50 protein-coding genes and 1 tRNA gene (1 of these 51 running past the window's edge) are annotated in these 57,671 nt (G+C 32.5%); 31 read left to right on the forward strand and 20 right to left on the reverse strand.

What is annotated here, in order from left to right:
• From gldE to mutY, 3 genes are all read right to left on the reverse strand, one after another.
• Window positions 1-1,175 (reverse strand): gliding motility-associated protein GldE (gene gldE / locus ACQY6M_RS10525; protein ID WP_428744954.1); only part of this gene is annotated, 1,175 nt, incomplete at its 3' end.
• Between the two features lie 14 nt (window positions 1,176-1,189).
• Complete coding sequence (locus tag ACQY6M_RS10530; protein ID WP_428743560.1) at window positions 1,190-1,621, reverse strand: single-stranded DNA-binding protein; 432 nt, start codon at window positions 1,619-1,621, stop codon at window positions 1,190-1,192.
• Window positions 1,622-1,658: 37 nt separating this feature from the next.
• Window positions 1,659-2,705: an A/G-specific adenine glycosylase gene (gene mutY / locus ACQY6M_RS10535; RefSeq protein WP_428743559.1), complete on the reverse strand. Its 1,047-nt coding sequence runs from the start codon at window positions 2,703-2,705 to the stop codon at window positions 1,659-1,661.
• Between the two features lie 132 nt (window positions 2,706-2,837).
• Between mutY and ACQY6M_RS10540 the strand changes: the two genes are divergently transcribed.
• Both ACQY6M_RS10540 and ACQY6M_RS10545 read left to right on the forward strand, forming a co-directional pair.
• On the forward strand, window positions 2,838-3,128 hold the full coding sequence (locus ACQY6M_RS10540) for an HU family DNA-binding protein (RefSeq protein ID WP_028891679.1): 291 nt from the start codon (window positions 2,838-2,840) through the stop codon (window positions 3,126-3,128).
• Between the two features lie 294 nt (window positions 3,129-3,422).
• On the forward strand, window positions 3,423-4,967 hold the full coding sequence (locus tag ACQY6M_RS10545; RefSeq protein ID WP_428743558.1) for an Rne/Rng family ribonuclease: 1,545 nt from the start codon (window positions 3,423-3,425) through the stop codon (window positions 4,965-4,967).
• A 58-nt stretch (window positions 4,968-5,025) separates the two neighbouring features.
• Here ACQY6M_RS10545 and ACQY6M_RS10550 read toward each other — a convergent pair whose 3' ends face one another.
• On the reverse strand, window positions 5,026-7,215 hold the full coding sequence (locus tag ACQY6M_RS10550) for a patatin-like phospholipase family protein (RefSeq protein ID WP_428743557.1): 2,190 nt from the start codon (window positions 7,213-7,215) through the stop codon (window positions 5,026-5,028).
• The gene (gene uvrC, locus ACQY6M_RS10555; protein WP_428743556.1) at window positions 7,212-9,008 is read right to left on the reverse strand and encodes an excinuclease ABC subunit UvrC; all 1,797 of its coding nucleotides are present in this window, start codon (window positions 9,006-9,008) and stop codon (window positions 7,212-7,214) included. Before uvrC ends, ACQY6M_RS10550 begins: the two co-directional genes overlap by 4 nt.
• Before the next feature lie 70 nt (window positions 9,009-9,078).
• Here uvrC and ACQY6M_RS10560 point away from each other — a divergent pair, with 70 nt between their 5' ends.
• From ACQY6M_RS10560 to ACQY6M_RS10590, 7 genes are all read left to right on the forward strand, one after another.
• Window positions 9,079-10,851, forward strand: a complete 1,773-nt coding sequence (locus ACQY6M_RS10560; protein ID WP_428743555.1) for a MutS-related protein — start codon at window positions 9,079-9,081, stop codon at window positions 10,849-10,851.
• A 90-nt stretch (window positions 10,852-10,941) separates the two neighbouring features.
• Entirely contained in the window at window positions 10,942-11,934 is a 993-nt protein-coding gene (moaA, locus tag ACQY6M_RS10565; RefSeq protein WP_428743554.1) for a GTP 3',8-cyclase MoaA, read from the forward strand.
• 43 nt (window positions 11,935-11,977) lie between these two features.
• On the forward strand, window positions 11,978-13,174 hold the full coding sequence (locus ACQY6M_RS10570; protein WP_428743553.1) for a molybdopterin molybdotransferase MoeA: 1,197 nt from the start codon (window positions 11,978-11,980) through the stop codon (window positions 13,172-13,174).
• A 23-nt stretch (window positions 13,175-13,197) separates the two neighbouring features.
• The gene (locus ACQY6M_RS10575; protein WP_428743552.1) at window positions 13,198-13,554 is read left to right on the forward strand and encodes a four helix bundle protein; all 357 of its coding nucleotides are present in this window, start codon (window positions 13,198-13,200) and stop codon (window positions 13,552-13,554) included.
• A 27-nt stretch (window positions 13,555-13,581) separates the two neighbouring features.
• Window positions 13,582-14,058, forward strand: coding sequence for a cyclic pyranopterin monophosphate synthase MoaC (moaC, locus tag ACQY6M_RS10580; protein ID WP_428743551.1), 477 nt, complete (start codon window positions 13,582-13,584; stop codon window positions 14,056-14,058).
• On the forward strand, window positions 14,051-15,169 hold the full coding sequence (locus ACQY6M_RS10585) for an NTP transferase domain-containing protein (protein ID WP_428743550.1): 1,119 nt from the start codon (window positions 14,051-14,053) through the stop codon (window positions 15,167-15,169). The genes moaC and ACQY6M_RS10585 overlap by 8 nt, the downstream gene beginning before the upstream one ends.
• 45 nt (window positions 15,170-15,214) lie before the next feature.
• Window positions 15,215-16,054 carry an alpha/beta hydrolase gene (locus ACQY6M_RS10590; protein ID WP_428743549.1) on the forward strand — a complete coding sequence of 280 codons (840 nt, stop codon included), beginning with the start codon at window positions 15,215-15,217 and terminating at the stop codon, window positions 16,052-16,054.
• Here the strand turns inward: ACQY6M_RS10590 and ACQY6M_RS10595 are convergent.
• The gene (locus tag ACQY6M_RS10595) at window positions 16,051-17,037 is read right to left on the reverse strand and encodes a GlxA family transcriptional regulator (RefSeq protein WP_428743548.1); all 987 of its coding nucleotides are present in this window, start codon (window positions 17,035-17,037) and stop codon (window positions 16,051-16,053) included. The two genes, ACQY6M_RS10590 and ACQY6M_RS10595, sit on opposite strands and share 4 nt — an antisense overlap.
• A 139-nt stretch (window positions 17,038-17,176) precedes the next feature.
• On the opposite strand from ACQY6M_RS10595, the gene ACQY6M_RS10600 reads away from it, so the two are divergent.
• Together ACQY6M_RS10600 and ACQY6M_RS10605 are read left to right on the forward strand one after the other, a co-directional pair.
• Window positions 17,177-17,602, forward strand: coding sequence for an SRPBCC family protein (locus ACQY6M_RS10600; RefSeq protein WP_428743547.1), 426 nt, complete (start codon window positions 17,177-17,179; stop codon window positions 17,600-17,602).
• On the forward strand, window positions 17,595-18,023 hold the full coding sequence (locus ACQY6M_RS10605) for a VOC family protein (protein ID WP_428743546.1): 429 nt from the start codon (window positions 17,595-17,597) through the stop codon (window positions 18,021-18,023). Before ACQY6M_RS10600 ends, ACQY6M_RS10605 begins: the two co-directional genes overlap by 8 nt.
• 24 nt (window positions 18,024-18,047) lie before the next feature.
• Here the strand turns inward: ACQY6M_RS10605 and ACQY6M_RS10610 are convergent.
• Window positions 18,048-18,131, reverse strand: a tRNA-Leu gene (locus ACQY6M_RS10610).
• A gap of 111 nt (window positions 18,132-18,242) precedes the next feature.
• On the opposite strand from ACQY6M_RS10610, the gene ACQY6M_RS10615 reads away from it, so the two are divergent.
• The 3 genes from ACQY6M_RS10615 to pth all read left to right on the forward strand — a co-directional run bounded on the left by ACQY6M_RS10615 (window position 18,243) and on the right by pth (window position 20,491).
• Window positions 18,243-19,184 (forward strand): ribose-phosphate pyrophosphokinase, encoded by a 942-nt coding sequence (locus ACQY6M_RS10615; RefSeq protein WP_428743545.1) that lies wholly within the window; start codon window positions 18,243-18,245, stop codon window positions 19,182-19,184.
• Window positions 19,185-19,205: 21 nt separating this feature from the next.
• A complete protein-coding gene (locus ACQY6M_RS10620) occupies window positions 19,206-19,784 on the forward strand; it encodes a 50S ribosomal protein L25/general stress protein Ctc (protein ID WP_428743544.1) in 579 nt (192 codons plus the stop codon).
• Window positions 19,785-19,924: 140 nt separating this feature from the next.
• Window positions 19,925-20,491: an aminoacyl-tRNA hydrolase gene (pth, locus tag ACQY6M_RS10625; RefSeq protein WP_428743543.1), complete on the forward strand. Its 567-nt coding sequence runs from the start codon at window positions 19,925-19,927 to the stop codon at window positions 20,489-20,491.
• A gap of 33 nt (window positions 20,492-20,524) precedes the next feature.
• Here the strand turns inward: pth and ACQY6M_RS10630 are convergent, their stop codons facing one another.
• From ACQY6M_RS10630 to ACQY6M_RS10640, 3 genes are all read right to left on the reverse strand, one after another.
• Window positions 20,525-20,977 (reverse strand): 6-pyruvoyl trahydropterin synthase family protein, encoded by a 453-nt coding sequence (locus tag ACQY6M_RS10630; protein WP_428743542.1) that lies wholly within the window; start codon window positions 20,975-20,977, stop codon window positions 20,525-20,527.
• Between the two features lie 259 nt (window positions 20,978-21,236).
• Window positions 21,237-21,785, reverse strand: coding sequence for a hypothetical protein (locus ACQY6M_RS10635; RefSeq protein ID WP_428743541.1), 549 nt, complete (start codon window positions 21,783-21,785; stop codon window positions 21,237-21,239).
• Window positions 21,786-21,788: 3 nt separating this feature from the next.
• Complete coding sequence (locus tag ACQY6M_RS10640) at window positions 21,789-22,163, reverse strand: lipocalin family protein (RefSeq protein ID WP_428743540.1); 375 nt, start codon at window positions 22,161-22,163, stop codon at window positions 21,789-21,791.
• A 154-nt stretch (window positions 22,164-22,317) separates the two neighbouring features.
• Between ACQY6M_RS10640 and ACQY6M_RS10645 the strand changes: the two genes are divergently transcribed.
• The 3 genes from ACQY6M_RS10645 to ACQY6M_RS10655 all read left to right on the forward strand — a co-directional run bounded on the left by ACQY6M_RS10645 (window position 22,318) and on the right by ACQY6M_RS10655 (window position 24,384).
• Window positions 22,318-23,187, forward strand: coding sequence for an AraC family transcriptional regulator (locus ACQY6M_RS10645; RefSeq protein WP_428743539.1), 870 nt, complete (start codon window positions 22,318-22,320; stop codon window positions 23,185-23,187).
• Window positions 23,188-23,319: 132 nt separating this feature from the next.
• Window positions 23,320-23,505 (forward strand): hypothetical protein, encoded by a 186-nt coding sequence (locus ACQY6M_RS10650; protein ID WP_428743538.1) that lies wholly within the window; start codon window positions 23,320-23,322, stop codon window positions 23,503-23,505.
• A gap of 3 nt (window positions 23,506-23,508) precedes the next feature.
• On the forward strand, window positions 23,509-24,384 hold the full coding sequence (locus tag ACQY6M_RS10655; RefSeq protein WP_428743537.1) for a sterol desaturase family protein: 876 nt from the start codon (window positions 23,509-23,511) through the stop codon (window positions 24,382-24,384).
• A gap of 4 nt (window positions 24,385-24,388) precedes the next feature.
• Here the strand turns inward: ACQY6M_RS10655 and ACQY6M_RS10660 are convergent, their stop codons facing one another.
• The 3 genes from ACQY6M_RS10660 to mutS are packed head-to-tail and all read right to left on the reverse strand — an operon-like array spanning window position 24,389 to window position 29,128.
• Window positions 24,389-25,156 carry an enoyl-CoA hydratase/isomerase family protein gene (locus ACQY6M_RS10660; RefSeq protein ID WP_428743536.1) on the reverse strand — a complete coding sequence of 256 codons (768 nt, stop codon included), beginning with the start codon at window positions 25,154-25,156 and terminating at the stop codon, window positions 24,389-24,391.
• A 22-nt stretch (window positions 25,157-25,178) separates the two neighbouring features.
• Window positions 25,179-26,513 (reverse strand): MATE family efflux transporter, encoded by a 1,335-nt coding sequence (locus ACQY6M_RS10665; RefSeq protein WP_428743535.1) that lies wholly within the window; start codon window positions 26,511-26,513, stop codon window positions 25,179-25,181.
• A 5-nt stretch (window positions 26,514-26,518) separates the two neighbouring features.
• Window positions 26,519-29,128 (reverse strand): DNA mismatch repair protein MutS, encoded by a 2,610-nt coding sequence (gene mutS / locus ACQY6M_RS10670; protein ID WP_428743534.1) that lies wholly within the window; start codon window positions 29,126-29,128, stop codon window positions 26,519-26,521.
• A gap of 104 nt (window positions 29,129-29,232) precedes the next feature.
• Here mutS and ACQY6M_RS10675 point away from each other — a divergent pair, with 104 nt between their 5' ends.
• The 7 genes from ACQY6M_RS10675 to ACQY6M_RS10705 all read left to right on the forward strand — a co-directional run bounded on the left by ACQY6M_RS10675 (window position 29,233) and on the right by ACQY6M_RS10705 (window position 35,756).
• A complete protein-coding gene (locus ACQY6M_RS10675; protein WP_428743533.1) occupies window positions 29,233-29,763 on the forward strand; it encodes an RNA methyltransferase in 531 nt (176 codons plus the stop codon).
• Window positions 29,764-30,082: 319 nt separating this feature from the next.
• Complete coding sequence (locus ACQY6M_RS10680; protein ID WP_428743532.1) at window positions 30,083-30,211, forward strand: hypothetical protein; 129 nt, start codon at window positions 30,083-30,085, stop codon at window positions 30,209-30,211.
• Between the two features lie 91 nt (window positions 30,212-30,302).
• Window positions 30,303-32,174, forward strand: a complete 1,872-nt coding sequence (locus ACQY6M_RS10685) for a tetratricopeptide repeat-containing sensor histidine kinase (RefSeq protein WP_428743531.1) — start codon at window positions 30,303-30,305, stop codon at window positions 32,172-32,174.
• Window positions 32,143-32,820, forward strand: coding sequence for a response regulator transcription factor (locus ACQY6M_RS10690; RefSeq protein WP_428743530.1), 678 nt, complete (start codon window positions 32,143-32,145; stop codon window positions 32,818-32,820). The genes ACQY6M_RS10685 and ACQY6M_RS10690 overlap by 32 nt, the downstream gene beginning before the upstream one ends.
• A gap of 667 nt (window positions 32,821-33,487) precedes the next feature.
• Window positions 33,488-34,972: a glycerol kinase GlpK gene (gene glpK / locus ACQY6M_RS10695; protein WP_428743529.1), complete on the forward strand. Its 1,485-nt coding sequence runs from the start codon at window positions 33,488-33,490 to the stop codon at window positions 34,970-34,972.
• Window positions 34,973-34,984: 12 nt separating this feature from the next.
• On the forward strand, window positions 34,985-35,527 hold the full coding sequence (locus tag ACQY6M_RS10700) for a pyridoxamine 5'-phosphate oxidase family protein (protein WP_428743528.1): 543 nt from the start codon (window positions 34,985-34,987) through the stop codon (window positions 35,525-35,527).
• Window positions 35,528-35,621: 94 nt separating this feature from the next.
• Window positions 35,622-35,756 (forward strand): hypothetical protein, encoded by a 135-nt coding sequence (locus ACQY6M_RS10705; RefSeq protein ID WP_428743527.1) that lies wholly within the window; start codon window positions 35,622-35,624, stop codon window positions 35,754-35,756.
• Between the two features lie 181 nt (window positions 35,757-35,937).
• Here the strand turns inward: ACQY6M_RS10705 and ACQY6M_RS10710 are convergent, their stop codons facing one another.
• Window positions 35,938-37,110 (reverse strand): acyl-CoA dehydrogenase family protein, encoded by a 1,173-nt coding sequence (locus tag ACQY6M_RS10710; protein ID WP_428743526.1) that lies wholly within the window; start codon window positions 37,108-37,110, stop codon window positions 35,938-35,940.
• Between the two features lie 79 nt (window positions 37,111-37,189).
• Here ACQY6M_RS10710 and rnpA point away from each other — a divergent pair, with 79 nt between their 5' ends.
• The 4 genes from rnpA (at window position 37,190) to purD (ending at window position 42,334) form a co-directional block, all read left to right on the forward strand.
• The gene (gene rnpA, locus ACQY6M_RS10715; RefSeq protein WP_133535244.1) at window positions 37,190-37,573 is read left to right on the forward strand and encodes a ribonuclease P protein component; all 384 of its coding nucleotides are present in this window, start codon (window positions 37,190-37,192) and stop codon (window positions 37,571-37,573) included.
• Window positions 37,563-39,191, forward strand: a complete 1,629-nt coding sequence (locus ACQY6M_RS10720; RefSeq protein ID WP_428743525.1) for a S41 family peptidase — start codon at window positions 37,563-37,565, stop codon at window positions 39,189-39,191. The genes rnpA and ACQY6M_RS10720 overlap by 11 nt, the downstream gene beginning before the upstream one ends.
• Before the next feature lie 40 nt (window positions 39,192-39,231).
• Window positions 39,232-40,911, forward strand: a complete 1,680-nt coding sequence (locus ACQY6M_RS10725; protein ID WP_428743524.1) for a DUF6909 family protein — start codon at window positions 39,232-39,234, stop codon at window positions 40,909-40,911.
• 148 nt (window positions 40,912-41,059) lie between these two features.
• Entirely contained in the window at window positions 41,060-42,334 is a 1,275-nt protein-coding gene (purD, locus tag ACQY6M_RS10730) for a phosphoribosylamine--glycine ligase (RefSeq protein ID WP_428743523.1), read from the forward strand.
• Between the two features lie 39 nt (window positions 42,335-42,373).
• On the opposite strand, the gene ACQY6M_RS10735 is transcribed toward purD, so the two are convergent.
• Window positions 42,374-43,420 carry a sensor histidine kinase gene (locus ACQY6M_RS10735; protein WP_428743522.1) on the reverse strand — a complete coding sequence of 349 codons (1,047 nt, stop codon included), beginning with the start codon at window positions 43,418-43,420 and terminating at the stop codon, window positions 42,374-42,376.
• A 103-nt stretch (window positions 43,421-43,523) separates the two neighbouring features.
• Window positions 43,524-44,222 carry a response regulator transcription factor gene (locus ACQY6M_RS10740; protein WP_428743521.1) on the reverse strand — a complete coding sequence of 233 codons (699 nt, stop codon included), beginning with the start codon at window positions 44,220-44,222 and terminating at the stop codon, window positions 43,524-43,526.
• Between the two features lie 173 nt (window positions 44,223-44,395).
• Here ACQY6M_RS10740 and ACQY6M_RS10745 point away from each other — a divergent pair, with 173 nt between their 5' ends.
• Genes ACQY6M_RS10745 through ACQY6M_RS10755 form a run of 3 tightly spaced genes read left to right on the forward strand, consistent with a single transcriptional unit; the run spans window position 44,396 to window position 47,119 of the window.
• Window positions 44,396-46,156: a DUF4153 domain-containing protein gene (locus ACQY6M_RS10745; protein WP_428743520.1), complete on the forward strand. Its 1,761-nt coding sequence runs from the start codon at window positions 44,396-44,398 to the stop codon at window positions 46,154-46,156.
• Complete coding sequence (locus tag ACQY6M_RS10750; protein ID WP_428743519.1) at window positions 46,146-46,862, forward strand: 3'-5' exonuclease; 717 nt, start codon at window positions 46,146-46,148, stop codon at window positions 46,860-46,862. Before ACQY6M_RS10745 ends, ACQY6M_RS10750 begins: the two co-directional genes overlap by 11 nt.
• A gap of 59 nt (window positions 46,863-46,921) precedes the next feature.
• Window positions 46,922-47,119: a hypothetical protein gene (locus tag ACQY6M_RS10755; RefSeq protein ID WP_428743518.1), complete on the forward strand. Its 198-nt coding sequence runs from the start codon at window positions 46,922-46,924 to the stop codon at window positions 47,117-47,119.
• A 112-nt stretch (window positions 47,120-47,231) separates the two neighbouring features.
• Here ACQY6M_RS10755 and ACQY6M_RS10760 read toward each other — a convergent pair whose 3' ends face one another.
• From ACQY6M_RS10760 to ACQY6M_RS10775, 4 genes are all read right to left on the reverse strand, one after another.
• Window positions 47,232-49,091 carry an ABC-F family ATP-binding cassette domain-containing protein gene (locus ACQY6M_RS10760; protein WP_428743517.1) on the reverse strand — a complete coding sequence of 620 codons (1,860 nt, stop codon included), beginning with the start codon at window positions 49,089-49,091 and terminating at the stop codon, window positions 47,232-47,234.
• 75 nt (window positions 49,092-49,166) lie between these two features.
• On the reverse strand, window positions 49,167-53,414 hold the full coding sequence (locus ACQY6M_RS10765) for a GEVED domain-containing protein (protein ID WP_428743516.1): 4,248 nt from the start codon (window positions 53,412-53,414) through the stop codon (window positions 49,167-49,169).
• Between the two features lie 214 nt (window positions 53,415-53,628).
• A complete protein-coding gene (locus ACQY6M_RS10770) occupies window positions 53,629-57,390 on the reverse strand; it encodes a M4 family metallopeptidase (RefSeq protein ID WP_428743515.1) in 3,762 nt (1,253 codons plus the stop codon).
• A gap of 74 nt (window positions 57,391-57,464) precedes the next feature.
• A protein-coding gene (locus ACQY6M_RS10775; RefSeq protein WP_428743514.1) for a GEVED domain-containing protein crosses the window boundary here: on the reverse strand, window positions 57,465-57,671 show its 3' end. Its footprint extends 2,487 nt past the window's final position; the window shows 207 of its 2,694 coding nt (coding positions 2,488-2,694); its start codon lies beyond the right edge, outside the window; it ends in the stop codon at window positions 57,465-57,467.

The raw sequence follows: 57,671 nt of genomic DNA on the forward strand, positions 1-57,671 counted from the left end.
TCAAACTTGTCTTCATCTTCATCATCCAACACTCGGCAAAAATCTTTAATGGTTATTTTTCCTTCAAAAATATAATTATTTTCATCAAGCTTCGAATAGGTCAAATCCTCGTCATCAAATTCATCATTAATATCACCTACAATTTCTTCAATAACATCTTCTAAGGTTACAATTCCACTTGTTCCTCCATATTCGTCAACTACTATTGCTAAATGCTTTTTCTTTTCTTGAAACTCAATTAACAAATCATCTAGTTTCTTGTTTTCAGGTACAAAAAAAGGCTCTCGCATCAGTTTTTGCCATTTGAATGTTTTTTTACTCAAATGCTCTAACAAATCTTTAGCATACAAAACCCCAACTATAGTATCCATATTTTCACGATACACAGGGTTTCTCGAATAACCATTCTTTAAAATTGTTTGTAACACCACTTCGTAACTTGCATCTTCGGCTATCGCACAAACATCTGTCCGAGGCTTCATAATTTGCACAGTTTCAGTATTTCCAAAACTTACAATTCCCTCTAATATTTTTTGTTCTTCTTTAGTTGTTGCATCATCAGATGTTAACTCTAACGCTTGCGATAAACGTTCTACTGAAAGGTTACTATTCTTATTTCCCAGCTTATTTTCAATAATACTTGTTAACTTAATAAGTGGCAAACTTAACGGAGTTAATAAGGTATTTAATACTTGAATGGGTTTCGCCATAAGGCCTGCAAACTGTAATGACTTTCGGCTTGCATATACTTTGGGTAATACTTCACCAAATAATAAAATTAAAAAGGTTACTAAACCAATTTCAATTAAAACTTTAATTAAAGATGCAGGTACCGTAAAGAATATAAGATCTATAGAAAAATTGGCTCCTCCAAACATGAAGTCTTCCAAAGAAGCAAACAACAATACAATAAGAATATTGATAAAGTTATTGGTGATTAAAATGGTTCCTAATAATTTTTTAGGGTCATTTAATAGCTTTACTACAGTGTTTTCTTTTTTTGAGTTTGATGAAAGCTCATCTAATTCTGTTTGAGATATTGAGAAAAAAGCCACCTCAGTTCCTGAAACTAAAGCAGAGCAAATCAATAAAAAAAGCAATAGTAAACAGTTGACAGCTGCCAACCAATCAAAACTTGAGAGTAATAAAAATAAAGGTTCGGGTTCTGGGTCCAACTTTTAAAATTTAATTAAAATGGTAAATCGTCATCTTCTTCTGGAGCTATACTTGGTGGAGTATGACTTCCTTGTTGTGGAACTTCATTGGAAGCCATATTGTTCGGATCTTTTTTAGTAGATAAAAACGTCATGTCTTGCACATGTATTTCAGTAGCATATCTTTTTTGACCATCTACCTCATACTGACGTGTTTTTATTCGACCTTCACAATACACACGATCTCCTTTGGTTAAATATTTTTCGCAAATTTCAGCCAATTTATTACGTACTACTATATTGTGCCATTCAACATTGGTTACTTTTTCTCCTGTTTGGCGATTAGTGTATGTTTCGTTAGTAGCTAACGGAAAACGACCAATCGAATTGCCTCCTTCAAAATAGTGCATTTTAACTTCATCTCCTAAATGTCCTATTAAAATAACCTTATTAATTGTTCCTGCCATAGCATTATAGTTTAGTGTAAAATCAAATATACAAAAATTAGAATTCCTCGTTTAAATATTCCTCCAAAAACTTGTCAATCAACACTGGTACTGGTTGCTTTTTCACCTTTGACCAACTCATTGTTTTTCCATTTACATCTTTGGTTTTCACTACCCAAAATCGGGTAATTAAATGTTGATGTGATAATTTGTGAACAATATTTTCATTATTGAAAAGCGAAACCGTTGTCTCTTGCGGAAACAGCTTTATAAACTGCTCGTGCTTGATTAATTCTTTTTCATCAATTTCATTTTTGGCTTCCAAAAGAGGAAATTGATACAACCCTTGCCAGATTCCTTTTCCTGTTCGTTCTTCTAAAACTGTTTGATTATCATCTGTAATTGGAACCAAATAATTAAAGTATCGTTTTTTTATTTTGATTTTCTTTTCCTTTACAGGGAGGTCGTTGATACTATTTTTTGCCAACGCCACACAACTATCAGATACTGGACACTCATTACACAACGGATTTTGAGGTTTGCAATGCAATGCACCAAAATCCATGATTGCTTGGTTATACACTCCTGGTTGTGAAGCATCAATTAATGTTTGTGCCAATTCTTTAAACTCTTTAATTCCTTTGGTAGAATTAATAGGTGTAGCTATTCCAAAATAACGGGATAAAACTCTATATACATTTCCGTCAACAACCGCAACAGGTTCATCATAACAAATAGATGCAATTGCTGAAGCGGTATAATCCCCCACCCCTTTTAATTGTAATAATCCTTTATAGTTTTCAGGAAACACCCCATTCAATTCTTTTACTATGTACTTAGCTGTGAAATGTAAGTTTCTAGCTCGTGAATAATACCCAAGCCCCTGCCACAATTTTAATACTTTGCCTTCATTTGCTTTAGCTAAATCAAACACTGTAGGAAAAGCTTCTGTAAACTTTAAAAAGTAGGGCAAGCCTTGTGCTACGCGTGTTTGCTGCAACATAATTTCGCTTAACCAAACACGGTATGGATCATTAGTTTTTCGCCAAGGAAGCTCTCTTTTGTTTTGTAAATACCAGTAAATTAGTTTGTTAGCTAAAATCATTTACGTAAATTGTGCCCGCAAAATTAACATATTTTATTTAGATATTTTTATTCTTATTTTTTTCGGAATAGATTAATTATCATATATTTGCACCCTCAATTTTTTAAGAAAACAAAACAAAATATATTTATAATGACAAAAGCAGATATCGTATCTAAAATTTCAGATAAGAGTGGAATTGAAAAAGCGGATGTTTTGGCGACTGTTGAAGCATTTATGGACGAAGTAAAGGATGCATTAGAGAATGGAGATAATGTATATTTAAGAGGTTTCGGTAGCTTTATTATTAAGACTAGAGCAGAGAAAACTGGTAGAAACATTTCTAAGAATACAACTATCAAAATACCTGCGCACAATATACCTGCTTTTAAACCATCTAAGGTATTTACTGAAGGTGTAAAAACTAAAGTAGCCGTAAAATAATTAAAAAAGTATTAACCAAAAGTCTTAACTTGTAGGACTTTACAAAACATTTTAACTATGCCAAGTGGTAAAAAAAGAAAGAGAGCTAAGATCTCTACACACAAAAGAAAGAAAAGAGCAAGAGCAAATCGTCATAAGAAAAAGTAAGCAGTAGCTTACTTTTTCGTTGCTTTTATACGCTACGTTCATTGACATTAAGGTTTTAACACCTTAAAATGGTATAAAAATTATACCTGTTTACAAATTTTAATCCGTCTTCGTAAGTAATTACGTCGGCACAAAACTATATTCAGAATGAAAACAGAATTAATTATTCGTTCCAATTCTTCTGATATTGATTTCGCCTTACTAAGAGATGGTAAACTTATTGAATTAAACAAAGAAACAAGCGACAATAATTTTTCAGTTGGTGATATTTTTCTTGCTAAAATAGGAAAAGTAATGACTGGTTTAAATGCCGCTTTCGTAAATGTTGGATACCCAAAAGATGGTTTTTTACACTATCATGATTTAGGTCCACAAGTACAATCTTTAAACAAATTCATTAAAAAAGTAAGCACAGGTAATTACAAAGAATTCACTTTAAAAAACTTTCGCTTTGAAGAAGATATCAACAAAGACGGAAGTATTAATGATGTACTAAAATCAGGTCAAAATTTATTAGTACAAATTGTAAAAGAACCTATATCTACCAAAGGTCCGCGTATTAGTTCGGAACTTTCTATAGCAGGTAGATTTTTAGTTTTAGTTCCTTTTTCAGATCGTATATCGGTATCGCAAAAGATAGCTGATCCAAAAGAAAAGGAGCGTTTAAAAAAATTAGCAAAAAGTATCAGACCTAAAGGGTTTGGACTTATTTTACGTACTGTTGCCGAAGGCAAAAAGGTAGCAGAACTTGACAAAGATTTACAAAACTCACTTGATCGTTGGAAAACTATGTGTAAACGTATTCCCAACAACAATACTCCAACCAAAATTTTAAGTGAGTTAAATAGAGCATCTTCAATCTTGAGAGATGTTATGAACGATTCTTTTACAAGTATAGTAACCAATGATGAAACATTAAAAGTTGAAATTAAAGAGTATTTACAGGAAATATATCCTGAAAAGGAAAACATTGTAAAACTCCATTCTTCTGACGTACCTATTTTTGAAAAATATGGAATAGAACGTCAAATAAAAACATCATTTGGTAAAACAGTTTCAATGAGCAAAGGTGCTTATTTAGTTATAGAACATACCGAAGCTTTACATGTTATAGATGTAAATAGTGGTAACCGTTCTAATAAAGCCTTAAACCAAGAAGAAACTGCTTTAGAAGTCAATTTAATTGCCGCTAGTGAAATAGCTCGTCAATTACAGTTACGAGACATGGGCGGTATTATAGTAGTTGACTTTATTGATATGAAATCTGCCGAAAATAGGCAAAAATTATATCAACATTTAAAAGATGCGATGGCTTTAGACCGTACTAAACATAAAATTTTACCTCCAAGTAAATTTGGTTTAGTACAAATTACAAGACAACGCGTACGACCTGAATTAGAAATAAAAACACGTGAACCAAACCCTAATAAAAATGGAGAAGTAGAAGCTCCTATCGTTTTATTAGATAAAATTGAAGCTGAGTTAGAACGCATTATAAATAGCGATAAAAACTACAAGGAAATCACTTTGAATGTGCATCCCTTTATTGCTGCTTATTTAACAAAAGGCGTAAACTCTATCCGTTTTAAATGGTTTGTGCAACACAAAAAGTGGATTAAAATATTACCTAGAGATGCTTACCAATACTTACAATACAAGTTTTTCTTCAAAAAAAGAATAAAAAGTAAGTAAGGCAATCTTATTATGAAATAAAAAAACCCGTATCAATTGATATGGGTTTTTTTTATATCTAAAACCAAAATCCGAGATTAAATAGCCAATGCTTTTCAGAATGATCTGGAGACCAACTATATTTTAATTCAATAGGACCTAAAAAGGTTTCTACACTATATCCTACAGCATATCCTGACTTGGTGTTTCTAAATAAGTCTCCATTATCGAAAACATCTTCTTCTACACGAGCATAATTGGCGATGAACATCGCGTAATGATTTTTAAAAACTTTATACCGCAAATTAAATTCTGATCTTAAAAAAGACTGCTCATGAAGCCCTCCTATCTCATAACCGTACATAGGAATAAAGTTGTTAATGTAATTTTGGTTATAACCCCCCAAGCGATAATCAAATATATCTGAATCTTTTTTACCTAAAGTGTATCCTGCTTGTGAGATATATTGAAAGGTTAATTTATCATAAAAAGTTGTAGCAAAACCTAATGTCCCACCTAACTGCGAAAATTGTTGGAAAGGAGCACTATTATCTATTAATTCATCAAGCCTATTATTTCTATCAGACCACACAAACCATTTAAACCCTAAATCTATATAAACACCTTTATTTGGAAACATTTCTTTATCATATGTATCTAATTTCGCGTAAGAGTATGTGTTTATATAATTACTCCTATCAAAAAAATCTTCTTTTCCATCCGCTGAAATATTCTGCGTACTTGCATTTAAGTTTTTATGCTCAGCACCAATACCAATAGCGAACTTTTTATCAAAGGTTGTCTGTAAATATATTGAACTTGAAAAATCAGTATACTTTCCAGTAATTAGCCCAGTATCGTATAAAAAACTACTGTTAAAACTATTGTATCTTGATTTAATTCCATAACTGGGTAACAACCCATTATCTACAAAATATTCAACATTGTACCTTATTTTATCTCCTACCACTACATCAAAAGAAAGTTCATCATTTTGAAAAAGTAATTTTTTATGATTATAGTTTAGCAATACTGCTGATTTGTATAGCAAATCATAATGCAAGCCCAATCGGAAGTAAGACAGTACTTTTTCTTCTTTTACTGTGAGTTCTAACTTTTTACCTTGAAAAGATTTTTCGAAGTGATAATCAATTCTATCAAAGTTTTTAGAAGCCGTTAATGTATTTATTTTTTTTGATACTTCTTGATATGATACACTATCTCCTGTTCTTAATTGTAGCTTTCCTAAAATGTAATTATTTGTGTAATTTTTATTCCCTTTAATAATTATTCTGTCTACTAGAAACTTTTTTTCTTGTAAGGTTACTTTTGATATCTTTTTCTTGTGAGGCTGCATTTTTGCTATACTATCAAAAACTACTTTAAACGTTTTTGCTTTTTTTTCTCCCTCTGCTAAAATTCCTATTTTCTTATCGAATGAAATCACGCTATATTCAACAACATCAGGTCGAATATATATATTTAACAGATCTATTTGTTGATCTGATTTTTTATACATCTGAAAGTTGATAATCTGTAATAAAAGCGAAGCTACTGAAGACAACTCTTCTCTTTTCAATAATTCTCCTTGAACACTTACCCCAATAATGATATCTACTTCCTTTTTTTTCATGACATCAACTGGGAAATTATTTACAACTCCCCCATCTACTAACAGCTTACCATCAATGTCTACTGGGTTTAATAACGAGGGAAATGCAGCACTAGCTCTTAAAGCTAATGGTAATGAACCATCTTCTAAAACTTCTTCTTCACCTGTTTCAATATTTGTTGCTACACAATAAAAGGGTATAGGAAGTTGAGAAAAATCACTAATCTCATCAACAGGAGCCAATAATTCAGTCAAAAAATTTAACACGTTCTGTCCTTTGGACAACCCTAAAGGCAATCCTAAACTCCCATTTTTAATTGGTAAGGAAACTGCGTATTTTTCTCCATGCTGCTTACTAAAAAAAGGCTTTTCTCTCCTAGAAACTTTATCTTGCAGCAAGCTCATGAAGTCAGCCCCTAGAACAATTTCTTTTATCTGATCCGCTGTGTATCCTGAAGCATATAAGCCACCAACAACAGCCCCCATACTTGTCCCTCCTATATAATCTACTTGGACACCTGCATTTTCCAATTCTTTTAAAACTCCAATATGTGCAAATCCTTTGGCACCTCCACCACTAAGCACCAGCCCAACCTTGGGTTGATTTTGTGCCAACATCAATGCTGGAAATAATAATAAAATTAGCAACTTTTTCATTCTTCTTTTTTTTGGTAATATTGATATATCTTTTGAGCTCTTGAGTTTCCAACGACTTCTTTTAATTCTTCTAAGCTAGCACTTTTAACACGTTTTGCTGACTTAAATTTACGCAATAAATTGGTGATTGTTTGCTTACCTATGTCTGGAATTTGCTCTAATTCTGATTGTATCGCACTTTTACTTCTTTTATTTCTGTGGAAAGTGATTCCGAAGCGGTGAGCCTCGTTACGCAAATACTGAATTACTTTAAGCGTTTCTGATTTTTTGTCTAAATACAGCGGAACAGAATCTCCTGGATAATAAATTTCCTCTAAGCGTTTCGCGATTCCTATTATAGCAATCTTTCCTCTTAAACCTAGAGCATCTAAACTTTTTAAAGCTGATGATAATTGCCCTTTTCCTCCATCAATAACTATTAATTGAGGCAATGGTTGGTCTTCATCTAACAATCTTTTATACCTTCTGTAAACAACTTCCTCCATCGAAGCAAAATCATCAGGCCCTTCTACTGTTTTAATATTAAAATGACGATAGTCATTCTTACTTGGTTTTCCATCCTTAAAAACCACACAAGCAGCTACAGGATTAGTTCCTTGAATATTGGAATTATCAAAACACTCAATATGACGTGGTTCTTTTCCTAATCGCAAATCCTTTTGCATTTGTGCCATAATTCGCTTTACATGACGATCAGGATCTACAATTTTTATTTGTTTAAATTGTTCTTGACGATAAAACTTTGCATTGCGCTCAGAGAGTTCTATAATACGTTTTTTATCTCCTAGCTTAGGAACAGTTACCTTAATATCTTTACCAACACTAACCTTAAAAGGCACAAAAATCTCTCGCGATAAAGAGTTAAAACGCTGTCTGGTTTCAATAATAAATAACTCTAATAGCTCCTTATCAGTTTCATCTAACTTTTTCTTAATCTCTGTAGTATATGATTGTACTATGGAACCATTCATCACCTTAAAAAAGTTCGCATACCCATGTGATTCGTCAGAAATGATAGAAAACACATCTACATTGTTAATCGATGGATTCACAATCGTAGATTTTGCTTGATAGTTCTGTAAAGATGCTAATTTTTCTTTAATCTTCTGGGCTTCTTCAAAGCGCATATTATTAGCAAAATCGAGCATTAATTTTTCAAATTGTTGTAAGCTTTCTTTAAAATTACCTTTGATGATGTTTCGAATTGCTCTTATATCTTCTAAATAATCCTCTTCAGATTGATACCCTTCACAAGGCCCTTTACAATTTCCTAAATGATATTCTAAACAAACCTTGTATTTATCAGCATCTATTTTTTCTTGACTTAGATCATAATTACACGTTCGTAACGGATACAATTCTTTAATTAAATCTAATAAAGCATGTACCGTTCGCATATTGGTGTACGGACCAAAGTATTCCGAACCATCTTTTACAACTCTTCGCGTTGAAAATACACGTGGAAATCGTTCCTTTTTAATACAAATCCACGGATACGATTTATCATCCTTCAACAACACATTGTATCGTGGTTTATATTTTTTTATCAAATTATTTTCGAGGAGTAAAGCATCTGTCTCTGTATCAACCACCACATGTTCAATCCGAACAATTTTTTTCACTAAAACTCGAGTCTTACCATTCTCATGATTCTTAGTAAAATACGACGAAACACGTTTTTTTAAGTTCTTAGCTTTTCCTACATAAATAATCACATCCTCTTTATCAAAATATTGATAAACTCCCGGTGAATTGGGCAATGTTTGTATTTGAAGTTCTAATGGTGTAGGCATACAACGAAAATACGACTTCTAAAAAATATATTCTCAGTAAAGATGTACTTTTACCCTTATTTATTTTACAATGCAAAAACCTTTAGACTTTTATAAATCTCAACTTATTGAATTAGAAAAAAAAAGTGCAGTCCTTTCTAAGAAAATTGTAACCATTCGAATATTGAGGTTTACTGTATTTTTAGCTACTTCAATAGGAATATATTACACTTTTCGAGTTCCAAACCTTCCTTTGATTATTGGTTTTACCGGAATTACTCTTTTTGTTTTTTTAGTAATACATCATCAAAAATTAAAAGAAAACAGAAAAATAATTAACACAAAAAAAAGCATCAACGTCACCGAAATAGCTGTTTTAAATGGAAAATACAACTCTTTAGATACAGGGAAAGATTTTATAAATCCTCTTCATTTTTTTAGCAACGATATTGATTTATTTGGAAAAGGGTCATTCTTCCAATTCATTAACAGAACGGTAACCAATGATGGCAAAAAATTACTTGCTAGAATTTTATCAAGCAACCATATTTCCAATATCTCTGAAAAACAAAAGGCACTACAAGAACTTTCATTAAAAATAGAATGGCGACAACATTTTGCCGCTTTAGAAAGTTTGGCGTCTTCTAAAAAAGATACCTCAACAATTATTCATTGGATACAAAATTACCACTCAAAACTCCCAAGTTTCCTTTCAACTATTATCAAAGTTTTTCCATTAATTTCTATTGGTTTAATTGCACTAGTAATATTTAAAATCATTAGCTTTTCTGTACTTTTAATATGGTTTTTTATCGGGTTAGGAATAACATTAACTTCTTTAAAAGCTACACAAAAACTATATACCGATGCCAATCAGGCAAAAGATATTTTTAAGCAATATTATTTACTGTTAGAACAAATAGAAAACCAACAATTTTCTTCTGCTATACTACTAAAAAAACAAAACGACATAGCTTCAGAAGAAGAAAAAGCTTCGGTTATTTTTAAAAAATTCTCAAAAATATTAGACGCTTTCGATCAACGAAACAACGTGCTAATTGCGGTAGTTGGAAATGGTTTGTTTTTATGGGACATTCTAAATGCAATTAAAACAGAACAATGGATTGCCAAATATAAAAACGTAATAGCCCAGTGGTTTGAAACCGTTAGTTTTTTTGATGCGCAAAATTCACTAGCAAACTTTGTGTATAATCATCCTAACTACACTTTTCCAAAGATTCAAAAAGAAACAAACATTATTGAAGCTAAAAACTTAGGACACCCGTTATTGAATACTTCTAAAAGGGTCGATAACAGCTTTACAATAAACAACGAACAGTTTTTTATAATTACTGGAGCAAATATGGCTGGAAAAAGCACTTTTTTACGAACCATATCTTTATCAATAATCATGGCTAATTGTGGACTCCCCGTTTGCGCCGAAAGATATAACTATACTCCTATTAAACTAATTACAAGTATGCGTACCTCAGATTCGTTAACCGATGATGAATCGTACTTTTATTCAGAATTAAAACGTTTGAAATTTATTGTTGATGAAATCACTAGTGAGAATTATTTCATTGTATTAGATGAAATTTTAAAAGGAACCAATAGCAAAGACAAAGCTTTAGGCTCTAAAAAGTTTATTGAAAAACTAAGTAACTCAAACTCTACAGGAATTATAGCCACCCACGATGTGAGTTTATGTGATTTGGTAAATGAATATGCACCACAAATAGAAAACCATTATTTTGACGCTGAAATCATCAATGATGAGTTGTTTTTTGACTATAAAATGAAAAGCGGCGTATGTAAAAACATGAATGCATCTTTTCTTCTTAAAAAAATGGAGATTGTGTAATCTTTGGTTTTGAGAAAGCTTGTATTTTCTTTCAATAAAACCATGATAAATGACAGGAAAAGTTGATTGATTAATCCGTACCTTTACGCTATGAGTACACTCATCGATAATTTTGGGAGGCAAATTAGCTATGTAAGGCTAGCTGTAACTGACCGTTGTAATTTACGTTGTCAGTATTGTATGCCTGCACAAGGCATTGACATTGTACCTCGTAAAGAACTACTTACCTACAAAGAAATGTACCGCATTATCAGAGTACTTACCGAGTTAGGTGTAAACAAAGTTCGTTTAACAGGAGGTGAACCTTTTGCCCGTAAAGACTTTATGTCGTTTTTAGAAATGTTATCTTATAACGATTTACTAGATGCTATCAATATCACTACCAATGGAGCACTCGTTTCTAAACACATTAAAGATTTAGAAAGACTTAAGAAAATAAAAACTATCAATTTAAGTATTGACAGTTTACATGCTGATAAGTTTGCGAAAATTACGCGTCGGGACGTATTCCCAGAAGTATATAAAACATTTGAATTACTAGAAAAAAGTCCACTCAATTTAAAATTGAATGTAGTAGTGCAATCGGGTTTTAATACTGATGAAATAGTTGATTTTGTTGCGTTGACCAAAGAGAAGAATATTGCAGTTCGTTTTATTGAAGAGATGCCTTTTAATGGAAAAGGACAACGAAACACTAAAGAAGTTTGGAACTACAACAAGATTTTAAACGAGATACAATCAAATTATAACGTTACACAACTCATCACAGAAAAATCTTCTACCTCACGAAATTTTGCTGTTGAAGGTCACTTAGGAACAGTAGGAATCATTCCTGCTTTTACTCGTACCATATGCAACGATTGCAACCGAATTAGAGTTACCTCTACCGGGACTTTTAAAAACTGTTTGTTTGATGATGGTGTTTTTAATCTACGCGATTTTATCAGAAATGGTGCGAGCAATGAAGATTTAAAAGCGTTGTTTTTATCACTCATAAAAGAAAAACCAGAAAATGGTTTTGTGGCTGAAGCCAACCGTAAACAAGGGAATGTTTCTGAAAGTATGAGTACCATTGGAGGATAATCTAGTCTTTTAGACAAACCATCAATTACATTTATTTATACAAATGATTACTGTAGAAGAAGCTAAACATATAATTTTAGAAAACACACAAGATTTCGGAATTGAAGAAATCCCGTTTTTAGAAGCTGTCGGAAGAGTTTTAAAGGAAGATATTGTTGCCGATAGAGATTTTCCTCCATTCAACCGAGTGGCAATGGATGGTATTGCGATCAATCATCGTTTTTTTGAATACGGTGTTCGTGATTTTAAAATTGAAGGTATTCAGCCTGCAGGAGCACCTCAACAAACTATGGAGAATACTTCAAACTGTTATGAAGTGATGACAGGAGCCTGCTTACCTAACAATACTGATACGGTAATTCGTTACGAAGATGTAGACATCAATACCTTAATGGCAACTATCAATATTGATGAAATTACCAAAGGGCAAAATATTCATGTACAAGGTTCAGACAAAACCAAAGAAGACGTTCTTATTAAAAAGAACACGATTATTTCTGCGGCTGAAATAGGGGTTATAGCTACTGTAGGTAAAGCTATGGTTAAAGTAGCCAAACAACCTAAAGTAATGATTGTTTCTACGGGTGATGAATTGGTTGACACTCATGAAACTCCGTTAGCACATCAGATTAGAAGAAGCAATGTATACACCTTAGTTTCTTTACTGAATGATTTAAAAATCCCCGCAGACACAGCTCATATAGCTGACGAAAGATCAGTTTTAAAAGAAAAAATAGCGTCTTTTCTACAAGAATATGACGTGTTATTATTTAGTGGAGCTGTAAGCAAAGGGAAGTTTGATTTTTTACCTGAGGTTTTAGATGAACTGGGTGTTAAAAAGTTATTTCATAGAGTTTCACAAAGACCTGGAAAGCCTTTTTGGGCTGGTGTTACTGATAATTGTAATGTGTTCGCTTTTCCAGGGAATCCAGTATCTACATTTGTAAATTGTTTGGTGTATTTTTATCCTTGGTATAAAAAATCTGTTGAGATTCCTTCCAAAGAAAAAACCGCAATTTTAGCTGACAACATCACTTTCAAACCCAATTTGAGCTGTTTTTTACAGGTAAAATTAACTTCGGAAAACGGACAAGTATATGCAACTCCAATACAAGGAAATGGTTCAGGAGATTTAGCAAGTTTAGTAGAGGCTGATGGTTTTATTGAACTCCCCAAAACTGAAGAAATAGAATTTAAGAAAGGAAGTGTTTTTCCGACACTAACGTTTCGTAGTTTTTAGTTTTAAATTCTTAATTTTAAGTTATGAAAAAGAGCCTTGTACAAGAAAAAAGTTTTCAGTTTTCACTTAAAATAATTACACTTTATAAAAAATTGTCTTCTGAAAACGAATATATAATCTCTAAGCAACTTTTAAGAAGTGGCACTTCAATAGGAGCTAATATAGAAGAGGCTTTAGCAGGACAAAGTAAAAGAGACTTTATAGCTAAAATGTCTATTTCTTCAAAAGAGGCTAGAGAAACTAAATATTGGTTACGCCTATTAAAAGAAAGTGATTTAACAAATATTGATGTTACAGATATACTTTCAGATATTCACGAACTAATTAGGCTATTAACAGCAATTGTAAAAACATCACAACAAAGTTTGACTAAAAATTAAAAACTCAACATTTAAAATTTATACAAAGTGAGCAACTTTTCCCATATAAACGAACAAAATCAACCTAAAATGGTAAATGTTTCTGATAAAAAAATCACGAAACGTACTGCTATTGCCAAAGCTACTATGTTTTTAGGTTCAGAAATTGTGAGTCATTTTACCAATGATGAACTCATCACTAAAAAAGGGCCTGTTTTTCAAACCGCTATCATTGCTGGAATTCAAGCAGTGAAAAAAACTTCAGATATCATCCCAATGTGTCACCCTTTGTTAATCAATGGAGTGGATATTGATATCAATATTATAGACGTTGAACACGTGGAGGTTTTTTGTAAAGTGACTATTGAAGGAAAAACGGGAGTAGAAATGGAGGCGCTTACAGGTGCTTCTGCAACTTGTTTAACCATTTACGATATGTGTAAAGCTATCAGTCAAAAAATGGTGATTCAAGAAGTTAAGTTAGTAGAAAAGACAGGTGGAAAATCAGATATTAAAAATGGGTAAAAAACACACTAAACATACTAGTCTAGAAAAAAAGCACAACGATAATTTTGCCCCTAATGAAGTTGCTATCTTAGGAACCCAATGTGGTACTATAGCAAACCTTGTTCATCAAGTTTCTAAAAAATTATCACAATATAACTTAGGATATTTTGATGCTTCTCATGCTAAAAATATTGAGCAAAACATCATATCAGAATACACTTTTCACCATGAAGGAAATCTACAAATAAAGACTACTTCTTCTGTAAACAAATACGAACAACGTTTGCAGTTTTACAATCACGATTTAGTGTTCATTAATGGAAATCATTACCAAGGAGCAAAGCAAATTTTAATTTTAGATGACGAAAAGGAAGCTTCTGTAAAAAAGAGATTAGACCAACTAACCAGTGTTCAATTTGTAATTAAGTTGAATGAAAACTCAAAATATTTTGATTGTTTACTAGAACGTTTTCCAAACATCAAAAACATCACTTCTTATACAATTAATGAGATTGATAAAATCTCTAATCATATTCATAATCTCATTAAACAAAACATAGCTCCCATAAAAGGACTGGTATTAACCGGTGGAAAAAGTACTCGAATGGGACGTGATAAATCGGAGTTAGTGTATTATAAAAAGCCTCAAAAAGAACATGTAAAAGAGTTGCTAGAAAATAACAATCTAGAAACTTTTTATTCTGTAAGAGATGTATCTACTTCTTCAGAAATGACAAATGAAATTCCCGATGCTTTTTTAAACTTAGGGCCGTTTGGAGGTATTTGTTCTGCTTTTCAAAAAGATCCAAACTCAGCATGGTTAGTTATGGCTACTGATGTTCCGTTTGTAAATAACGAGCTCATTCAACTCTTATTACAAAAGAGAAACCCTTCTAAGGTAGCTACGGCTGTTAAAGGAAAAAACAAAGAGTTTCCAGAACCTCTAATCACTATTTACGAACCAAGAGCTTACGGAAAATTGTTAGCCTATTTAGCACAGGGATATTCTTGTCCACGCAAAATGTTAATCAATTCTGAGGTTGAAATTATTGAGGTTGACGACAACTTAATAAGAAATATTAACACTCCTGAGGAATATGAAGCAGGAAAAGCAGATATATCACTTTAATTGAAAGTTCATTGAATTAAATCTCTACAACCTTATAAAATGCAAATGAAAATTAGAAAACCATTTTTGACATTAATCTGTCTAACCTTATTTAGTCAGGTTTTTGCTCAAAATAAAATTCAACCAACTAATATCACTCCTATTTCTATAGGTGAAAAAATAGAGTTTCAATCAAACACCCTCAATGAAAATAGAGCTTTAAATATTTATTTACCTAATGGGTATTCAAAAGATTCATTAAAAACATATCCTGTAATTTACTTATTAGATGGTTCTATTGATGAAGATTTTATTCATATTTCTGGACTTGTACAATTTGGTTCTTTTTCTTGGATTAACATGCTTCCTGAATCTATTGTTGTTGGTATTTCTAATGTTGATAGAAAAAGAGATTTTACTTATCCTACCAATAACAAAAAAGACAAAAAGGACTTTCCTACAACAGGAAAATCTGAAAATTTCATCAGTTTTATCAAAAAAGAACTACAACCATTTATTGATAAAAAATATAAAACCAATTCAACAAAAACTTTAATTGGGCAATCTCTTGGAGGGCTCTTAGCAACTGAAATTTTATTTAAAAATCCAGACCTTTTTGATAATTATATTATCGTAAGCCCTAGTTTGTGGTGGGATGATGAATCTTTACTTACCTATCAACCTACTTCATATACATCAAAAAAATCAATTTTTATCTCGGTTGGAAAAGAAGGACCAATTATGGAACGAGTAGCAAACGAATTATATAACAAGTTAAAGCTACACAAGAAAGAAAACACCAACCTGTTTTTTGAATTTTTTGAACAGCAAAACCACGGAGATGCTTTACATTTATCTGTATACAAGGCTTTTGAAAAAATTTTCAAAAAAGAAGAAAGTAATTAGTCTTGATATACAGAAGACATCTTATTATACTTATTTCTATACTCTATAGGAGTTAACCCTGTTATTTTCTTAAAAGTAGTGCGAAATGCCTTGGTATCTGTATACCCTACATCATACATCACTTCGTTAATGTTTTTGCGACTTGATTCAAAGCTTCGTTTAGCAGACTCTACTTTTACTCTATTAATATATTCTAAAACAGAATTGTTTGTTGCTGCTTTAAATCGTCTCTCAAAGCTCCGTCTTCCAACAGAAACCAAATCTGCCAATTCATCAATTGTAATTCTCTCATGAATGTTCTTATCAATAAATTCTTGAGCCTGCTTAACAGCTTCATCCGTATGATTTTTCTGCCCTTGAAACATGGCAAAAGCTGCCTGACTTTCTCTATCAATATCAATAGCAAAATACTTAGAGGCTAATATGGCTGTCTCTCTATCAGTGTATTTTTCTAACAAATAAAGTAATAAATTCCAGTAAGACATTGCTCCCCCACTAGAATAAAGGCGGTCTTCTTCTGTTACAATACTACCATCTACAACTTCTACATCAGGAAACATTTCTCGAAATTCATTTTGAAAGCCCCAATGTGTAGAACATTTTTTCCCATCAAGCAATCCTGTTGAAGCTAATAAAAAAGCTCCTACACATAACGAAGCTATTTCCGCTCCTTTTTGGTATTGATCATTTATCCAAGGTAATAATTGTTTATTTGATTCAATCGCTTTTTTCATATCGCCAAACAACGCTGGAATAATTACCAAATCGGTTTGCTCAACTTCATTTAAGCGTTGTGAAGTATTGATAGAGAATAGTCCTTCATTGATTTTAACTTCCTTTTTTAAACCAACTAACTGAATATTAAATAACGGATTTTTACCATTAGCAACCATAAACTGGTTGGCAGCAGAAAATAAATACTGAGGATCTGCTATGGCTTGCATTACCGAATTTTCAGGAACAAGAATACTTACATTTTTCATTTTCTATTAGCGTATAATCTCTTTATAAAGATAAATTATTTTGTCATAAATCACCCTTTTCTTGTCATTTTCATATATCGTAACTATTAAAAACTCGTTGCATCTTTGTATAAGTAATTAATCTTAAAAAATAAAAATAATGATCACAGAAAAAACAATCATCACAGTTAAAGCAACAGTAAATGTTCCAGTAGCAAAGGTTTGGGAACTTTACACGGATTCGAAGCATATTGTTAAATGGAATACTCCATCTGAAGATTGGCATACCACAAAAGCAGAAAATGATTTAAAAATAGGTGGAAAATTTCTTTCCAGAATGGAAGCCAAAGATGGTAGTTTTGGTTTTGATTTTAGCGGAATTTATAATGATGTGAAACTTAATGAAACAATTGTGTATACTATTGATGATGGAAGAAATGTTTCAGTAAACTTTACAGAGGATAAAAACACTACAACAATTGTTATAAAATTTGATGCTGAAACCCAAAATTCAATTGAAATGCAAAAAGGAGGTTGGCAATCTATTTTAAATTGCTTTAAAAGCTACGCAGAGACTAATGGTTAAGCTACAAGTAAATCCATACCTTACTTTCAATGGTAATTGTAGGGAAGCTATGAAATTTTATCAGCAATGTTTAGGGGGGAAGCTTATTTTTCAAACCATAGGTGAATCCCCTCTATCCAAAAAATTGCCAAAAAAAATGAAAAATTACATTTTACACGCTACTCTCGAGAAAGAGAACTTTGTATTAATGGGGTCTGATATGGTAAGTGATGAAGGTTTGGCTAAAGGAAATAATATATCCTTACTACTAAATTGCTATAGCGAAGTAGATATTAAATCTTGTTACACAAAGCTCTCTAAAAATGGCAAGCAAAATCATCCTCTAGAAAATAGTTTTTGGGGTGCTTTATTTGGTGAGCTTACTGATAAATTTGGGTATCGTTGGATTCTTAACTTTACTAAAAAAGACGATTCAAAATAAAACTTTTGAATCGTCTTTTTTTAGTACCAAAGGTGGGACTCGAACCCACACGCCCTTGCGAGCATCGGATTTTGAATCCGACGTGTCTACCAATTCCACCACTTTGGCTTTTGGAGATTGCAAATCTATAAAATATTTCATTTAAAATATCTTTTAAACTCTTAAAATAGTTTTATTTTTGCCACAACAACAACACTAACTATAAATATCTTTTTGTAAATGGCTACAAATCAATTAGGCCCAAAAATTTTTGCCTGTTCACAAAGTATCGAATTAGCAGAAGAAATTGCTAGAGAATATGGGATTGAACTAGGAAATGTTATTACTACACACTTTAGCGATGGTGAATTTCAACCTGCTTTTGAAGAATCTGTAAGAGGTCGTAGAGTATTTCTTGTAGGATCTACTTTCCCTTCAACAGATAATTTAATGGAAATGCTATTGATGTGTGATGCTGCTAAACGTGCATCAGCAAGACACATTACAGCAGTAATGCCTTATTTTGGATGGGCACGTCAAGACAGAAAAGATAAACCTCGTGTAGCTATTGGTGCTAAATTGGTGGCAAAACTATTAGAAACTGCTGGAGCTACTAGAATTATGACCATGGATTTGCATGCTGATCAAATTCAAGGTTTCTTTGAAAAACCAGTAGATCACTTATTTGCTTCTACTATATTTTTACCTTATGTAAAAAGCTTAGGGTTGGACAATTTAACTATTGCTTCACCTGATATGGGAGGTTCAAAAAGAGCCTATGCATATTCTAAATATTTAGAAAGTGATGTGGTTATCTGCTACAAGCAACGTCAAAAAGCCAATGTAATAGCACATATGGAGTTAATTGGTGAGGTAAAAGGTAAAAATGTGATTCTTGTTGATGATATGATTGACACAGGAGGAACATTAACCAAAGCCGCTGACTTGATGATAGAAAGAGGCGCAAAAAGTGTACGTGCTATATGTACGCACCCTATTCTTTCTGGAAATGCTTATGATAGAATTCAAAATTCACAATTAACTGAGTTAATTGTTTCAGATACAATACCTTTAAAAAAGAACATATCTAAAATAAAAGTTGTATCTTGCGCCGCTTTATTCGCTGATGTGATGCATAAAGTTCAAGACAATACATCTATCAGTGATCAATTTTTAATGTAAATAAATTTAATAAACAAAGTAATGAAATCAATTACAATCAAAGGATCTCAAAGAGAAAGCGTAGGTAAAAGAGCTACAAAAGACTTACGTAATGCTGGAAAGGTTCCTTGCGTATTATACGGAGGAGACAAACCTGTTCACTTTTCAGCAGATGAAAAAGCGTTCAAACCATTAGTATATACTCCAGACGTATTTACTGCTACGATTGAATTAGATGGTGTAACTTACAATGCGGTATTACAAGATATCCAATTTCACCCAGTAAGCGATAATATCTTACACATCGATTTCTATCAGTTATTCGAAGATAAAGCTGTAACTATGGAAATTCCTGTACACTTAGTAGGAAGTTCTAAAGGGGTTATGATTGGTGGAGCTTTACGTCACAACTTACGTAAATTAAAAGTAAAAGCATTACCAGCTAACTTACCAGATTTTATCGAAGCTGATATCACTGAGTTAGAAATTGGTAATAAGTTATATGTTACTACGTTAAAGAACGATAACTATACTATTTTACACCCAGATAACACAGTAGTTGCTCAAGTTCGTATGTCTCGTAACGCGGCTAAAGCAGCAGCAGAAGCTGGAAAAAAATAAGACTTATACTTCGTTAAGTTTGCAAAAAGCGTTACCAAGTGTAGCGCTTTTTTTATTTTTGCCCCATGATTTTTAATGCTTTTGTAAAAAGATTATGTGGTTTTTCTAAAACACAAACAACAGCTATAGAAGACAATTCCATGAAGAAATTTTTAATTGTAGGTTTAGGTAATATTGGTGAAAAATATCACAACACACGTCATAATATTGGCTTTAAAATTGTAGATGCTTTTGTAAAAGAGCATGGAGGTTCTTTTGAAACTGAAAAATTAGGTGATGTTGCCAACCTCAAAATTAAAGGCAAAACCGTTATTGTTTTAAAACCTAACACTTATATGAATTTAAGTGGAAAAGCGGTTAAATACTGGATGCAAAAAGAAAATATTCAAGTAGAAAATTTACTGGTTATTACTGATGATTTAAATATCGACTTCGGAAAGCTTCGCATTAAAGGAAAAGGAAGTTCTGGTGGACATAACGGATTGAAAGACATCCAAGATAAATTTAATACAGGTGCGTATCCTCGTTTTCGATTTGGTGTTGGTTCAGAATACTCTAAAGGGCGACAAGTTGATTATGTACTAGGAGAATGGACAGCTGAAGAAGAAAGTGCTATGATTGAACGCATACCAACTTCTGTTAATGCGGTTACTTCATTTATCAATGCTGGTTTGGCAAATACAATGAATGAGTTTAACGGGAAATAACTATAATATTCCTCATTAATTAACTAGATTTAGTTACTCATTATCTGCAGCATACCACTCCGCAAAACTAGTTTCTGTTTCTTGAAGCTTTATCGCGTGTAGTTTAATATTTTCTGGTAAACGACTCTGGATTTTCTTAGCAAAATCAATCACCATCATTTCACTAGTTGGTTGGTAATCTACCAAAATAACGTGGTGTCCTCGATCTTTTAACTCTTTTGCTAACTCTACATGTGGTGTATTCTTATTAAACACGGTAGCATGATCAAAAACATCAACGATTTCTTCTTTTACAATCTTTTTTAGATCTCCAAAATCGATAACCATACCATACTTAACATTCGATGTATCTCTAATCGGTGAACCAATTACTGTTACCGATAATTTATAACTATGTCCGTGAACATTTTTACATTTTCCATCATAACCATATAAAGCATGTCCTGTTTCGAAGTTAAATTGCTTGGTAATTCTAATCTTGCCCATAAGTTCCCTATTTATAAAGAAGAAGAGATGAAATAAACTTTAAAAAACTACTTTTTCCCGAAGTATCAGGATAGTACTATTTTTATTTTCTTCTAAATTTTTTATTACTTCTGTATTTATTAAAGAAATATACAGCAGCTACTGCTAATGCAAGTACTAAAAATAAATGATTTCCTCCCATGATATATATTTTACTCGCCGAAAGTACGAATTTGATTTCAAATGTTATAATTTTCGCTCTCTAGAAAATTAAAAACCTTTAAAAATTAATACCTAACTCCAATTCAAAGTTTAATTCTCTATTTAACACATTAGAATTGATAAAATGTTGTTTGTAATTTACGCCTAAAACTATACCTAAATCTTCCCAAGGAATCAACCTTATTCCTTGTTTAGATTCAACTCCAATTAAGAATTTTGATTTTTTTTCGTTATTAAAATCCTTAGTTGTTTCATACCCAAAAGGAATATTTATACCAACACCTACATAAATACCTTTGTGAAATTTAATAAACCCATCCAAACTAGCTCCTAATAAAAATTGATTAAAATTTTTGTAGCCCTTATTTTTTAAAACATTTGATTTTAGTTGATAGTTATTAAATGAAAATGCAACAGGAATTATAAAGTCCTCCTCAGTATCTATAAACTCAGAGTATTTTATTTTAAACCCTTTGTAATGTTTACTAAAAATAGTATTGTAAGAAAGTATATGAATAGTTCTTGTAGCTTCTTTCTTACTTATATTAGGGTTTTGAGCGTGAACGAAGCTAGCTAAAAAAAGAGTTAGCCAAAATAAACAACGCATATTTTATTGTTTTCTATAGTGAAAAATAATGTAGTCTAATTCTTTAGTGTTATACTTTATAGTTAAAAAACCCGAAGTAATTTTTAATAAAATAACTTCTAAACTTTGATTTTCATCTGTTATCAGTGATATTTTGGTTTCCTTGTTTAATTTCCAAGTTCCTTTGTCTTGTTTTCCTTCAGAGGAAGCTTCAAAAAGCATGTTTGTTTTAAATAAAATATAGTCATTGCTCTCTTTTAAAGAAGGTTGATACACTTCTCCAAGTACTTCATAATTTTGAATATACCATTTTCCAATTAATTTAGATTTTAGACTTTCTTGAGAAAAAAGAGATAGAGATACTAAAAACAAAATGATAAATAAAGTAATTCGATACATATTATAAGTGGTTATTAAATTCTAGGTAAAAGTATAAGGCAGATAAAATGTGTGTTTGTTCATTTAAGACAATGATTATTTTTTACCTTTTGTCCTAGATAAACAAACTATAAAGTAAAAACCTATTGTAATTTTGAGGGGTAAAACATCATATATGAAAAACTCAACACAGGTAAAGCGATTTAATAAGTTGTTAGATTTTTTAGAAGAACGTTTTAAAACATCAATTGATATATATGAAATAGAAGATATTTCTTTTTATTCCTATCGAAATATTAATAGAATATTTTTAGCATTACAGCATGAAACTATTGGTCAGTTTCTTAAAAGAAGAAAATTAGAAAAAGCAGCACAGTATTTAAAGTTTTCAGATCATGAAATTTCAGATATTGCCCTAGAAATTGGATATAGCGATGTAGCAGCTTTTAGTAAAGCTTTTAAAAAATATTTTCGCTGTACACCATCTAGATTTAGAAGCTCTTATACATTGCAACAAAAAATCACAAATCAAATTTTAGAAGAATCTAATGAAAAAAATGATTCTTTATTAAAGTTTGAATTTGAAACTCTACCAACATTTCAAATGCTTTATTTACAATATCAAGGAGCTTACGAAAATGTAAAAGATATTGAGAAAACCTGGAAACAGCTTTTAAAATATGCTCATAAGTGTAAATTATTAACTGATAAAACTATTGTTGTTGGTGAAGTTTTGGATGACGATGAAATAACGGAATCTATTAATTGTAGGTATAATGCAGGAATTATACTTACAGAAGCACAAAAAATTGAAGTTGAAGGAATGTTTAAAGTTAAAGAAGTTCCTTCTCAAAAATATGCAAAATTTGTTCATAAAGGAAGTCATGAAAGCTGTTTTGAAACATACAATACAATTTATGCACATTGGATGTATGAAGTTCAATTAGAGTTTGCTGATGCACCAATCTTAGAATTTTATTTAAACGATGAAGAAGATACTTCTCAAGAAGAATTAATTACAGAAATCTACATTCCTGTAATATAATCGAAGACCAAAAAAAAGAAATTAATGCTCTTTCTTTAATTCTTATACTAAAGTGATTTTTGTCCTAAATAGACAAACACTCCTACATTGCTCAGACTATTTTTGTATTGTGAATTAAATAAATATGAACACATGAAAGATTACAAATTACACAAGTACTGGTATTTAGGCTTTTTAGGTTTTGTGGGTATGTATTACATTCCTTATATAATTGACTTTTTTCAAGGAAACAATTCTCCATGGGTATTAACAAACCTATTGTGGTTTTTATGGTTCTCTTATTTTATTCCTGAATATATAACTAAAAAAGAAAGATAAAAAATGAGTTTTGCCAAATTAATATCATTATTTGAAGAGTCTAATATTATGTTGTATATAGGTTATTTTTTCCTATTTAATACAAGTTTAATTATCATTGAATTGTTAATCGATTTTATTATTAGAAAAAAAAGGTGTTGGAAAGACACATTTGCAAATATTAGTATCTTTTTCTTAAATCAACTTATTGAAAAAACAACTCTAGGATCTATTGGTGTAATCTTTTTAATGCCTTTTCATTGGATAACCCCTTTATCAATACCTATAAATACTTTTACTTGGATATTCGCTTTTTTCGTTGCTGATTTTACCTATTATTGGATGCATCGTTTAGAGCATGAACATCGAATATTATGGGCTAGTCATAGTGTTCATCATTCATCTGAAGATTATAACCTTACCATTTCAATGCGTTTGAGTATTGTAGAGGGTTTATTTGAATGGGCTTTCTTAATTCCAATGGTTTTGGTTGGTTTTTCGCCATTTCAAGCTATTATCGGATTGGTTCTAGTAGCTCAATTTCAAACATGGATTCATACAGAACATATTGGAAAATTAGGTTGGTTAGATGAAGTGTTTAATACTCCTTCAGTACATAGAGTACATCATGGTTCTAATAACAAGTATTTAGATAAAAATTATGGCGGCTTTTTAATTATTTGGGATAAGATCTTCGGTACATTTCAAAGAGAGGAAGAAAAAGTAATTTACGGGCTAACAAAAAACATTAAAACCAACAATCCTATTAAAATAAATTTTATTGAATATGGGAACATATTGAAAGATGTTAAAAAGTGTAAAACCTTAAACCATAAACTGAAAATTATTTTTGGCAATCTAATATGGAAGCCAGATTATTTTTATGAAAAAAAGAGCTAATTTCTTAGCTCTTGAATTTTTCTAATGCCTTTTTGGTAAAGTCTGACAAAACTAATTTTCCAGAAGTTTCAGCTCTTTCAATTAGTAACTCTTCCCAATGCTCTGTTCCTTTCCACAAGGCCTTTTTCATTTCTGCTAACGCTTCAGGATTATAAGAAGCTAATTTTTCTGATAAAATTTCTACTTCTTTATCTAATTCTCCTTGTGTTTCAAAAACACGAGCATATAAGCCTTTTTCTTTAGCCCAATACGCATTTTTCCAACTGGTAGCATCTAAGGTCAATTCCGCCAATCCACTTACGCTTATTTTGCGCTCTACAGCAGGTGCAATTACAAATGGACCAATACCTATTGTAAACTCAGAAAGTTTAATAGCGGCTTGCTCTGTAGCCAACACATAGTCGCAAGCAGCTGCCAATCCAACTCCACCACCTACAGTTTTTCCTTGTACTCTACCTACAATTAGTTTTGAACAACGTCGCATCGCATTGATTACATTTGCAAAACCTGAGAAAAAAGCTTTACCATCTGTTAAATTATCAATTGCTACCAATTCATCAAAAGAAGCACCAGCACAAAAAGCACGATCTCCTTCCGATTTTAATACTATTACTGAAACTTCCTCATTTGTTGAAAGCTTATCAAATTCGTTAGCTAAACGTTCTAACAATACACTTGGAAAAGAATTGCTTGCTGGATGTCCAAATTCAACCTTCGCTATCTTATTTTCAATATGAGTATATAAACTTCCGTTTTCTCTGGTTGTAGTCATTGAGTTATTTGTTTGTTCAAAATTACGTTTTTTGAGCAAGTGGTAAAAATTTACTTCTAAACTTTACAACGAGAGGAACAGCTCTGGCAATCATCCATAGAAAAAAAGCAATCCAAATAGCATAAAGTTTATAGTCTAACGAATCAAAAAACAATAACGTTGGAATAAACACAAGCCCAGTTGCCAGTAACAACACATTTCTCAAATACTTCATCTCTCCCATTCCTTTGAACATTCCATCATAAATAAAAGCGATAGCACATATAGGTTGCATGAGTAAAATAATCCAAAACACATTATAAAATTGCTGTAATACTTCTGGTTCTTTGGTAAATACTCTTCCCATAAATTGATACAATACAAGCCCTACTACAGCTAAAAACAACCCAAAAAGTAGTCCATATGTAATTAGCTGGCCACCTAAGGTGACCAAAGTTTTATATGCTTTTGCTCCCATTAATTTTCCTGACAACATATTTCCTGCGGAAGAATAACCATCAATCATAAAAGCCCCCATGAGCCATAAATTAAATCCGATGGTATACGCTGCAATATAGGCATCACCATAATTGGTTGCATAGGAAGTTCCAAAATACAACGCCACATTCAATGCTATGGTTCTTACAAAAAGATTCAATACCATTAGGATAAACTTGGGTATTTCAGGATGGAATGGCAGCCTAAATTTTAGTGGAATATCTGTTTTCTTCAGCAACAATACTGCCGAAATTGACGCCATAACAATTTGTGCAATTACACTAGCATACGCTGCTCCTTGAATGTACATTGCTGGAATGATTCCTTCTATTCCATACACCAATACAACATCTAACCCAATATTTATTACTGTACCTATTAAGGCAATAAGCATTGGATAATAGGTGTTTTGCAAACCTCTAAATGTGCCAAAGATTGCAATAGTAAAAAGGGTAAACGGAAACCCGAAAACACGAATTTTATAATACTCAACTGAGTAGTCTAAAATGGTTCCAGAAGCATTATACAATTCAAAAATTTCTTTAGCAAACGGATAACTCAGTCCCAAAATAAGAGCACTTACCCCTAATACAATGACAATGGCTTGTGCAGGTAGGTTTTTAATTTCTTCAAGCTTATTAGCCCCTAAATATTGAGAAATAATAGAAGAAATTCCGCTACGTGTTTGTCCAAACACCCAAATTAACATCGAAAGAAAAGCCCCTACAATACCAATCGCAGCAATACTTTCAGTAGCATTGTGTTCTATATTACCCACAATGGCTAAATCGGTTGTAGAGAGTAAGGGTTCTGCAACACCTGCCACCAATGCAGGAAAGGCTAGTTTATTTATGTGTTTAAAGCTAATATCGTGTTGCAAAACGTTTATTTTTTCGTCAACATTCGTTTAATTTCATTCAGTTTCATCAACGCTTCAATCGGTGTTAAAGTATCAATATTAGTTGTTAGAATTTCTTCTCGAATGTCTTCTAGCAAAGGATCGTCTAACTGAAAAAAGCTCATCTGCATATCTTGATGCTGTGCTTCTTTCAAGGTTTCTTTTACCTCTTGATGTTTATGACTTTCTTCTAACTCTTTTAGTATTTTTTGCGCCCTGTGAATTACCATATTTGGCATACCTGCCAACTTCGCTACGTGAATACCAAAACTATGGTCGCTTCCTCCTGTTACCAGTTTACGTAAGAAAATAATACTGTGGTCTAATTCTTTTACCGACACGTTAAAATTCTTGATACGTTCAAAAGTTGTAGTCATTTCATTCAACTCATGATAGTGTGTCGCAAATAAAGTTTTTGCTTTTGATGGATGCTCATGCAAATATTCTGCAATTGCCCAAGCAATAGAAATTCCGTCATAGGTAGAAGTTCCTCGTCCTATTTCATCTAACAATACCAAACTACGATCGGAAATATTATTTAAGATAGATGCCGTTTCATTCATTTCCACCATGAAGGTCGATTCTCCCATCGAAATATTATCACTAGCACCTACTCTGGTAAAAATCTTATCTACAATTCCTATTCGAGCATTTTGTGCGGGTACATAACTTCCCATTTGTGCCAGTAACACAATCAATGCGGTTTGACGTAAAATCGCCGATTTACCCGACATGTTTGGACCCGTAATCATAATAATTTGTTGCTGATTACAGTTTAACACCACATCATTAGCGATATATTCTTCCCCTATTGGCAACTGCTTTTCAATTACAGGATGTCGACCATTTTTGATTTCAATATCGGTGCTTTCATCCAATAGCGGACGCACGTAGTTATTCTCCTTTGCCAAGGTTGCAAACGATAATAATGCATCAATCTTAGCTACATTTTGTGCATTTTGCTGAACAGGTTGTACAAAGCCAAGAATGAATTGTACCAATTTGGCAAAAATCTCAGTTTCCAACTGCTGAATTTTCTCTTCTGCTCCTAAAATTTTTGCTTCGTATTCTTTTAACTCTTCGGTAATATAACGTTCTGCATTTACCAAGGTTTGCTTACGAATCCAATCTTCAGGAACTTTGTCTTTATGTGTGTTTCTAACTTCAATATAGTACCCGAATACATTGTTAAAAGCAATTTTTAAACTCGGAATTCCTGTTCGTTCCGTTTCACGAGCCAGCATACTATCTAAATACTCTTTTCCTGAATTAGAAATATTGCGAAGTTCATCTAATTCTTCTGAAACTCCAATTGCAATTGCATTTCCTTTATTGATATTTACTGGAGCATCTTCAAGTATTGTCTGTGTAATTTTGTCTATTAAGACATCACAATTATTAATTTGCTCTCCCAATAACCTAACGGCAGCGTTTTCACTACTCTCTGCAGAAGTTTTTATTGGAAGAATTGCTTTTAGCGAATTTTTCAACAAGACAACTTCTCTTGGAGACACTTTTCCTGTAGCCACTTTCGATATCAATCGTTCGATATCAGAAATTTGTTTCAGCTGATAACTTACCGTTTCAAAAAAGGTGTCATTATCAATTAGATATTTTACCAATTCATGTCGCTGTTGAATCTGCTCTAAATCTTTTAATGGAAGTGCCAACCAACGTTTTAACAATCGTCCTCCCATTGGAGAAATCGTTTTGTCAATCACATTCAATAATGAGACAGAATTCACCGAGTTACCACCGTATAATTCTAAGTTTTTTACGGTAAAACGATCCATCCACACATAATTATCTTCTGCTATTCTACTAATAGACTGTATGTGTTCTATCTTGTTATGCTGAGTTTCCGACAGGTAATACATTGCAGCACCACCGGCTACAATTCCATATTCCAACTCCTGAACTCCAAACCCTTTTAGGTTTTTTACCTTAAAATGATTTCGGAGTAATTCATCTCCATAATCTTTCTGAAACACCCAATCATCTAGATAAAAGGTATGAAAACGGTTCGTAAAAACTTCTAAAAATCGTTGTTTGTTCTTTTTTTCAACCAATACTTCACTTGGCGTAAAGTTTTGCAAGAGTTTATCAATATACTCTTCGTTCCCTTGAGCTATTAAAAATTCTCCTGTAGAAACATCTAAAAAAGAAACTCCTAATAATTTCTTTCCGAAATGAACAGCTGCTAAAAAGTTGTTCGATTTCGATTGTAATACCTCATCATTCAAAGCAACACCTGGTGTTACCAATTCAGTAACTCCTCTTTTCACAATCGTTTTGGTCATTTTTGGATCTTCCAACTGATCGCAAATTGCCACACGTAACCCTGATTTTACTAGCTTGGGTAAATACGTGTTTAGAGAATGGTGTGGAAAACCTGCCAAGGCAGTTTCACTTTCACTTCCACTTCCTCTTTTGGTTAAAATAATTCCTAAAACTTTGGATGCTTTTATGGCATCTTCTCCAAAGGTTTCATAAAAATCGCCTACTCTAAAGAGCAACATTGCATCAGGATATTTTGCCTTAATTCCGTTATACTGTTGCATTAATGGAGTTACCTTTTTTGCCTTTGTTTTTGCCAAGTTTGTGGATTTTTTGGGTTAGTTTTGCGAAGATATAAAAGTTTAGAGTTTCTTTTGTTTCAAGTTATCCACAACTTTAAACTTTTGAACCTGAAAACCAATTTATGAGGAAACTAAAAAACAGCGAACTAGGTAGAAAAACAGTTGAAGAGTTTAAACAAACTAACAAAACTCCCATTATTGTAGTATTGGATAATATTCGTAGTTTGAATAATGTAGGTTCTGTTTTTAGAACTTCGGATGCTTTTTTAATTGAAAAAATTTATTTGTGTGGTATTACAGCAACCCCTCCTAATAAAGAAATTCACAAAACTGCTTTAGGCGCTACTGAATCGGTAGATTGGGAATATATTGAAAACACTATAGAATTGGTAAAAAAGCTACAAGCGGAAAATGTAAAAGTATTAAGTATAGAACAAGCTGAAAACAGTACAATGTTGGATACTTTTACTCCAGAAACTAACCAAAAATATGCAGTAGTATTTGGTAACGAGGTGAAAGGTGTACAGCAAGAAGTGGTTTCTGCTTCTGATATCTGTATCGAAATACCTCAGTTAGGCACTAAACACTCCTTAAATATATCGGTAAGTTGTGGTGTTGTTTTATGGGATTTGTTTACTAAAATAAAAAAGTAATCTCATTAGAATAATTCAAAGTGCCACAGCGAGAAGTGGTAATGACGTGGCTATCTCTCACTGTTAACTAAAAGATTGCTTCATTATCATTCGCAATGAAGGTAATAGTTATGTCATTACGAGGAGCAATAGCGACGAAGTAATCTGTTTATTTAGAGTTCATAATTTAAAAATTGCCACGCTACGCTCGCAATGACAATATCATTCTTTTAAAAACAGAATGTTAAATTTTTGACTTTCTCCTAAAAACCCATTACATTAGACACTTGATTACCCCCCATCCCCAAGAATTATTTAGTAATTAAAAACCTTAGTTAATATGGAAAACAAATACTTAAAAGAAATGGCAATGAATTTAAACCCAGGGGGAGATACTGGTGGAGAAAATGATTCAACTGAAACTGGTAATGATACTGGTGGTGGCGGTGGTAACACCGGAGGAGATTAAGTATAAAATTACTTAGCGAACATACTTCATGTACAACATAAGCGTAAAACCATTACTTTTGAAAAGTAATGGTTTTATTCTATAACTAACTATGAAAAGTTTTCTTTGTGTTATTCTATTTTGTTCTTCTTTTCTTTTTTCACAGGAAAATAAGGGCTATTTTTCTACTAGAGATATACTAATAGAATCAGGAAGACAGGCATTTTTTGACAAAAATCTTCCATTATTAAAAGCAATTACCTTACAAGTTGATTCTTTATACAAAAAAAGAAATGATTCTATTTTATTAGCTAAGTATTTTCACTTTAAAGCCCTGCAAAACAAACTTACTTATACCAATGATAGCGCCTTTTACTATTATCACCTTTCCAAAAATATATCTAAAAAAACACATGATTCTTTAGCTGTAGGAAGGCGCCTACTAAGTTTAGCCAATTTACAACGAGAAGCCAAAGATTTTTTAGGAAGTGAAATTAGTTCTATTGAAGCCCTAAGATATTTAGAACCTATCCAATCCTATATATATTTAGAAAGTGTATATAATAATTTGGGGCTAGTATCCCTTGAGTTAAATGACACAGAAGATGCTCTTAAATATTATAAAAAAGCATTATCTAATAACGAATTAACCGAAAAAACAGAAAGAAAGCTTACAACACATTTATACATCGTAAACAATATAGGTTTATTATTTCAAAGTCAAAAACAGCACCAAAAAGCTATTAGTTATTTTAAAAAAGGGTTATCGCAAGATAGTATTAAAGAAAAGTATCCTTCTCAATATGCCTTATTATTAGAAAATTTAGCAGCAAGCAATTACCTCTCAGGAAAAAAAGAAAGTGTATTACAACAATATAATGAAGTCCTTGATATACGTGAAAAATTAAAAAGTAACAATGAACTAAGTATTACCCATATAAACTTAGCAGATTATTACAAAGACCTTAACCAAAACCAAAAAGCTCTATTTCATAACTATGAAGCTTTAAAATATGCCAAACAAACCCAAAATAATAAACGTTGGTTAGAGGCTTTAGATAACCTTTCTGAACTTACCAAAGGAGAACAATCGAAACAGTATCTAAAGGAATATATAACCTTAAACGATAGCTTATTTCAAAACGAACGCAGATTAAAAAATCAATTTGCTAAAATTAGGTATGAAACAGATAAAAAAGAAAAAGAAAACACCATTTTAAAAACTGAAAACCAACAAAAGCAAGCAGAAATTGTACACCACAAACAACAAAAAGCAATTGGCTGGTTAGCTGCTGCTACTGGACTTTTACTATTTTTGTTGAGCGTTATGTTTTATTTTCAACGTAGACGAAAGTTATTATATCAAGCGCAATTACAACAAATACAAGTACGTGAACACGAACGCCAACAAATAGCCAAATCGTTACACGATGAGGTTGCTGGTGATTTACGTTTATTGCATCAAAAATTACAAAAATCTGATTTAGTAGATGAAGCTCAAAAGTTACATGCTGTTAAGGAAAATGTTCGTAATTTATCGCATCAATTAAGTAGTATCAGTTTTGATAAAGTTTCTTTTCAAAATCAAATTATCAATTTAGTGAGTGATTATTTTGATATTGATTTTAAAATTAAGGTTAACGGATTACAAGATTATGATTGGTCTATCATAGACGATTCAATAAAACGACTGTTATATTTAAGTACTAGAGAAAGCATACAAAACTGTAAAAAGTATGCAAAAGCGAGTACTTTAACAATTGATTTTTTTGTACACAAAAAATATGTACATTTGGGTATTGCTGATAATGGTATTGGTTTTGACGCCAACATTAACAAAAAAGGAATAGGTTTACAAAACCTACAAGAGCGTGTTGAAGAATTAAGTGGAACATTAACTATTAGCAGTGAGGAAGGTAAAGGAACACAAACCAGTATTCAAATACCCTTAAATGGCTGGACAAACAAAAATACTCTTAGTTGATGACCATCAATTAATCATTGAAGGAATTCTCTCTTTTTTGAAAAAAATTGACGGTTTAGAAATTGAAACAACAAATTCTTGCGATGAAGCGTTTTCAAAATTAAAATCAAATTTACACACCAATCCTTTTCATATAGTATTTACTGATTTAAGTTTTGACAACCAAAGCAGAAATGTTATTTTAGAGGATGGAGAATGTTTGATAAAAGCCATTCAAAAAGAAAACCTTCCTATTAAAATTGGTGTAATTACAGGACATTCAGAAACCAACAGAGTGTTTAATGTAATTCACAATTTAAATCCTTCTGCTTATATTTTAAAAGGAAACTGTAGTGTAGATGAGTTGACTTTTGCTATCCAGAAAATGTTGAAAGATGAGGTTTACTATACTCATGAAATACATCAAAAACTTCTAAAAAGAGCTTTGGTAGAAATTCAAATGGATGATGTTGCCGTTCAAATTTTAAAAGAACTTCCTAAGCATGCTAAGATTTCTAACCTTGAAGGCTTAGTAAAAAAAAGTGATGGTTCAATACTTAAAGTACGATCGATAGAAAGCAAACTATCTAAGCTACGTGCTGATTTACAAGCTAATAACAATACCGACCTAGTTCTTAAAGCAAAAGAGTTAGGAATTATAGATTAATATCACTGCGGAAACACACATTTCTTTTTGCGGATATCCCTTTTCAAGCCCAAAAGATGACATATATCTTTGCTGTATGATTCAATTCTTGTTGGGAAGAATCTTGAAAAAGAAGAGAAATAAAAAGACTTTTAGATATCTAAAAGTCTTTTTTATTTATACAAGAAAAATTAGCTTTTGCAGAAATCCGCACTTTTTATTACGGAAATACCCTTTTTATAAACAAACTTAGCCTCTATATTTGTAACATCTTCTTTTCAAGATTAATTGAAAAAAGACATTTAAGGGGAAAATTAACCTTCTAGACTTTCTAGAAGGTTTTTTTATGTCTTTTTCGGAAAATGACACTTGTATTTTCGGATATCCCCTTTTATACCACTGATTATCAGCCTATTTTTGAACTGTTCATTATTTAATGACATTAATTAAAGGGGAATTAATTAAAATTTTTTAAAAATGGGAAAATTACTATTACGCAAGACAAGCAAAGGATTAAACACCTTTTTTTCAGTTTTAGCCGAATTCGGTAAAGGAGCTGGATATGCTTTAAGAAACTAAAAGTTAACTAACCAAACTTTAACGTTCAAAACCTTCTAGAAAATCTAGAAGGTTTTTTTGTCACTATGGGTAAAGTTGTAAATTAGACGCTTAATCATTTTACACATAAATGACTCGTAAATATATTATTGCTTTAGATCAAGGAACTACTAGCTGTCGTACAGTAATTCTTAATAAAGAAGAAAAGATAGTTGCTAAAACTCAACAAGAGTTTCAACAAATTTTCCCACAATCAGGGTGGGTAGAACATGATGCTAATGAAATTTTACAAACACAGCTGGACACTTTACAAAAAGCTATTGAACAAGCTAAAATTTCACCTTCAGAAATCGCAGGAATAGGAATTACCAATCAGCGGGAAACAACTGTTGTTTGGAATAAAAACACAGGAAAACCTATTTATAATGCCATTGTTTGGCAAGATAAACGTACCGCAAATATTTGTGAGCAATTGAAAGAAACAGGGCTTGAAAATTATGTTCGAAAAACCACAGGATTGGTTATTGATAGTTATTTTTCAGCCACCAAAATTCATTGGATTTTAAATCATGTGCAAGAAGCTCAACAAGAAGCGGAAAACGGAAATTTACTCTTCGGAACTATTGATACCTGGTTACTATGGAATTTAACAAATGGTAAAGTTCATGCTACCGATTACAGTAATGCTTCTCGTACGATGTTGTACGACATCAAAAATTTGTGTTGGGACAATACTTTAGTAAAAGAACTTCAGATTCCTACTTCTATGTTACCTGAAGTAAAACCTTCTTCTTTTCATTTTGGAAATTATGAGTTAGATGGAGTTCAAATTCCAATTGCTGGAATTGCTGGTGATCAGCAATCAGCCTTATTTGGACAAGCTTGTTTTAAAATAGGAGAAGCTAAAAATACGTATGGGACAGGCTGTTTTATGTTGATGAATACAGGTGAAAACTTAGAATATTCTGAAAATGGTTTAATTTCCACCATTGCTTGGGGAATTAACAACAAAGTTTACTATGCTCTTGAAGGAAGTGTATTTGTAGCTGGATCTGCAATTCAATGGTTGCGAGATGGTTTACAAATTATTAATAGCGCTGAAGAAAGTGAACTCTTTGCCGAAAAAGTAGCCGATGAAAACCCTGTATATGTGGTCCCTGCTTTTGCTGGTTTAGGAGCCCCATATTGGGATATGTATGCTCGTGGTGCTATTTTTGGTTTGACGCGTGATACTGGAAAAAATCACTTAATTAAAGCTACTTTACAATCGCTTGCTTATCAAACTAAAGACATTTTAGACGTCATGCAAAAAGATAGTGCTGTTGCTCTTACCTCCTTAAAAGTTGATGGCGGTGCATGTGTAAATAATCTATTAATGCAGTTTCAGGCAGATATATTAAATGTGAACGTTGAACGTCCTGAAGAAATTGAAACTACCGTAATGGGTGCAGCTTATTTGGCAGGAATCTGTGTTGGTTTATGGAAACAAGACGATATTGTAAATAGGCGAAAAATAGATCAGACATTTACACCTTCATTCACTAATGAAAAAAGAGAAAAACTATATAAAAAATGGCAAAAAGCTGTTGAACGTTCTAAAGACTGGATTGACTAAAAAATAAAAACTATGGCAAAATTTTACGATAAAATCACTACTCGAGTTCAAAAATTTATTGAAGCTCAAAAACTATTTTTTGTAGCTACAGCTCCTAAAAATGGAAGAATAAATTTATCTCCTAAGGGAATGGATTCTTTCAGAATAATTAATAAAAACACCGTGGCTTGGTTAAGTGTTACAGGTAGTGGAAATGAAACTTCTGCACACTTATTAGGCAATAACCGAATAACAATTATGTTTTGTTCTTTTGAAGGCGCTCCTAATATTCTTCGTTTATATGGAAAAGCAGAAGAGGTACTTCCTACTCATGACAAATGGGAAGAGCACCTTCAACTATTTCCTGAATTTCCAGGTACGCGTCAAATTTTCATTGTAACAGTGGAAAGTGTACAAACTTCTTGTGGCATGTCAATTCCTTTATACGAGTATCAAGGAGAACGAAATCAACTTAATGATTGGGCAATTGAAAAAGGAGAAGAAGGAATTGAACAGTATTGGAGCGACAGAAACCAAACTAGTATTGACGGATTAGACACTTTATTAAAAGAGTAGTTTTAAAACTATGTTTTTTTTAAAACCCTGATAAAAATCATGTTTTAACCAAAACGTTGCTTATATATTTGAAACAAGAAATATAAGTAATGGTATGGTACAATTAATAAACATTCCTTTAGTGTCTTGGACAAACGGAACCATAATGATGGTTGTTTTCGGTTTAGTTTGTATTGGTTTAATAACCGCTCTTTTAATTCTTGTAAATGGTGGCAAGAAAAAAGAGTAGCTTAGCTACTTATAGTGAATGTTTGAAATATTAAAAACTTAAAATCTTTTTGTGAAAAGTGTTGGGATATTCCAACCCCACATCAACTTAGTGGGGTAAATTTAGTTTTAATAGTTGATTGAAGAAGTACTCGGTAATAATGTGTTAGTGGTTTAACGTTAGAGTACTTCTTCTTCTTTTTTTATTTAAATGCATTCAATCCAGTAATATCTAATCCGGTGATTAATAAATGAATGTCATGTGTTCCTTCATAGGTAATTACACTTTCTAGATTCATTGAATGTCTCATTATTGAATACTCTCCCGTAATTCCCATACCTCCTAACATCTGGCGTGCTTCTCTGGCAATTTTAATAGCCATATCTACATTATTTCGTTTTGCCATAGATATTTGTGCCGATGTAGCTCTACCTTCATTACGCAACACTCCTAATCTCCAAGCTAACAACTGTGCTTTGGTTATTTCAGTAATCATTTCCGCTAATTTCTTTTGCTGTAACTGAAACTGACCAATAGGTTTACCAAACTGTGTGCGTTCTTTAGCATAGCGTAACGCTGTATCATAACAATCCATAGCAGCACCTATAGCTCCCCAAGCAATTCCATAGCGAGCAGAATCTAAACACCCTAACGGAGCTCCTAAACCAGATTTATTTGGCAGTAAATTTTCTTTAGGAACTTTTACGTTATCAAAAATCAACTCACCAGTTGCAGATGCTCTTAACGACCATTTGTTATGTGTTTCTGGAGTTGAAAATCCTTCCATACCACGTTCAACGATTAATCCGTGAATACGCCCTTCTTCATCTTTAGCCCATACCACTGCTATCTGTGCAAATGGCGCATTAGAAATCCACATTTTAGCACCGTTCAATAAATAATGGTCACCCATATCTTTAAACTTAGTTTCCATTCCTCCAGGGTTACTTCCGTGATTTGGTTCTGTTAAACCAAAACACCCTATCCATTCTCCAGAAGCTAATTTTGGTAAGTATTTCTTACGTTGCTCTTCATTTCCGTATTTGTAAATCGGATACATCACCAACGAAGATTGAACAGATGCTGTAGATCGCACTCCTGAGTCTCCTCTTTCTATTTCTTGCATAATTAAACCATACGAAATTTGGTCTAATCCTGCTCCTCCGTACTCTTCAGGAATATACGGTCCAAAAGCTCCTATCTCAGCTAAACCACCTATAATTTGTTTTGGAAACTCAGCTCGTTGTGCATATTCTTCAATAATAGGCGAAACTTCACGTTTTACCCACTCTCTAGAAGCCTCTCTTACAAGCTTATGTTCATCATTTAGTAAGTCATCAATGTTGTAATAATCTGGAGCTTGAAATAAATCCATAGTTAAGTCGAGTTTTAGAATTCTCCCAAATGTAATTAAAAAAATGATTTTTATCTAGGGTTTCCGTATGTTTGTACCAATGAGATTTACTTTAGGAAAAGAGGAACGTTTAAAAAGCAAAAAACTAATAGGACGGCTTTACGAGGAGGGAAAAGTGATAAAAGTTTTCCCGCTTAGAATGGTATATATCCAAACCGAACATACCTCGAAATTTCCGGCACAAGTAGGAGTTTCTGTACCTAAACGAAATTTCAAAAGAGCAGTTGATCGAAACAGAATAAAGCGTTTGTTACGCGAAACCTACCGAAAAGAAAAACATACAATTTATGAGGCTGTAGATAAACCATATGTGTTTATGATTTCTTATCTTGCAAGAGATGAATGGAAATATGCTGATATTGAGCATAAAATGAAGAAATTATTAACACAGTTTATTACAGAAATAACTCAAGATGAAAAATAGAACAACACTTTTTTTAGGTTCCCTCATTATCATCTCTCTTTTCTTTTCTTTTCAATCTCGTTTCTTTGAGATTGCCAAACAAATTGAAATTTACAACAATCTTTTTAAAGAATTAAACATCAATTATGTTGATGAAATTAACCCTGGTGGCTTAACTGACAAAGCAATAAAAAATACGCTTAAAAATTTAGATCCGTATACCAATTTTTTCAATGAGCAAGATGTTGAAGATGCCCGAATTCGCCGTGAAGGAGAATACGGTGGTATTGGAATTTCTACTTTTTATGTAAAAAAAGGCATTGTAATTTCTGAAGTTTATCAAGGTTTTTCGGCAGATAAAGCTGGTTTGAAAACAGGCGATATAATTACCAATGTAAACGGACAAGAACTAGCTACTCTTGAAATAAATCAATATTCACAAATGTTGAAAGGAGTTCCAGGAAAAGAACTTTCCTTAAAGGTTAGTAGAAATGGAACTGTTTTAAACATCAATTTAAAATTAGATAAAGTTGTTTTAGACCCTGTTCCTTTTTACGATATGATTGACGCTGAAACTGGATATATCGTGTTAACACGATTTATCAGTCAAAAAGCTACTGAAGGTGTTACCAAAGCCTTTAATGAGCTTAAGGAAAAAGGCATGAAAAAGTTGGTCTTTGATTTACGATACAACCCTGGTGGTTCGTTATTCGATGCAATAAATATCACCAACATATTTATTCCTAAAGGATTAAAAGTAGTTGATACTCGTGGAAAAATTCAAAAAAATAGTAGAACCTATAAAACCAATAGAGAACCTTTAGATACTGAAATCCCTGTAGTAATTTTAATCAATGACAGATCAGCTTCTGCTTCTGAAATTGTTTCAGGTGCGTTACAAGATTATGATCGTGCTGTTATTATGGGAACCCGTTCTTACGGTAAAGGTTTAGTACAACGTTATTTTGATTTGAGTTATGGAACCCAAATGAAAATTACCATTTCTAAATACTACACTCCAAGTGGACGTTGTATTCAGGAATTAGATTATGCTAATAGAGATCCCAAAACAGGAAGAGTTCCTAAGTTTTCAGAGGATACTCTCAATGAGTTCACAACTCAAAATGGTAGAAAAGTATATGATGGCGGAGGTGTAAATCCTGATGTTACTGTAAATTCTTCAAAGAAAACAGAAGAGACTGATGAGTTACTACAATCTAAAGCAGTTTTTAATTTTGTAACAAATTTTACGCATCAAAATAAAAACTTAGCTGTAGAAAACTATCAGTTTACTTCATCAAACTTCAATAGTTTTAAAACCTATTTATTAGAGAAAGACACAGCTTTTGTATCAAAAGAAGAAGCCCTATTTAAAAATGCCTTTAAAGAAGCTTCAAATAGTAAAAATATTATTAAGACAGAGTACAATTCTATCATACAAAAACTAAAAAAAGAGAAAGTTGCTAAAATTGCACTTAATGAAGATATTTTATCTGAAATGATAGAAGATGAAATTGTAAAACGCTATGTGTATAGTAAAGGAATGTACAAGCACCAGCTAAAGAATGATAAAACAATTCAACAAGCTACTGCCTTGTTACACGACCCAAAAAAATACAACAGCATTTTAAACAATTAGTATCCTTAACATAATTTGTATATTTGCACTTTAAAAACATATGTCGAAACCTATCCAAAAAGAACGTACAAGAGCCCAAGAATCTACTAATGCCATTGAGCGTTTATACATTTCAATGCGACACTTATTTAGTCGCGGTTTTTATAAGCCAATGGGGGTTTCTGGAGAAACGTTACGCAAATCACTTTTATCATTACGCCCTGAAATTTATGGGTCAATTGCTGAAGATAAAACCGAGTTAAACGGATTGGTATACGTTATTGAACGTTTACCAGAGGGAATTGAAGAATGTCAATTCATTTATTTAACGGCAGACGAAGGATATCGTAATTCAAAATTCAAAGCTATAGTTCCTCCTAAGAGAAGAAGGAATTGTTATCGTATTGATAAAAACCAAATGAATATTGAAATTACCAGAGGTCGTTCCGAAATTTATGATATTCTAACGCACCTGACATTTTTGTTCATTGAATCGCATAAAATTAAAGACCGTGTAGTTATCAACAACGGTGATAGTTTTATTCGTGAGTGGTTACAACTAGAAGATATTGTACTTAACTACAAAACACTTACTGACGAGGAAAAAGACGTGATTGTTGTACATCTTGGTAACGTTTTAGGAAGAACATACGATGAAGTGTACCATGCGTATAACACGTTTGCTACGGAAGAAAATCCAAATAGATTTTTCCATTTAATTTACTGGTTAGGTAAACTTGCTATTAATGAAGCTTTATACGACCAAAAACGTTCTGTTAAATTCAGTTCTGTTTTAATTGAAGAAATTGGTCATCACATTTATGGTGAAATTTGGGCGAACAACATCAAAAAAGTGTTGGTAGAAAATGGTTTAATAGAGCGTCCTATTCACATCATTAGTGCTAATATGCACAGTGTAATGAATAGTATTTATGCGCAAAATGCTATTCCAAAAGAAGCAAAAAAGCACAAAGGATTTCAACTTTTTGAAGTATTGAGTAGCACTAACAGTAGTGCTTTACAATCTGCAGTAAAGAATTATGCTTCAGAAAACGGATTGATATACATTAAAGATACTTCTGGAACCAACATTAACGTACAGGTCATTGATACTGACAAAATTGATTTTGACACCAATTCTTTCAACAAAGTAAATTCAGTTGGAGAAAAACCTGTAATTATTGTAATGGATTATGCTTTTGGTGAACAAGCTTTTGAAACTATGGATGAATTGTTAAAGCCTTATAAAACTGGTGGTAAAAAAATTCATTTAGATGTGCAATCCATTTCAATTATGGGTAAAGCAGGTATTTTAGAAGGCGGTAAAGGTGATATCATGATTCCTTCTTCACATATTTTTGAAGGAACTGCTGATAATTATCCATTTAAAAATGAATTGTCAAAAGAAGATTTAGAAGGTTTTGGTGTTCAAGTTTTTGATGGGGCTATGATTTCCGTATTAGGAACATCGCTACAAAATAAAGACTTATTAAAATTCTTCCACGATTCTACTTGGAATGTTATTGGGTTAGAAATGGAAGGAGCACACTACCAAAAGGCCATTCAATCTGCTTCAAGAATTAGAGGAAATATTTCAGAAAATGTAAAGGTACGCTATGCATATTATGCATCTGATAACCCACTAGAAACAGGTGCTACACTTGCTTCTGGAGGTCTTGGAATGAGCGGAGTAACACCTACTTATGCCATCACTCAGAAAATACTAGAACAAATATTTTAGTCACAGAGCGACTTCAAGAAATAAAAAAAGACTTCTTTTAAATTTAAAAGAAGTCTTTTTTGTTTTTTATTCAATTTTAAAGACTGGTTTTGCTCATAGCCTTTTTTCTTATTTTATATTTGCACTCACAATACAACAACACACAACAATGAATATTCTAATTTTAGGATCGGGCGGTAGAGAGCACGCCTTCGCTAAAAAACTTTCAGAAAGTACGAAAATCAACAATCTTTTTGTAGCTCCTGGTAATGCAGGAACCGATGCAATTGCTAAAAATATAGCAATTAATCCAACTGATTTTGCTCAGGTAAAAGAAACTGTTTTACAACACAATATCAATATGGTTGTAGTAGGTCCTGAGGCGCCTTTAGTTGAAGGAGTTCACGACTTTTTCTTAGCAGATAAAGAGTTGCAAAACATTCCTGTAATCGGACCTAAAAAAGATGGTGCTTTGTTAGAAGGAAGTAAAGATTTTTCGAAGCAATTTATGGAAAAACACAACATTCCTACTGCTCGTTATCAATCTTTTACTACTGAAACCTTAGCTGAAGGAAAAAAATTCTTAGAAACACTAGAAGCGCCTTACGTATTAAAGGCAGACGGATTGGCTGCTGGAAAAGGAGTATTAATCTTAAACGATTTAGAAGAAGCAAAAGCAGAATTAGAAGAAATGCTTTCCAATCAAAAATTTGGAAGTGCTTCATCAACTGTAGTTATTGAAGAGTTTTTAAAAGGAATAGAATTATCTGTTTTCGTTTTAACTGACGGAAAAAACTATAAAATTTTACCATCTGCTAAAGATTACAAACGTATTGGAGAAGGTGATACAGGGCTAAATACAGGCGGTATGGGCGCTATTTCTCCTGTTCCTTTCGCTACAGATGATTTTTTAACGAAAGTGGAAGAATTGATCGTTAAACCAACAATTGACGGTTTACAAAAAGACGGAATTGATTACAGAGGATTTATTTTCATCGGATTGATGAATGATAACGGAAATCCATCAGTGGTTGAATACAACGTTCGTATGGGTGATCCTGAAACAGAAGTGGTGTTACCTCGTATTCAATCAGACTTATTAGAGTTATTTGAAGGTGTTGCTACACAAACTTTGGGAGATAAGTCATACGAAGTTACTCCACAAACGGCAACTACTATAATGCTAGTTTCTGGCGGATATCCTGAAGCTTACGAGAATGGAAAAGAAATTTTAGGGTTTGATACTGTGGAAGATTCGATTGTTTTTCATGCAGGGACCTCTTTAAAAGATGGTAAAGTAGTTACGAATGGCGGACGTGTTATGGCAATTACTTCTTTTGGAGATTCTATTGAAGAAGCCTTAGAAAAATCGTACAAGAGCATCGATAAAATAACCTTTGATAAAATGAATTATCGAAGAGACATTGGATTCGATTTAAAATAAATAGTAATAAAAAAAGGAGTTGATAATCAACTCCTTTTTTTATTTCATTGCCTTTTCTAACGTAAACGAAAACTCTGAACCCTCTCCATATTTACTCTTCAAAAGAATGGTTTCGTTATGCGCTTCAATAATATGCTTTACAATAGAAAGCCCCAATCCAGAACCTCCTTGCTCACGAGATCTACTTTGATCAACACGATAAAAACGTTCAAACAAGCGTGATAGATGCTCTTGTTTTATTCCTTCTCCATTGTCATTTATTTTAACAACAAACTTATTTTGATTATATGATTCAACACTTACAGTAGTTACACCACCTACTCTACCATATTTAATAGAGTTCACTATTAAATTGATTAAAACTTGTTCTATTCGCTCAATATCTCCTTTTACCATATGTGGAAAGTCATATACTCGATCAAAACGTAACGTAATATTTCTCTTTTTAGCTTTCATTTCAAACAAATCGAACACATTTTGGATTAACTCGATAATATTAAATGGTTTAATGTCCATTTTCATTCCATCGGTTTCTAACTTTGCAATCATGTCCAAATCTTTGACAATCGAAGTCAATCGTTCAACTCCTTTATTGGCTCTGTCTAAATATTTGGTAAGAATTTCTTTGTCTTCAGCTGCTCCTTCAATAAGTGTTAAAATGTACCCTTGTACCGTAAAAAGAGGCGTTTTTAACTCGTGTGCTACGTTTCCTAAGAAATCTCGTCGAAAAGAATCTCGTTGCGTTAAATTCGCTATTTCTTCACTCTTTCCTTCCACATATTCTTGAACACTTTTAGTCAACGATTCCACATCGGTAGTTACTTTTTTACGTTTTAAATCGTTAACATCTAAAATAGAAATGTCTTCGTACATCTTCTTTACACGCTGATAAATAAAATGCTCCGCTCGATATTGTATCACAAAAAACGATACAATAAACATCGCAATACCAAAAACAATCACAGTCCCTACTCCTAAAAGATTAAGCAAAAACATGTATGATAATACCGCAATTACTATGGACAATAATGTAGAATACAGTGCCGACCATAGTGCATAACTGTAGGTTTTTTTTATTTTTTTCATGAATGTATTTTATCTCTTTATATAGTTTATAACTTCTCGGTTTTTTTTATAAAAAAATAGATTGCTAGCTAGCAATCTACTTATTAATTTTTGAGTTTAAAAATTATTTATCTGCTTCCTCTAGCACAAACTTATACCCAACTCCTTTCACCGTTTTAAAATAGCTGTCTCCTATTTTTTCACGCAGTTTTCGGATATGTACATCTATAGTTCTACCTCCAACTACAACTTCATTTCCCCAAACACTATCTAAAATAACTTCTCTTTTAAATACTTTTCCTGGTTTAGATGTTAGTAATGAAAATAGCTCAAACTCTTTTCTTGGTAAAGCTATCTTTTCATCTCCTTTAAAAACAACGTACTCATCTCTATTAATAACAATGTCACCAATTTTTGTAGTAGTATCTGCTTTTTCTTCTGTTTTTAAACGACGTAGTAATGATTTTACTTTACTTATAAGTACTTTAGGTTTTACAGGCTTAGTAATATAATCATCTGCTCCTGCGTCAAATCCTGCTACTTGTGAATAATCCTCTCCTCTAGCTGTTAAAAAAGATATTAAAACATCTTCAAGAGATTTTATATTTCTAATTTTTTCACAAGCTTCGATACCGTCCATCTCTGGCATCATGATATCTAATAAAATTAAATGCGGAGTTACCTTCTTCGCTGTTTTAACAGCTTCTGCTCCGTTGTTGGCAGTAAACACCTGATATCCTTCTGATTTTAAATTGTATCCTACAATTTCCAGGATATCTGGCTCATCATCAACTAGTAAAATTTTAATATCGCTAGTATTCATAGTTCTTTTATATTGTGTTATCCAAAAGTAATCATAAAATAATAAACCCTTGATATACATGCTTAACTTAACGTTCATTTAATATTTAATATACTTTTCCTTAAGAAAAACACAGGAAAAACATGTTCTTTTACTTTTTAGCGGTTTTTGTATATTTATGCAAATTGATTTCTATGAAAATTATACCCTCTTTTGGTGAGATAACCTCTAAAACTAAAGAAGCTTTTAAACGTTTCCCTTTAACGCTTTCTTGGGCGATAATAGGTACACTATTTACCTTATTCACTATTGAAGCGGACACTTTTGACAATGCTTTTAATGCTAGAGTTATTTTAACTTTTGTCTTAGGAATAAGCTGGCTAATCGCCACACGTTTTTTTAAAGAACAATTTAAGAAAAATATTTCTTGGTTATTTGTCATAACCTTTGGTTTTTTAGCTCTTTTTTATTTTAGTTTTAATATCGATAACGATAGGGTTCATCAAAACTCTATAATACGTTTTGTTCTCTATTTTATAGCAGGACATTTGCTAGTTATAGTAGCTCCATTTATTATTAAATGGAATAAATCAGCTTATTTTAATTACTTAAAATCTGTTTTTATTGCTATTGTTAGGAGTTTTTTCTTTTCTCTTATACTCTACTTAGGAATTGTATTAGCACTACTTGCTGTTAAACATTTGTTCAATGTAGATTTTAAAGGAGAGCGCTTTTTACAAGTTTTTGTAATTTGTATAGGAATTGTAAATACATGGATTTACCTTTCTGATTTTCCAAAAGACATTCATAACCAAATTGCCATTAATTATACCAAAGCTTTAGAGGTTTTGGTAAAATATATATTGATTCCATTAGTAATCTTATACCTCATCATTTTATATGCTTATAGTTTAAAAATTGTAATTAACTGGAACTTACCTAAAGGATGGGTTTCTTATTTAGTAATCGCTTTGTCTTTTTTAGGGTTCATTGTTCAAATACTTATCAATCCTATTCAAAAAACAATAGCCTCGCGTGCAATTAGAAAATTTTATCCTTGGTTTTACTACCTTTTATTACCTTTACTACTGTTACTTTTTGTAGCTATTTTTAGACGTGTTAACGAATATGGAATTACCGAAAATCGTTATTTTGTACTTACTCTTGCTTTTTGGATATTAGCAATGACCTTATACATGTTGGTTAGTAAACGTAAAAAAATAAAGGCTTTCCCTTTTAGCTTAGCTATTATTGCAATATTCGTTTCTTTTGGTTTTTGGGGGGCTTTTTCGGTATCAACTAAAAGTCAAGTTCGACAATTTGAAAAAGTATATACTGATATTAAAAACACGGATTTTACAACCACTTTTGAAAAGAAAAATCAACTACGTTCTATTATTCATTACTTAAACGAAAAAAATGAATTAGAAAAACTCGAAACTATTATAGGGTATAATCCAAAAACAATGTTTAAAACAGAAAGTCATTGGCAATTACAAAGTAAGTTAATGGATAGTTTAAACATTAAAGTGACCGACAAACCTAATGACCCTTATAAAAATAATTATTATAACATTGATGAATACGACTTAACTATAGATGTTAAAAATTATGATGTTTTAAGAAGCTTGTTTCTTAATACTTATGAAAATAAAAACACAATTAAAGATTATCATTTTTCTTTACCTAAAAAAACCAATACTATTAAAATTTGGAGTGGTGATAATCATATTGGTGATATAGATTGCTCTAATTTGGTTGAAAAACTTGAAAGCCAAGACAAAAACTACAATTTAGATCCCAAATTAATGACCATTGAGCATCATTTTGAAACACTCAACGTTAAACTTATTTTTAAAAATATAGGCTTATCAGAATTTGGTGATAATACTTCAAAAAAATATGTGTCTAGTATAAGTGTTTATGTTTTAATTAAAGAAAAAAATGCTGAATAAACTCAACTTACAAAACATCTTGTTTTTAGATATAGAAACTGTTCCAGAAGTAGAATTCTTTGCCGATTTATCTCCTGAAATTCAAGAACTTTATGCTTTAAAAACACAATATCAGCGTAAAGATGAGTTTACCCCTGAAGAGTTTTACCATCGAGCAGGCATTTGGGCTGAGTTTGGAAAAATTATCTGTATTTCTGTGGGGTATTTTGTAGAACGTAAAGGTGAAAATCAATTGCGAGTTACTTCTTTTTATGGTAATAATGAGCATAAACTTTTACTCGATTTTAAAAATTTACTGAATACACATTTCAATCATCCAAATCATTTATTATGTGCTCATAATGGTAAAGAATTTGATTTTCCATATATCGCACGACGCATGATTATTAATCAAATTGAGTTGCCTAATAAACTCAATTTATTTGGCAAAAAACCTTGGGAAGTTCCACATATAGATACAATGGATTTATGGAAATTTGGCGACTATAAACACTATACTTCTTTAAAATTACTCACCGCTATTTTAGGAATTCCTTCACCTAAACAAGATATTGATGGCAGTGAGGTTGCCAATGTATACTACCAAGAAAAAAACTTGTCTCGCATTGTTGAGTATTGCGAGCGCGATACTGTAGCAGTTGCTCAATTACTATTACGATTTTTAAATAAACCTTTGGTGGAGGATATGGATATTATTAAAGTTTAATACTACTCTATCCTATAAATCTTTTTTTAAAACATTAACTAACTCAAACAAAACAAATAATGAAAAAAATCAATTTTAAAAACTGGAGAGTCTTAAGTAAAATAGAACAAAAATTAATTAATGGCGGCTATGCTAATAATTGTGAAGAAGCTGATGATTGTTATGATTATACCGTAGAAGATGATGGCTCTGGTTGTTATACAGTATTTAGTTGTCAACAATCGGTTTGCGTTCTAGGTGAACTAAGGTGTTATTAATCTCGCTGAGAGAATATAGTAGTTTCTAAGGTGATTTCCTTAGAAGCTACTACTTTATTAACTACGCATATATCTTTAAATACCAAACAAAGCAAACTTGTATGTTTTCTAGCTACCCTTCTAACTTCATAGAAAGCTCAAACCAACGTTCTTCTTTTTCTTCTAAACTCTCAATAATTTCTTGTAATTCGAGTGATTTTTCATTGATATCCTCCATTGCTATCTCTCCATTGGTAAATTGCGTTTCTAGCTTTACCTTCTTTTTTTGCAACCTCTCAATATCTACTTCTAACTGACCAAATTCACGTTTTTCATTATAACTCAACTTTCCTTTTTGAGGTGCTTTTTCTGACTTTTCCGCTACTATTTTCTCTTCTTTAGGTTCTGGTAGTAATGAACTCTCATAAGCTCTGTAATCCGAGTAATTTCCTGGAAAATTATCTACTTCTCCATTTCCTTTAAACACAAACAATCCATCTACAATTTTATCCATAAAATAACGGTCGTGCGACACTACCATTAAGTTTCCTGGAAAATCTAACAAGAAATTTTCTAATACATTTAACGTCACTACATCTAAATCATTGGTAGGCTCATCTAAAATTAAAAAATTCGGATTTTGAATTAACACCGCACATAAATACAAACGTTTCTGCTCTCCTCCACTCAACTTTTCAACATAATCGTATTGTTTTTTTCTATCAAATAAAAAACGTTCTAATAACTGAGCTGCAGAAATTCTTCTTCCTTTCGTTAATGGTATTTCTTCTCCAAATTCTTTAATGACTTCTATAACCTTCTGTCCTTCTTTTATTTGAATTCCTTTTTGTGTGTAGTACCCAAATTTTACTGTTTCTCCAACAATTACTTTACCACCATCAACAGGAATTTTACCCGTTAATATGTTTAAAAACGAAGATTTTCCTGTTCCGTTTTTTCCAATGATACCGATGCGTTCTCCTTTTTTAAAAACGTAGTCAAAACCATCTAAAATAACCTTGTCATCAAAATTCTTTTTTAGTTTATGAAGCTCTACAATTTTACTTCCTAAACGCTCCATATTAATTTCTAACTGAACTTCGTGTTCTTTTCTTCGTTGATGTGCTTTCTCTTTGATTTGAAAAAAGTCATCAATACGTGATTTTGACTTGGTTGTACGTGCTTTTGGTTGACGACGCATCCAATCCAACTCTTTTTTAAACAAGCTTTTTGCTTTGCCTAAGTTGGTTGCTTCTAAAGCTAATCGTTCTTCTTTATTTTGAAGATAATATGAGTAGTTTCCTTTGTATTTATACAACTTTCCGTTGTCTAATTCTATAATTTCATTACACACTCGTTCTAAAAAATAACGATCGTGCGTTACCATAAACAAAGTGATTTTTTCTTTAGCAAAAAAAGCTTCTAGCCACTCAATCATTTCTAAGTCTAAATGGTTGGTTGGCTCATCTAAAATTAATAAATCAGGTTTATTAATAAGAATGATTGCTAATGACAATCGCTTTTTTTGCCCACCTGAAAGATTTCCTACTTTTTGTGATAAATCTTCTAGTTTTAACTTAGAAAGGATTTGTTTGTATTGTGTTTCAAAATCCCAAGCATTGTGCTGTTCCATTAACTCAAACGCCTTCTGATATGCTTCAGCATCATCCGGATTTTGTAGGGCTCTTTCGTATTGTTGAATTACAGGAAGAATAGTACTTTCTGTAGAAAAAATAGTTTCTTCAATCGTTAATTCAGTATTCAAGTCATCATCTTGAGCTAAATAAGCAATATTGATTCCTTTACGGCTAATTACTTGTCCTTCATCTGGAGTATCTTTTCCAGCAATAATATTTAAAATTGAGGTTTTTCCACTACCATTTTTAGCAACAAAAGCTATTTTTTGATCTTTATTAATTCCGAAGGAAATGTCTTCAAACAACACCTTTTCTCCATACGATTTTGCTATATTTTCTACTGATAGATAATTCATCCTCTAAAATTTTATACAAAGAAACAAAAAACCCAAGCAATTGCTTGGGTTTTATTATAATTAAAAGAAGCTCTTTTATTTCTTCATTAATTTAATCGTTTCCGATTTTTTATCATCATTAGCCTCTAATAAATAAACTCCATTCTTTAAGTTAGAGATATTTATAGTACCATTAGTTGTTTTGCCTTTCAAGATAACTTTACCAGTTGCATTTGTGATTCTGTAATTCACATTTTCGTTACTTCCAAATCTTACAGTAACATCATTTACAGCTGGATTTGGATATGCTGTTAAACTCGATTTTGCTTCTTTATCTAAAGGTTCAGCAAACTCATCATTTGTATTTGATAACACTACTGAAGAAGATGAATTTACAATATTAACAGTATAATCTTCTACTTCTCCATCTCCAAATGTTTCACAAGCTGTTGATGCTCCATTATATTTCATAGAAACACGCATTCTTGTTTGTCCTAATAATGCAGTAGCCGGAATAGATATATTTGCTGATCTATTCGTTGCTGTACTAGAAGAACCTAAAGATGTTTGCTCACTACTTTCAAAAGTTCCGTTATGGTTATAGTCGATCCAAACTGTAAAATATTCAGTGTAAGAAGAACCACTAAATCCTGCACTTACAATAATTTGATTTGTTGTTCCCTGGGTAACTGTGGCTATTTTACTAGTAAAATCACCATAACCTCCATTGGCAGAAGTCGTGTTAGTCATTCCTCCAAAAGACACATAATCTATCCATTCGTAAGTAACTCTATTTCCTTTTGAAATACAATAGGTAACAACATTATCTAGTGTTGTAACGTTTACTACATTACTCGCAGAAGAAATATTTCCTGCTGCATCTTTTGCTTTTACTGAGAAAGTATAAGCTGTATTAGCTGTTAATCCTGTTACATTATAAGATGTTCCTGTAACTGTAGTTAATTTAGTTGCTCCTTGGTATACATCATACCCTGTAACACCTACATTATCTGTTGATGCTGTCCATCCTAAAGTTAAACTTGTTTGAGCTACATTTGATGCCGCTAAACTACTTGGAGCTGTTGGAGCTTGCGTATCAGCTACTGCTGTTGTAATATTTACAGTATAATCCTCAACTTCTCCATATTGAAAAGAGGTTTCACAAGCCGTTGGTGTTGCATTGTACTTCATAACAACTCTCATTCTTGTTGCACCTTCTAAAGCCGAACTTGGTACTGTAAATAATGTACTTACAGGGGTTTCTTTAGATTTAGCTTTTGTCCAAACAGTTTCACCTGCATCAGAAAAGTCTCCATCTTGGTTATAATCAATCCATACACCATATCCTTCATCATAACTACTTCCAGTCCATTTTGGAGTAATGGTAATGGTATTTGACACACCCTTTTCTAAATCTGTTGAAATAGAAGTATGATCTGAATATCCATTTCCTCCTGTCGAAGTATTATCTATACTTCCCAACTGTACTCTTTGAATGTACTCATCAGAAACACTATTTCCTTTAGAAGTACAATACGTAATGGTTGCCGCAGTAGTAGTAGCGTTTGCTGTATTACTTGCTACTGAAACATTACCTGCAGCATCTTTTGCTTTAACAGTAAATGTATATGCTGTACTAGCTGTTAATCCTGTTACATTGTATGACGTTGTTGTTGAACTGCCTATTTTAGTTGTTCCTTGATATACATCGTATCCTGTTACCGCAACGTTATCTGTTGATGCAGTCCAATTTAACGTTAAGCTTGTCGCTGTTATAGAACTCGCAGCTAAACTACTTGGAGCAGTTGGTGCTTCAGTATCAGCAGCTGCGTTGCTTGTAAATGAACCAGTAAACACTCCTCTACCATAGGTAGATGCAATTACTTTATTAGTAACATGATCTCCACTTACATTCCAGTAATCAAATGAAGTTACACTTACATCACTCATCCCGTTATAAGCTTGTGTCCAATTAGGGTTTGCATCATTAAAGTTAGATGTTGACCAAACTCCTAATTGTGTTGCTAAAATAGCTTCTGTTCTATCCAATGGATTTTGTAAGATATCTCTTACAGGAATATTTGGTAGGTTTCCTTCTTTGCTTACCCAGTTTGTTCCTCCATCTGAAGTAGTCCAAACACTCGTTACTCCGTAGTTATGTATTGTTACGAAAATATCATTTTCTGTAGCTCCGAATCTTACTGAAGATACTGAACCAACAAAAGGTGTATTTATGCTTGACCATGTAGCACTAGAATTTGTAACATCTGTTAACTTTAATAGTTTACCATTTGCTAATCCTACAAACCATGCATTATTTGTAAAAGGAGATGCTTGAAAAGCTGTTGGGCTTGCATCTAATAACGCATTGGTAATATTTCCTTTTGAATTTGACGCTACATTAATACTCAAAATTGACTTAGCTGAGCTTGTAGACGCGTTAGATAATAAACGGTTTGCTCCATCATCATACCCCATAGGGTTAACGAAATCTCCTGTGTTTTGATCACTTGATAATGTTGTTGCTCCACCTTGTTGTCTACCTAATCCATTCCAAGGTAAGCTGAATCTATATATTACATTATTTACATACGTAGCAATCATATAGTCTCCATCTTTATCAACGAAGGTATAAAACCCATCACCATCACTTAAATCTGTAGAGCTATTAACTCCTACTACTGCATTTCTAAAAGCTTGTGTACCGTTGTCTTGTGCTCCAGCACTGAAAATTCCATTAACATCACCTGCTCCATCTGGTCCAATACCTGCTTTTACAAACTGCGTTACATTGTATCCTTTATTTCTTACACTGATTGTACCTCCAGCATTTCCTGAATAGTATATCCCTCCATCGTTTCCAAATAACATTCTAGAAGAGTTATTATTTCCAAAAGCTATTGAATGTTGGTCTGCATGCACATTTTGATGGCTAAAGCCTCCATACCAATGTGATAATTGAGACCAAGAAGAACCTCCATTTATTGTTTTAAATAAATCGATACCTCCAACATACACTATATTATCGTTAGTAGGATCTGCTTCAATTACCAAATCATAAAATGCTTGTCCACGACAAAAGTCGTTAGCTGCAATATTTGTATCATCATCATTAGGTAATGATGTTGCACTTGCTGTAGCAAAAGCATCAGCAGTTTTATAAATATGTACAGGTGCTGTGCTTGTTGTTCCTTGTGTTAGTGCATAAATCTTGTTAGCATCTGTAGCAGATGTTTCTAATTCTACTCTATTAGATTCTGTTAATGGTGATGCTGCTGCTTCTGTCCAAGTACCACCATTTGTAGAGCTATATACTCTACCTCCACCTTCTCCTAATGCAGAAGCAATGGTTCCCATCCATAGCGTATTATTCGCACTTACTTCTAAGTCATTAGCTATATAATAATAGTCTTTCCCACCAAACGCATATTTCATATTGGCAGACTCTATTCTGTTCCAAGTAGACCCATTGTCTACAGAACGGTACAATCCTGCTGATTGCAACCCTAACCAGTTTCTAGGGCTAGATGAATCTCCATATACATGAGCTCCTACAGCAACAAATAATTCTGTTGATGCTCCATTATCCCACGCTAAAATATCATTTACATAATGAATTCCTGATAAGAAAACATTACTTGCGTTATAATTAATAATTGCATCACCTGCGGCAGGAATATTAATTGCATTCCATGTAGTACCTCCATCGGTAGTTACGTACACTCCGTTTCCTACTACATCACCAGCAGTATATTGTTCTCCTGTACCTACATACCATCTGTTAGAATTTCTTGGATCTACCGTAATAGAAGTTACAGATAGGTTTCCTGGTACATTCTGTACTCTTGTCCATTGAGAATTGGCGTTACTAATATCAGTATTCTTCCATAAACCTCCACTTACTCCACCAGCATATACAGTATTGTTTGTGGCATCGTTTGGATCAAACAGAACTACTCTTGTACGTCCTCCTACGTTGTTAGGCCCCCTTTCTGTCCAAGAATTCCCTGTGTTTCCAGGGTTTTTTTGTAGTGCTCTTTTTTTCAATAAGTCTTCTCTCAGTTTTGCTAAACTACCATCTTCCATTTTTCCTGTAGCAGGGTTCATGGTAAGTAATTGCATCTGATCAAAATATCTGTTAGGAGGCAATCCTTTAAGTTTTCTTTCTTTTTTGCCCCATTTTAACGATTCATTTAAAGGGCTTTCTTTTAAAAAAGTACTGTGTACTTTACGTCTTTCAGCTAACTTATCAGCAATGTCTTGCTTCTTAAGATAGTCTGAACCAATAATTGAAACTGCTGCAATAGACAGACCTCCAATTAGAAATTTAAACTTGTTGTTCACTTGAATTAATTTAATTAAATAATTTGTTGTTTCCTTCCTAGCTCCTTTTTATCGTCTTACTCTTTCTTTTTTAAATAAATTCTCATTGAACTTTTAATTATCTCTTTTGATTTGTTTTTTGTGAAATATTATAGATAAGTTATAGGATTCAATTTAGATTAAGCAAAAAGCCTGAGTAAGCTTACTCAGGCTTTCTTTTTATATTTTAAAAAATTTACTTTTTAAGCAACTTTGTTTTTAATACTTTTTGACCATCGTTTACTTCTAAAATGTACATTCCTTTTTTCAAATTAGAAGTATTAATATTTACTGAATCTGTATAACCTGTTTTAACAACTTTACCAATAGCGTTTACTATTCTATAAGCCATTTTCTCAGATTTTGATCCTGCTACCTTAACTTGTACAAATTCAACTGTTGGGTTAGGATAAGCTCTCATATCTGGATTGCTTTCATTTCCTAAAACTGTACCATCAATATCATTGTCAAATCCTAAGGTTGCTACAACAGAGGCTCCTGAAGAGATATTAATTGTATAATCTTCTACTTCACCATAAGAGAACGTTTCACATGCTGTTTGTGCACTGTTGTACTTCATAGAAACTCTAAGTCTTGTAGTACCAGAAACCGTTGTTGGTATTGTAAAATCTTGATATAAATCTCCTGCACTTGAAGAAGATCCGCTTAAAACAACTTCAGTATCTTCAAACACACCATTTTTATTATAATCAATCCATGCTTTCCAATATTCAGTATATGAAGAACTACTAAATCCTGCACTCACATACAATCTGTTAGATCCTTGAGCTACATTCATAGTAAGATTGGTATAATCTTTATATCCACCGTCATTTCCTGTAATATTGTTTACTCCTCCCATAGAAACTCTATCAATCCATTCGTAAGAAGAATTATTTCCTTTAGAAGAACAGTATGTTACTGTTGAAGCATCTTTTGTAGTAAACGTTGCTGTATTACTAGCTGCTGAAATATTTCCTGCTGCATCTTTTGCTTTTACTGTAAAGTTATACGTTGTACTTGCCGTTAAACCCGTTAAGTTCATAGATGTTCCTGTAACAGTTCCTGCGCTAGCAGCTCCGTTAAACACTTCATAACTTGTTACTCCTACGTTGTCTGTTGAAGCTGTCCAGCTTAATGTTGCTGTTGTTTCTTCTACATTTGAAGCTGTTAAAGCTGAAGGTGCTGTTGGCGCTTGTGTATCTGGTGATTTCGTAGTTACATTTACTGCATTACTTGCTGCTGAAACATTTCCTGCTGCATCTTTTGCTTTTACTGTAAAAGTATAAGCTGTACCAGCAGATAAACCTGTAACGTTAAAAGTAGTAGCAGAAGTTGTTGAACCTATAACGGCACTTGCACTATACACATCATAACCTGTTACCCCTACATTATCAGTAGCTGCAGACCAGTTTAATGTTAATGTAGTTTCTTCTACATTAGATGCTGCTAAGCTTGTTGGTGCAGTTGGTGCTTGTGTATCTGGAGTTGCATTTACAATATTAACTGTATAATCTTCTACTTCACCATAAGAGAATGTAGCTTCACATGCTGTTGGTGTTGCATTATACTTCATTACAATTCTCATTCTTGTTGCTCCTTCTGAAGCTGAAGCTGGTACTGTAAATGATGTACTTACTGGAGTTGTTTTTGAAGCTGCCTTCGTCCAAACTGTTTCTCCCGCATCTGAGAAATCTCCATCTTTGTTATAGTCTATCCATACACCATATCCTTCATTATATGTAGTTCCTGTCCATTTTGGAGTAATGGTAATTGTGTTAGACTCTCCAATTGTTAAGTTTGTTGAAACCGTTGTGAAGTCTGAATATCCATTTCCTCCCTCAGAAGTTTGATCAATACTTCCTAACTGAACTCTTTGAATGTACTCATCAGAAACGCTGTTTCCTTTTGATGTACAATAGTTAAGAGGTGGTGTACCTGTAGTAGTAACGTTTAATGTAGCCGAAGTTCCTGTACCTCCTGAAGTACATTTTGCTGCTACAGAAACTGTATATTGAGTACCACTTAATAATCCTGTAGCATTAAATGTAGTACTAGTTACATTTGTAGTATTACCTCCAATAGTAACATCATAAGATGCTGCTCCTGAAACTGCGGTCCAAGATACCGTGAATCCATTATCTGAAATACTTGATGAATTTAAGTTAGTTGGTGCAGCTAAAGCACAAACTTGTACAAACTCTTCACCTACATTAACAGCATAAAATGCATTTGTTGTAGATATTACTTCTTGAGAATTTGCTCCGTATAAATCAGTTGCAGCTTGGATTGCTCCTGTTCTTGCATCAGCAAAAGTTGAGTTTGCAGATAAATAGTTAGCTTCTGTACGATACGCAATTTTAGCTGCCTTAGCCATACCAATAGCGGTTACGTTGTAAGTATCACTAGCATCATTGGTTCCTGATCCTCCTGCTGCTAATAAGTAAAACCACTTATTTAAAACTCCAGAATTTGTATGAACTCCACAATAATCGTTTGTTCTTGTAGGTGTGCCACAGTTTGGTTCTTTCCAATAAGTACCTCCATAAGTATCTGGTTGTCCTAATGATTTAGGATTACTCATAGAACGTAAAGCAGCAGAACCACTACGTCTATCAATTTCATCTCCTATTAACCAAACTGAAGCATCTGGACTTAAGTCATTACCGTTTCCTTTAGCAAAATGCTCTACAGCAGCTCCCCAGATATCAGAGAAACCTTCATTTAAAGCTCCTGATTCTCTTTGATATGCTAAATCTGCAGTGTGAGAACAAACAGCATGTCCTATTTCGTGAGCAGCAACATCTACAGATGTTAAAGCATCAAAATAACCATTTCCTTCAGTTCCGTTAGAAGAACCGTCTCCATAAGACATTACAGATCCATTCCAGAAAGCATTATCATAATTATTATCTACGTGTACATAACTTCTAATTTGAGCTCCACTTCCATCATAACTATTTCTGCTATGTTTTTGTAAAAAATACTCATAAGTCATTGTAGCTCCCCAATGAGCATCTAAAGCCGCATCATCTTTGTTTACACTATGTTCTGCAGTAGTCCAGTTATTGTCATTATCAGTAAATTGATCATAGTTTGTCACATATGGATATGTAGACCCTGGTGCTTGGTTTTTAGCATCTCTGGTATAAATTTTTCTTCCAGCATCACTTAAAATATAACTACTACCACTCAATGCTGTTTCAATATTTTTAGTTCCACTATAGCGAGTTTGTGCAGTTCCAGTAACAAATGCAGTTGCCATTGCTGCTTTCTTGCTTTTCTTTGCGTGACTAGTAAGCTCACCTACGTGTCCAAATTTATCAGCATGCTTAATAATTGCATTGTAAAATAAAGCTTCTCCTGTATTCGCATCAATATACAAATACCCTCTACTTAGAGGTTTTGTAGCAAAAATGTCAAACTTGTAAGCTAGTCTAGGCTCTTTTTTATCGATAACTTCTTTTGGAAGAATTAACAACTCTCCTTCTGGTTTTTTATAGTTATCCATTTCTTTAGCCGCCTCAGGAAATTCCCATAGGTACTTCTCTGCACCTACATGCTTTAACGCTTTGTTAAGCGCCTGTTGTTTCGATAATCTTGGAGTTATATTAACTTTTCCAACATCATAAAATTCACCATTCATGCTAGTTAAGTTTCCTCTTTTAGCATGCGCTGTATAAGTAGCAAATTCTACTTTTACTCCTTTAAATTTCTGTTGAAATTTTTCATGTGTAAATCCTAAATTATCATCAACAGATTTAATTTTCTGTAAATCATCATTCTTGAATAACTTTAGTTTCTCTCTGATAACATCTGGTGCTTTTTGTAAAGAAACTTTTGATGATTTTTTGAAATCAATGCGTTTTAATTCTCTTTTTTCTTGGGCATTCATAGCGTGAGCTCCTGCCAATAAAAAAGTAGATAAAAACACACATTTTACATAATTGTGTTTCATTCTTGAAGGGTTTATTAATTATTAACTTAAGTAAAAAGTCTGAGCGGAATGCTCAGACTTTATATTGATAAGAATTACTCTTTAAGTAATTTAGTTTTTAATACTTTTTGACCATCGTTAACCTCTAGTATATATATTCCTTTCTTCAGGTTGGAAGTATTTATATTAGATGAGTTTAAACGACCTGCTTTAATAACTCTACCAATAGAGTTTACAATTTTATAGGTCATATTTTCAGCTTGAGAAGCTAATTTAACTTGTACAAAATTAGCGGCTGGATT

It is taken from the genome of Tenacibaculum sp., assembly GCF_050290165.1.
In the GTDB taxonomy this organism is placed as follows: Bacteria; Bacteroidota; Bacteroidia; order Flavobacteriales; family Flavobacteriaceae; genus Polaribacter.

Bases quoted from the DNA above. Each gene is read 5' to 3' on its own strand.
- pth (WP_428743543.1), top strand. From the start codon at position 19,925: ATGAAGAAATTTTTAATTGTAGGTTTAGGTAATATTGGTGAAAAATAT.
- ACQY6M_RS10750 (WP_428743519.1), top strand. From the start codon at position 46,146: ATGCTGAATAAACTCAACTTACAAAACATCTTGTTTTTAGATATAGAA.
- ACQY6M_RS10720 (WP_428743525.1), top strand. From the start codon at position 37,563: ATGAAAAATAGAACAACACTTTTTTTAGGTTCCCTCATTATCATCTCT.
- ACQY6M_RS10705 (WP_428743527.1), top strand. From the start codon at position 35,622: ATGGTACAATTAATAAACATTCCTTTAGTGTCTTGGACAAACGGAACC.
- ACQY6M_RS10760 (WP_428743517.1), bottom strand. From the start codon at position 49,091: ATGAATTATCTATCAGTAGAAAATATAGCAAAATCGTATGGAGAAAAG.
- ACQY6M_RS10600 (WP_428743547.1), top strand. From the start codon at position 17,177: ATGATCACAGAAAAAACAATCATCACAGTTAAAGCAACAGTAAATGTT.
- ACQY6M_RS10585 (WP_428743550.1), top strand. From the start codon at position 14,051: ATGGGTAAAAAACACACTAAACATACTAGTCTAGAAAAAAAGCACAAC.
- ACQY6M_RS10660 (WP_428743536.1), bottom strand. From the start codon at position 25,156: ATGACTACAACCAGAGAAAACGGAAGTTTATATACTCATATTGAAAAT.
- ACQY6M_RS10570 (WP_428743553.1), top strand. From the start codon at position 11,978: ATGATTACTGTAGAAGAAGCTAAACATATAATTTTAGAAAACACACAA.
- ACQY6M_RS10685 (WP_428743531.1), top strand. From the start codon at position 30,303: ATGAAAAGTTTTCTTTGTGTTATTCTATTTTGTTCTTCTTTTCTTTTT.
- ACQY6M_RS10605 (WP_428743546.1), top strand. From the start codon at position 17,595: ATGGTTAAGCTACAAGTAAATCCATACCTTACTTTCAATGGTAATTGT.
- ACQY6M_RS10680 (WP_428743532.1), top strand. From the start codon at position 30,083: ATGGAAAACAAATACTTAAAAGAAATGGCAATGAATTTAAACCCAGGG.
- glpK (WP_428743529.1), top strand. From the start codon at position 33,488: ATGACTCGTAAATATATTATTGCTTTAGATCAAGGAACTACTAGCTGT.
- ACQY6M_RS10725 (WP_428743524.1), top strand. From the start codon at position 39,232: ATGTCGAAACCTATCCAAAAAGAACGTACAAGAGCCCAAGAATCTACT.
- ACQY6M_RS10770 (WP_428743515.1), bottom strand. From the start codon at position 57,390: ATGAAACACAATTATGTAAAATGTGTGTTTTTATCTACTTTTTTATTG.
- ACQY6M_RS10575 (WP_428743552.1), top strand. From the start codon at position 13,198: ATGAAAAAGAGCCTTGTACAAGAAAAAAGTTTTCAGTTTTCACTTAAA.
- ACQY6M_RS10755 (WP_428743518.1), top strand. From the start codon at position 46,922: ATGAAAAAAATCAATTTTAAAAACTGGAGAGTCTTAAGTAAAATAGAA.
- ACQY6M_RS10645 (WP_428743539.1), top strand. From the start codon at position 22,318: ATGAAAAACTCAACACAGGTAAAGCGATTTAATAAGTTGTTAGATTTT.
- ACQY6M_RS10635 (WP_428743541.1), bottom strand. From the start codon at position 21,785: ATGCGTTGTTTATTTTGGCTAACTCTTTTTTTAGCTAGCTTCGTTCAC.
- ACQY6M_RS10740 (WP_428743521.1), bottom strand. From the start codon at position 44,222: ATGAATACTAGCGATATTAAAATTTTACTAGTTGATGATGAGCCAGAT.
- ACQY6M_RS10540 (WP_028891679.1), top strand. From the start codon at position 2,838: ATGACAAAAGCAGATATCGTATCTAAAATTTCAGATAAGAGTGGAATT.
- ACQY6M_RS10595 (WP_428743548.1), bottom strand. From the start codon at position 17,037: ATGAAAAATGTAAGTATTCTTGTTCCTGAAAATTCGGTAATGCAAGCC.
- ACQY6M_RS10710 (WP_428743526.1), bottom strand. From the start codon at position 37,110: ATGGATTTATTTCAAGCTCCAGATTATTACAACATTGATGACTTACTA.
- ACQY6M_RS10735 (WP_428743522.1), bottom strand. From the start codon at position 43,420: ATGAAAAAAATAAAAAAAACCTACAGTTATGCACTATGGTCGGCACTG.
- ACQY6M_RS10615 (WP_428743545.1), top strand. From the start codon at position 18,243: ATGGCTACAAATCAATTAGGCCCAAAAATTTTTGCCTGTTCACAAAGT.
- ACQY6M_RS10640 (WP_428743540.1), bottom strand. From the start codon at position 22,163: ATGTATCGAATTACTTTATTTATCATTTTGTTTTTAGTATCTCTATCT.
- ACQY6M_RS10630 (WP_428743542.1), bottom strand. From the start codon at position 20,977: ATGGGCAAGATTAGAATTACCAAGCAATTTAACTTCGAAACAGGACAT.
- ACQY6M_RS10675 (WP_428743533.1), top strand. From the start codon at position 29,233: ATGAGGAAACTAAAAAACAGCGAACTAGGTAGAAAAACAGTTGAAGAG.
- ACQY6M_RS10650 (WP_428743538.1), top strand. From the start codon at position 23,320: ATGAAAGATTACAAATTACACAAGTACTGGTATTTAGGCTTTTTAGGT.
- ACQY6M_RS10700 (WP_428743528.1), top strand. From the start codon at position 34,985: ATGGCAAAATTTTACGATAAAATCACTACTCGAGTTCAAAAATTTATT.
- ACQY6M_RS10745 (WP_428743520.1), top strand. From the start codon at position 44,396: ATGAAAATTATACCCTCTTTTGGTGAGATAACCTCTAAAACTAAAGAA.
- purD (WP_428743523.1), top strand. From the start codon at position 41,060: ATGAATATTCTAATTTTAGGATCGGGCGGTAGAGAGCACGCCTTCGCT.
- ACQY6M_RS10690 (WP_428743530.1), top strand. From the start codon at position 32,143: ATGGCTGGACAAACAAAAATACTCTTAGTTGATGACCATCAATTAATC.
- ACQY6M_RS10560 (WP_428743555.1), top strand. From the start codon at position 9,079: ATGCAAAAACCTTTAGACTTTTATAAATCTCAACTTATTGAATTAGAA.
- ACQY6M_RS10530 (WP_428743560.1), bottom strand. From the start codon at position 1,621: ATGGCAGGAACAATTAATAAGGTTATTTTAATAGGACATTTAGGAGAT.
- uvrC (WP_428743556.1), bottom strand. From the start codon at position 9,008: ATGCCTACACCATTAGAACTTCAAATACAAACATTGCCCAATTCACCG.
- rnpA (WP_133535244.1), top strand. From the start codon at position 37,190: ATGAGATTTACTTTAGGAAAAGAGGAACGTTTAAAAAGCAAAAAACTA.
- ACQY6M_RS10655 (WP_428743537.1), top strand. From the start codon at position 23,509: ATGAGTTTTGCCAAATTAATATCATTATTTGAAGAGTCTAATATTATG.
- mutY (WP_428743559.1), bottom strand. From the start codon at position 2,705: ATGATTTTAGCTAACAAACTAATTTACTGGTATTTACAAAACAAAAGA.
- ACQY6M_RS10620 (WP_428743544.1), top strand. From the start codon at position 19,206: ATGAAATCAATTACAATCAAAGGATCTCAAAGAGAAAGCGTAGGTAAA.
- ACQY6M_RS10545 (WP_428743558.1), top strand. From the start codon at position 3,423: ATGAAAACAGAATTAATTATTCGTTCCAATTCTTCTGATATTGATTTC.
- ACQY6M_RS10590 (WP_428743549.1), top strand. From the start codon at position 15,215: ATGAAAATTAGAAAACCATTTTTGACATTAATCTGTCTAACCTTATTT.
- moaA (WP_428743554.1), top strand. From the start codon at position 10,942: ATGAGTACACTCATCGATAATTTTGGGAGGCAAATTAGCTATGTAAGG.
- ACQY6M_RS10550 (WP_428743557.1), bottom strand. From the start codon at position 7,215: ATGAAAAAGTTGCTAATTTTATTATTATTTCCAGCATTGATGTTGGCA.